This is a genomic window from Streptomyces sp. NPDC053673, assembly GCF_055585225.1.
Genome location: NZ_JBVJKN010000027.1, coordinates 1 through 57,671, shown reverse-complemented (window position 1 = coordinate 57,671; position 57,671 = coordinate 1). Strand labels below are relative to the sequence as shown.

Below are 57,671 nucleotides of genomic sequence, written 5' to 3'. Positions count from 1 at the left end.
CTGGTCGAGAATTCGGCGCTGCTGCCGTTCACGTCGACTTTCCGCACGGTGCCGCGGGTGAAGTCGAGGTTGATCCGCTCCAGGGGCTCGGTCGCCCTCGCGTCGATCTTCGTGACGGCTTCCAGCGGCTTGGTGTTCGAGCCGCTGTAGGTGAAGGCGATGTCGTACGTGAGGACGTCGTACCCGGGATTGCCCAGGTGGGGGAAGAGCGGGTCGCCGATGCCGAGCGGCTCGGGCGCGGGAAGGACGGCGGCGACCAGAGTGGCCGAGGCAGCGGCAAGCAGGACGGCTCGCAGGCGTCGAGAGGTGAGCAGCATGCACCACCGCTACCAGCGCGGTGATCGCGGACCGCGACGGCTCGCTCCGCGCCCACCCGAACGGCGTCCGGCGGTGCGCCGAGTCGAGACCGGAAGGACAGAATGGGGCCGAAGGGGGCGTCGGGGATCAGGTGGTGGTCGTCGGATGCTGGGCCCGGCTCACGTCGTACACCCCGGCCACATCGCGCATCGCCCGCATCAGAGCGGGAAGTCCGGCGGCGTCCGGGAGCTGGAGCGTGTACGTATGGCGTACGCGCTGCTGGCTCGGCGGTTCGACGGTGGCGGAGACGATCGCGGCGCCGGCCGTCGCGATGACGTCGGTGAGGTCCGCGAGCAGACGGGGCCGGCCGAAGGACTCGGCGACGAGCGTGACACGGCATTCGGCGGCGTCGCCCCAGCGCACACCCACTGGCGCGCGCCCCAGGGCGCGCATCCGGGCCACGGCGGGACACTCCTCGCGGTGCACGGTGACGGCGCCGCCGCGGACCGCGAAGCCGACGACCGCGTCCCGCGGTACGGGGGTGCAGCAGCCGGCGAGGCGGACGGTCGCCCCGGGGAGGCCGGGCAGCTCGGCCACGGCGTTCGTGACCGCGGGCCGGCCCGCGGTGAAGGCGACGGGCGCGCGCGGGGCGGCGGCGGGGGGCTTCGCCCCCTCGGGATGCTCGGTGAGCCAGGAGGTGATCGCGATCCGCGCGGCGGGCGTGCGGGCGTGGTCCAGCCAGTCGGGGGAGGGCCCGGAGGCGGCGTCCTGGGCGAGCAGCAGCTGGACCGTGTCGCCGTCGTTGAGCTGGGTGCTGAGTGTGGCGAGCCGGCCGTTGACGCGTGCCCCGATGCACGCGTGCGCCTCCTCGCCGTACTGCGCGTACGCCGCGTCCACGCAGCTCGCCCCGGCAGGCAGTCCGAGCGTGCGTCCGTCGGCGCGGAAGACGGTGATCTCGCGGTCCGCGGCGAGTTCGGCACGAAGGGAGGTCCAGAAGGTGTCGGGGTCGGGGGCGGACTCCTGCCACTCCAGGAGCCGGGAGAGCCAGCCGGGCCTGGTGGGGTCGGCGCGCTCACCGTCGGCCGCGTCGGACGCATCGGGCCGATCGGCCGCCTCGGCCCTGTCGGCCGGCGGATGCGGATTGCCCTGCGCGTACGGGTTGCCGAGGGCGATGACGCCGGCCTCCGCGACGCGGTGCATCTGGTGGGTACGGATGAGGACTTCGGCGACGGCTCCGCCGGAGCCGGCGACCGCCGTGTGCAGCGACTGGTACAGGTTGAACTTGGGCGCGGCGATGAAGTCCTTGAACTCCGAGATCAGCGGGGTGAAGCAGGTGTGCAGTTCGCCGAGGACCGCATAGCAGTCGGCGTCCTCGCCGACGAGGACGAGGAGCCGCCCGAAGTCCGTCCCGCGCAGCTCGCCGCGCTTGAGCCGCACGCGGTGGACGGAGACGAAGTGGCGGGGGCGGATGAGGACTTCGGCCTGGATGTCCGCGTCGCGCAGCACGGTCGTGACGTCCTCGGCAATGGCGGCAAGAGCGTCCGCCGCATCGGCGTTGTCCGCGATGAGTGCCCGGGTGCGTTCGTACTCCTCGGGGTGGAGGATCGCGAAGACCAGGTCCTCCAGCTCGGTCTTGAGGGCCTGGACACCGAGCCGCTCGGCGAGCGGGATCAGCACGTCCCGTGTGACCTTGGCGATGCGGGCCTGCTTCTCCGGACGCATCACGCCGAGCGTGCGCATGTTGTGCAGCCGGTCGGCGAGCTTGATCGACATGACCCGTACGTCGTTGCCCGTGGCGACGAGCATTTTGCGGAAGGTCTCGGGTTCGGCCGCCGCGCCGTAGTCGACCTTCTCCAGCTTGGTGACGCCGTCGACGAGGTAGCAGACCTCCTCTCCGAACTCCGCGCGTACCTGATCCAGCGTGAGGTCGGTGTCCTCGACGGTGTCGTGGAGCAGGGCCGCGGTCAAGGTCGTGGTCTCCGCGCCGAGTTCGGCGAGGATCAGGGTCACGGCGAGCGGATGCGTGATGTACGGCTCGCCGCTCTTGCGGAACTGGCCGCGGTGCGACGACTCGGCCAGTACGTACGCCCTGCGCAGGATGGCCAGATCGGCGTCCGGATGGTGGGCGCGGTGCGCCTCCGCGACATGGCCGATCGCGTCGGGCAGCCGGTCCCGGGCGGTGGGACCGAGAAGCGCGGCCCTGCCCAGCCGACGGAGGTCGAGCCTGGGGCGGCCACGCCCGCGACTGGGAGCACCAGGGTTGGTGGCCTCTGCACTCATGGGGCACCTCCGGCAGCGTCGACCGGCGGCGGGAAAGGCAGGCATGTCCTCCTGGCCGGTGCTTGATGCTACCGAGCCCACCACGTGGCGGAGTCCGCCTCTCGCTCAGCGTGAAAGGGATCACCCATTCGAGCGAACACTCAGGCGTCGGCCGTTTCGCTCCGTGACGGAGAGGACGTCGCGAGCCAGGCGGGATCTATGTGGCCCTCGGCGACGAGCACGGCGGGGCCGGTCATCTCGATCGCGCCGTCGGGGTGCTCCGTGATCACCAGGCGCCCGCCCGGAAGATCCACCGTGTACGTCACCGGGGCCCCGGTGACGGCCGGGTCGGCGCCGTCCCGGCGTGCGGCCGCCACGGCGACGGCGCAGGCGCCGGTCCCGCACGAGCGGGTCTCGCCCGAGCCGCGCTCGTGCACACGCATGGCCACATGGCGCGGACCGCGGTCGACGACGAACTCGATATTCACGCCTTCGGGGTATACGCCGGCGGGGGAGAAGGGCGGGACGGAGAACAGGTCTCCCGCGTGGTCCAGATCCTCGACGAAGGCGACCGCGTGCGGATTGCCCATGTTCACGTTCCGGGCGGGCCAGCTTCGGCCGTCGACGGTGACCGTGACGCCGTCCTCCGGGAGGACGGCGCGGCCCATGGCGACCGTGATGTCGCCCTCCTTGTCGATGTGCACCCGCTTGACGCCACCGCGCGTGGCGACCGCCAGATCGCCCGTGTCGACAAGGCCGGCACGCTGCAGATAGTGGGCGAAGACCCGCACGCCGTTTCCGCACATCTCGGCGATCGAGCCGTCCGCGTTGCGGTAGTCCATGAACCATTCGGCCTCGCCGGACTGCGAGCGTGCCTCGGGGTGCGCGGCGGAGCGCACGACGTGCAGCAGACCGTCACCGCCGATGCCCGCGCGGCGGTCGCAGAGCCTGGCGACGACGGACGCGGGCAGCTCGATCACATTGTCCGGGTCCGGGACGATCACGAAGTCGTTCTCGGTCCCGTGGCCCTTGAGGAAGGCGATCGGCGAGGTCTTGGACATGGTCACCGCACCATCGTACGGGGCGGCGCCGACACTCAGCGGAGCCGGGCAACCCGCCACACGGCGAGGGCGACCAGCGCGGCGGCCATGACGACGTAGAGGGCGATCATGCGCCAGTCGGGGCGCTCGCCGGAGCTGCGCTCGGGCAGACCGGGCCAGGTGTGACCGACCCGGCGGGCGGCCATCATGCCCCAGCCCGCGGCGCAGCAGCTGATCAGCAGCCCGAGCATGGCGACGACCGCGCCACCGTCCCCGGAGCCGAAGGCGAGGGGGAAGGCGAACATGAGCGAGCCGACCGCGGCGAGCCCCACGATGGGGGCGAGCTGCCAGATCCGCAGCCTGCCCTGCGGGCGCAGCTCGACCTCTACCTCCACCCCGGCCTCGGGGTCGTCCTGGAGCACGTCCTGGGTGTCGTCAGGGCCGTCGGGACTGAGACGGGGCACGTCTTCCCGTGTCCCCTGTTCTCTGTCGCGAGGGCCGGCCTCCATCGCCACGCGCCCTCCCAACTCGGACTCCACTTGTCGATCGATGCTCGATGATGGCACGGCCCCGGGCACCGGAATGACGTGCAAGACGTCCCGATGCCATCACGTGATCAGGCTGTAACCGCTCGTTCGACCAACGCGAGCGCACGGTGCGGGAGTTCCGCGCGGTCCTCAACGGCGCCGCTCAGCCAGTGAACGCGCGGGTCGCGGCGAAACCATGAGTCCTGGCGGCGCGCGAAGCGTTTCGTGGCGCGCACAGTCTCGGCGCGCGCCTCGTCCTCCGTGCACTCCCCCGCGAGCACGGCGAGCACCTGTTGGTAGCCGAGCGCACGGGACGCCGTGCGCCCTTCGCGCAGCCCGTGCGCCTCCAGGGTCCGCACCTCGTCGACGAGCCCCGCCTCCCACATACGGTCCACCCGCAGGGTGATGCGCTCGTCGAGCTCGGGGCGCTCGACGTCGACGCCGATCTGGACGGTGTCGTACACGGCCTCGTGGCCGGGAAGGTTGGCGGTGAAGGGCTTGCCGGTGATCTCGATGACCTCCAGCGCACGGACGATGCGGCGGCCGTTGCTGGGCAGGATCGCCCGGGCGGCGTCCGGGTCGGCCGTGGCCAGCCGGGCGTGCAGCACGCCGGAGCCGCGCTCCGCCAGCTCCGCCTCCAGCCGGGCACGCACCTCGGGGTCGGTGCCGGGGAATTCGAGGGCGTCGATCGCTCCCCGTACGTACAGCCCGGAGCCGCCGACGAGGACCGGTGTACGACCCTCGGCGAGCAGTTTGTCGATCTCCGCGCGGGCCAGCCTCTGGTACTCGGCGACGCTCGCCGTCTGCGTGACGTCCCAGATGTCCAGGAGGTGGTGCGGGATCCCGCCGCGCTCCCCAGGTGTCAGCTTGGCGGTGCCGATGTCCATCCCGCGGTAGAGCTGCATCGAGTCGGCGTTGACGACCTCGCCGCCGAGCTGCTGGGCGAGATGGACGCCCAGATCGGACTTTCCGGCCGCTGTGGGGCCGACGACGGCGATGACCCGCGGTGCGGGAGCTGCACTTCTCACCGCCCCAGTCTCGCAAACGTCACAGGTGTCCCCGAACGAGTTACGTGACGGCACACCAGTGGGGTCGTTGCCTGTTGCGAGGTTCTGGCCGCCGGTTTTCGAACCGGCCCCCGGGGGCGGCGCAGTGGGACGCTCCGGGCAACGCGGAATTTCGCCCACACGAGTACGCTATGGAGTTGATATGGGCGTTTTTGCAAGGTTTCGTCGGAAGAGTAAGGGAGCTGCCGAGGCGTCAACCGACGAGGGTCCCGACGGCACCCTGACGGCGGATTCCCCGGAGGGTTCCGCGGGGGGTTCCGCGGAGGGTTCCGCGGAGGGTTCCACAAAGGCTGCGGAAGGGACGGAGGGTTCCACCGAAGGGGCGGTGGAGGGGGCTGCGGACGGCTCGAAGGCATCCGAGCCCGCCAAGGCCTCTGCGGAGGAGACCACTGACGGCCCGGCCGCCATGGCCGAGTCGGAGACCGAGGAGCACGCCGGTACGTGCGGCACGTCCGGCACGTCCGGCGCGGAGAGTGTCGAGATTCCCAAGCAGCAGTCCGCCGACGAGGCCGCGGACAACGAGGCCGGCGAGGGCGCCCGTCATTAGATCCGTACGAGCGAGGTGACCCATGAGCATCCTGGACACGCTGAAGGCCAAGCTCGCCCCTGCCAAGGAGAAGGTCTCTGATCTCGCGCACCAGCACGGGGGCAAGATCGAGCACGGTCTGGACAAGGCCGCGCGGTCGGTCGACCAGCGGACCAAGGGCAAGTACAGCAACAAGATCGAGTCGGGCACCGAGAAGGCCAAGGGGGCCCTGGACCGCCTCGCCCACAAGGACCACGGCACACCGAAGGACGACGACGCCCCGCCGCCGGCCTCCTGAATGAATAACGGCGGACGGCCGCGGAGCGCTTGGCTCCGCGGCCGTCCGCCGTTTCAGCCTCCCTCGGAGGCGGGTGCTTCCGGTGCTTCAGGACCAGGCGGCCACGAAGTACCCGACGCCGTACGGGGCGTCCTCGTACAGCAGCTGTCCTGCCAGGCCGGCGCCTCCGGCGGCGCCCGCGAGCACCTGCCAGGGGGCACGGCCGGCCGCCTTCAGCACGTGCGCGAGGGACGCGTCCAGCGCAGTGAGCGCCTCCGTGTCCGCCGCGCCCAGGGCGCGGGCCGCCTCGGCGTCGAAGGCCGCCGCGCGCTCGTCCAGATAGCCGGGTGCCTTCAGGGTGCGGCAGGCGCTGCCGTCGCCCATCACGAGCAGCGCGACACGGTCCGCGCGGGCGGCGAGTTCCCGGCCGGTCTCCGCACACTGCTCCGCGGCCAGTTGCTCGTCGACGCCGAGTCCCTCGACCGGGACGCCGGCCCACCGGGCGCGGTCGAGCAGCCAGGCGGCGACAGCGAGCGATACGGGAAGGGGGCGCCGCGGCGCCGGGCCGTCGGCCGGGCCCAGGTGTACGTCGACGTCCACGCCGAAGCCGTGGAAGGAGCCCCGCGTGCCTTGGGGGTACGCGCCCAGCTCGTCGGGCCCGGCGGGGCCGACCACGATGAGCCGGTCGGGCCGGGAGGCGGCCAGCACGCTCAGGGCGTCGGCGCAGGCGGTCCTGGCGGCGGCGAGCTCGGGCGCGGCGCCGGCAGCCACATCCGGCACAAGGAGCGGGGGGCTGGGGCAGACGGCGGCGGCGACAAGCATGATCGCAGAGTAATGCCTGGCGGTGGTGGGGGTCGGGTGAGGTCACCGCACCCCGGCGCGCTCCGGCAGCCGTGCGCCGCGCCGGTGACCGCATCGCGCCCGCCCGGACGGCCGGGCGCTGTCGTCGTCAGCCGACTGCCGAGCAGCCGCCCGTCGGAGCGGGCAGCGGGGCCGGGACGCCCACCGTGGGGAGGCCGAGCATGACGCCCGGCTGCTCCGGGGGTGCGGCGTTGCGCTTCTGCCAGGCGTCGCCCGCGCGGGTGCGGCGGACGGACGTCGTCTCGCCTTCGGCGAGGAGGTGGTGCGGGGCGGCGTAAGTGATCTCCACGGTCACCACGTCGCCCGGGCGGACCTCATCGGCGGGCTTGGTGAAGTGGACCAGGCGGTTGTCGGGGGCACGGCCGGAGAGGCGGTGCGTGGCGCCGTCCTTGCGGCCCTCGCCCTCGGCGACCATGACCTCGAGGACCCGGCCGACCTGCTTCTTGTTCTCCTCCCAGGAGATCTCCTCCTGGAGGGCGACCAGCCGCTCGTAACGCGCCTGGACGACCTCCTTGGAGATCTGTCCGTCCATCTCGGCGGCCGGGGTGCCGGGCCGCTTCGAGTACTGGAAGGTGAAGGCCTGCGCGAAGCGCGCCTCGCGCACGACGTGCATGGTCTGCTCGAAGTCCTCCTCGGTCTCGCCGGGGAAGCCCACGATGATGTCGGTGGAGATCGCGGCGTGCGGGATTGCCGCGCGGACCTTCTCGATGATGCCCAGGTAACGCTCCTGCCGGTACGAGCGGCGCATCGCCTTCAGCACCGTGTCCGAACCGGACTGCAACGGCATGTGCAGCTGGGGCATCACGTTCGGCGTCTCGGCCATCGCGGCGATCACGTCGTCGGTGAAGTCACGGGGGTGCGGGGAGGTGAAGCGGACGCGCTCCAGCCCCTCGATCCTTCCGCAGGCGCGCAGCAGCTTGGAGAACGCCTCGCGGTCCCCTATGTCGGAGCCGTACGCGTTCACGTTCTGGCCGAGCAGGGTGATCTCGGAGACGCCCTCGGCGACCAACGCCTCGACCTCGGCGAGGATGTCTCCGGGCCGGCGGTCCTTCTCCTTGCCGCGCAGTGCGGGGACGATGCAGAACGTGCAGGTGTTGTTGCACCCGACGGAGATGGAGACCCACGCGGCGTACGCGCTCTCGCGGCGCGTCGGCAGCGTCGACGGGAAGGCTTCGAGCGATTCCGCGATCTCGACCTGCGCCTCTTCCAGGATGCGGGCGCGTTCCAGCAGCACCGGCAGCTTGCCGATGTTGTGCGTACCGAAGACGACGTCGACCCACGGCGCCCTCTTGACGATGGTGTCGCGGTCCTTCTGGGCCAGGCAGCCGCCGACGGCGATCTGCATCCCAGGCCGCTTGGCCTTCATCGGGGCGAGCCGGCCGAGGTTGCCGTAGAGCCTGTTGTCGGCGTTCTCGCGTACCGCGCAGGTGTTGAAGACGACGACGTCGGCATCGCCCTCGCCGGCGCCTTCGGGCGCGCGGACGTAGCCTGCGTCCTCCAGCAGGCCGGACAGCCGCTCGGAGTCGTGGACGTTCATCTGGCACCCGTAGGTGCGCACTTCGTATGTTCCCTTGACGTCCACTGCTTCGCTCCGGTCGCTGCTGGTCATTCCTCCAGGGTAAGGGGGCGCCGGGCAAGCTCCGGCCCCGAGCCGGTCGGGAGGCCGGGCCGGGCGGCGGGGCCGTCCGGAGGAAGCCTCCGGCAGGGGGGCCTGGCCATCGCGGGAATCGAGATGGCAGGATTCGCGCCATGTCCACGGCCCTGTCCCGAATCAGCCGTCGCCGCGCCCTGCAGGGGTCCGCCGCGCTGGCCGTGGTGTGCGGGCTGCTGCTGTGGTGGCTGCTGCCGCTCGGCGAGAGCACGCCGAGCGGGCGGCTCACGTTCAGTACGGGCGTGAAGACCGGGGTCTACCAGCGCTACGGCGAGCTGCTGGAGGGCGCGCTCGCCCGCGATCTGCCGAAGGTCTCGATAGATCTGCGGACCAGCGAAGGGTCGCAGCAGAACCTCGCCTGGGTGACGAGCGGTGAGGCCGACTTCACCATCGCCACCGCGGACGCGGTGGCGAAGTACCAGCGGGACGCCAAACCGGGCTCGGACCGGCTGCGCGGCTGCGCACGGCTGTACGACGACTACGTACAGCTGGTCGTTCCGCAGGGCTCCTCCGTACAGACCCCGGCGGACCTGCGCGGCAAGCGCGTGGGCGTCGGCCAGGAGGGCTCGGGTGTCCGGCTCATCGCCGAGCGTGTGCTGACGGCGGCGGGCCTCGACGCCGAGCAGGACATCAGTCCGCTCTCCGCCGGCATCGACACCATGCCGGGCCTCCTGGAGCGGGGCGATCTGGATGCCTTCTTCTGGTCGGGCGGGCTGCCCACCGGTGCGGTGCAGAACCTGTCGCAGCGCTTCCCGGTCCGGCTGGTTCCGGTTGACGACGAACTGATCCGCCGGGTCCACACCACGGGCGAGGCGACGCGCTACTACCACTCGGCGGTCATCCCCTCCGATGCCTACCCCAAGATGGGCGCCAGGGCCCCGGTGCAGACCGTCGCCGTCGCGAATCTGCTGGTCACCACCGACCGCGCGGACCCGGAGCTGACCGAGCGGTTCACCCGCACCGTGATCAACAGCCGGGACCGGATCGGACGCGAGGTGCATCCCGCGCAGCTGGTGGACCTGCGGACGGCGATCTACACCGACCCGCTGCCGCTGCACGACGGGGCACGCCGGTACTACCGCTCGGCAAAGCCGTAGAGGCACCGGTAGCACCGCCCGGCCAAGCCGCAGAGGCACCGGTACCACCGCCCGGCCAAGCCGCAGAGACGCCGGTACCACCGCCCGGTCCAGCCGTAGGCCGTAGAAGCCGTCTGCGGACGTCCCGGTCGTACGGCGCGCCCGGGCGGTTGGCAGGTCTCCGGCGGCTGCAGCGGAGCCCGCCAGGGCCGCCGGCCCTCCCCCGCGGCTCCCTGCCTGCAGCCGCCTCCTCGCCGCTCAGGCCGCCGGAGGCGTCCGCGGGACCGAGACCGTCACCCGCAGGCCGTGCGGTTCGTGGTGCGCGTACGCGATCGAGCCGCCGCCCGCCGAGAGCAGCGCACGGCTGATGGAGAGACCGAGGCCCGAGCCCTTCACGTTCTGATGGCGGCCGCTGCGCCAGAAGCGGTCACCGATCCGGGTGAGCTCCTCCTCCGTGAGCCCGGGGCCGCCGTCGGTGATCACGATCGTCGAGGTCTCGCCGTCGGCGGAGGCCATGACCGTGACCTCCTCTCCCCTGGGCGTGAACTTCAGGGCATTGTCGATCACGGCGTCGAGGGCGCTGGAGAGCGCGATCGGATCCGCCCAGGCAGTGACCGCGGGGCCGTGCCCGGTGAGCCGTACGCCCTTCTCCTCCGCGAGCGGGCGCCAGGCCGCGACCCGCTCGGCCGCCAGCGCGCCGATGTCCGTGAGCCGGGTCTCGGCGGAGGCGTGCTCGGCCAGCGCCAGATCCAGCAGATCGTCGAGGACCTGGGCGAGCCGCATGCCCTCGGTACGGACGGACGCGATCTCCTCGTTCCCCTCGGGCAGTTCGAGGGCGAGGAGCTCGATCCGCAGCAGCAGCGCCGCAAGGGGATTGCGGAGCTGGTGGGAGGCGTCGGCGACGAAGGCGCGCTGCTGCTCCAGCACTTCCTCGACGTTGTCGGCCATCTCGTTGAACGAACGGGCCAGACGCCTGAGCTCCGGGGGCCCACCGGCCGCCGCGACGCGCGAGTTCATCCTGCCGGTCGCTATGTCGTGGGTGGCGGCGTCGAGGATGCGGACGGGACGCAGCACCCAGCCGGTGAGCCGGACCGCCGCGCCGACGGCGAGCAGCATCGCCGCGGACTCGCCCGCCGCGATCAGCAGCCAGCCCTTCAGAATGCGTGAACGCAGCTGTCCGGTGGGCGAGTCGGTGACGACGACAGCGACGACGTCGCCGTCCCGTACGACCGGCGAGGCGACGACGATCCGGGCGTCCCCCTGCCACGGCCACACCTGCGGCGGATCGTGGCTGCGGCGCCCGAGCAGCGCCTCCTCGAAGGCCCGGCGGCCATCTCCGGAAGGGGGGATCTCCCAGAACCAGGGGGCGCGGGCCATGGGCACGTCGCTGCGGTAGAAGACGCCGGCGTACATCCCGTACACGTCGTTGTAGCGGGTCAGTTCGTCCTCGAGGGTGGCCCGGCGCTCGTCCTGCCCGGAGATGCCGTCGGTGACGAACTGGGCCTGGGCGGCGAACCGCGCGGTGTCGTCCAGCCGGTCGACCACAACCTGCTGCTGCTCCGCCGCGGCGAGGCTCACGGCGAGCGGGAAGCCCAGGGCGAGCAGCACGCCCGCCATGAGGACGATGAGCAGAGGGAGAAGGCGGGTACGCAAGGGAAGCGGATGCCTTTACGCGGCGGGGGCGACCAGGCGGTAGCCGACGCCGCGCACGGTCTCGATGAGGGCGGGCATACGGAGCTTGGAGCGCAGCGACGCGACGTGCACTTCGAGCGTCCGACCCGTGCCCTCCCAGCTCGTACGCCACACCTCGCTGATGATCTGCTCGCGCCGGAAGACGACACCGGGCCGCTGGGCGAGCAGCGCCAGCAGGTCGAACTCCTTGCGCGTCAGCTGTACGTCCGTGCCGTCGACGCTGACGCGGCGGGTGGGGAGTTCGATGGTGACGGATCCCAGCCGGAGGGCGCTGTCCGCGGCCGTCGCCGCGTCCTCACCGGGTGCGGTGCGCCTGCTGACGGCGTGGATGCGGGCAAGCAACTCGCCTGTGTCGTAGGGCTTGACGACGTAGTCGTCGGCGCCGAGATTGAGGCCGTGGATCCGGGAGCGTACGTCGGACCGCGCGGTCACCATGATCACCGGAGTCGAGGTGAGTTTCCTGATCTTTCCGCAGACCTGGTAGCCGTCCTGGTCGGGCAGTCCGAGGTCGAGCAGGACGACACCGAAGGGCGGCTTGCCCCCGGAGGCAGCGGGCAGTACCGCCTGGAGCGCCTCCTCGCCGCTACGGGCGTGGGTGACCTGGAATCCATGCCGGGCGAGCACTGCCGACAGGGCGGCCGCGACATGGTCGTCGTCCTCGACGAGCAGCAGTCTCACGGGCCTCCCTCAGGTCGTAGCTCTCGCATGTGTACAGGGCATGAACGCTGATTGCCGCCCGATGAGTCAAGAGGCATCCCGTTGCACCAGGGTTTCCGTTACCCACCCGGTACGGCGATCACCGCCCCGTTCACCCTGAGTGTCCGGTTGCAGCCGGATCGTTATGCTCAATTTCCCCTCAGATGTAATGACGGTGGTCGTTGTGCGTCATTAGTGTCCTCCCAACCGAGGAGGACGGAGCAAGAAGCCGATGAGCGGAGTGTCAGTGACCAAGGGCGCCGAGGACGCCGTACCGGCGGCGGCGGACCTGGTCGTACTGAGCAACGTCAACAAGCACTTCGGCGCGCTGCATGTGCTCCAGGACATCGACCTGACGATCGCGCGTGGCGAGGTCGTGGTGGTCATCGGGCCCTCTGGGTCCGGCAAGTCCACGCTGTGCCGAACCATCAACCGGCTGGAGACGATCGACTCCGGCGTGATCACGATCGACGGGAAGCCGCTGCCCCAGGAGGGCAAGGAGCTGGCCCGGCTGCGCGCCGACGTCGGCATGGTCTTCCAGTCGTTCAACCTCTTCGCACACAAGACGGTGCTGGAGAACGTCATGCTGGGCCAGCTCAAGGTCCGCAAGGCGGACAAGAAGGCCGCCGAGGAGAAGGCGCGCGCGCTGCTCGACCGGGTGGGCGTCGGCTCGCAGGCCGACAAGTACCCCGCGCAGCTCTCCGGCGGCCAGCAGCAGCGTGTCGCGATCGCCCGGGCGCTGGCGATGGGCCCGAAGGTGATGCTCTTCGACGAGCCCACCTCCGCCCTCGACCCCGAGATGATCAACGAGGTGCTCGAGGTCATGCAGCAGCTGGCCCGCGACGGCATGACCATGGTCGTCGTTACCCACGAGATGGGCTTCGCGCGGTCCGCCGCCAACCGGGTCGTGTTCATGGCGGACGGCAAGATCGTCGAAGAGGCCACACCCGACCAGTTCTTCAGCAACCCGCGCAGCGACCGGGCCAAGGACTTCCTTTCGAAGATCCTGCACCACTGAGTCTGTCCTGGATCAGCTGATCACCTCATCGCGTCAACTCTAGGGAAGTCACCATGAAGCTTCGTAAGGTCACCGCCGCTTCGGCCGCCGTGCTCTCGCTCGCCCTCGCCGCCACCGCCTGTGGCTCCGGCAAGAAGGACGACGCCGCGGGCGGCGGCTCCGCCGGCGGCGGCGGGAAGATCACGATCGGTATCAAGATCGACCAGCCCGGTATCGGTCTGAAGACCCCGGACGGCAAGTACACCGGCTTCGACGTCGAGGTCGCCACGTACGTCGCCAAGGAACTCGGCTACGACGAGAAGGACATCGTCTTCAAGGAGACGAAGAGCGCCGACCGCGAGACGGCGATCTCGCGCGGTGACGTCAAGTTCATCGCGGCGTCGTACTCGATCAACGACAAGCGCCTGGCCAAGGTGGACTTCGCCGGCCCGTACCTGCTGGCCCACCAGGACATCCTGGTCCGCGCGGACGACAACTCCTTCAAGTCCCCGGCGGACCTGAACGGCAAGAAGCTGTGCTCGGTCACCGGCTCGACCTCGGCGCAGAACGTCAAGGAGAAGCTCGCCCCGAAGGCGCAGCTGCAGGAGTACGGTGGCTACTCCGAGTGCCTGACCGGCCTCGAGAACAAGGTCATTGACGCGCTCACCACGGACGACTCCATCCTCGCCGGCTACGCCGCGCAGGAGGCGTTCAAGGGCAAGTTCAAGCTCGCCGGCTTCAAGATGAGCAACGAGAACTACGGCATCGGCCTGAAGAAGGGCGACGCCGAGCTCAAGAAGAAGATCGACGCGGCGCTGGAGAAGATGGTCGCGGACGGCTCCTGGGAGAAGGCCGTGAAGGCGAACTTCGGCCCGGCCGGCTACAAGTACGAGCCCGCGCCGAAGATCGGCAACATCGTCAAGTGAAGCAAGGCTGACGTGGCGCGCCGCCGCTGAGGCGGCGGCGCGCCGGGCCTTTCCCACACGCATACGCGGAAGCGCGGGAGATCGTGTTCGATTTTCTTGATATGGACAAGCTGCTAGGGGCCTTCTGGGTGACGGTTCAGCTCACCGTCTACTCGGCCCTCGGCTCGCTGATATGGGGAACACTGCTGGCCGGCATGCGGGTCAGCCCGATTCCGCTCATGCGGGGTTTCGGCACCGCCTATGTGAACGTGGTCCGTAACATCCCGCTCACCGTGGTCATCGTCTTCACGTCCCTGGGCCTCTTCCAGACGCTCGGCGTCACGCTCGGGGCAGACGACTTCAAGGTGATCAACTTCAGGCTCGCGGTACTCGGTCTGATCGCCTACACGTCCGCGTTCGTGTGCGAGGCGCTGCGGTCCGGCATCAACACGGTGCCCGTCGGACAGGCCGAGGCGGCGCGTGCGCTCGGTCTCAGCTTCACTCAGGTACTGAAGCTCATCGTCCTCCCGCAGGCCTTCCGCTCGGTCGTCAATCCCCTGGCCAACGTGCTGATCGCGCTGACCAAGAACACGACCGTGGCCGCGGCCATCGGCGTTGCCGAGGCCGCGTACCTGATGAAGGAGTGGATCGAGACGTACGCCGCGCTCCTGCTGATCGCCGGCGTCTTCGCGCTCGGCTTCATCTGCCTCACGCTGCCGACCGGACTGGTCCTCGGCTGGGTGAGCAAGAAGGTGGCGGTGAAGCGATGACCTCCGTTCTCTACGACGCCCAGGGGCCGCGCGCCAAGCGCCGCAACATCCTCTACACGGCGGTCTTCCTGGTCGCTCTCGCGGCCCTCCTGTGGTGGGTCTACGACAGCCTCAACTCCAAGGGCCAGCTCGACTGGGTCAAGTGGGAGCCGTTCTTCACCAGCACCCAGCCCTACATGACCTACATCTGGCCCGGGCTCCAGAACACCCTGACCGCGGCGGCCCTCGCTCTGGTCATCGCGCTCCCGCTCGGAGCGTTCTTCGGCATCGCCAGGCTCTCCGACCACCGGTTGGTACGGACTGTCGCCGGCACGGTCGTGGAGTTCTTCCGCGCCATCCCCGTGCTGATCCTGATGCTGTTCGCCAACCAGGCGTACTCCGACTTCACGAACATCAGTAGCGATGTCCGCCCGCTGTACGCGGTGGTCACCGGCCTGGTGCTCTACAACGCCTCGGTCCTCGCCGAGATCGTCCGGGCGGGCATCCAGTCCCTGCCCCAGGGCCAGACGGACGCGGCCAAGGCGATCGGTATGCGCAAGGGCCAGACGATGCGGTACGTGCTGCTGCCGCAGTCGGTGACGGCGATGTTGCCGGCGATCGTCAGCCAGATGGTGGTCATCGTGAAGGACACCGCCCTCGGTGGCGCGTTGCTCACCTTCTCCGAACTGCTGGCCTCGGTCCGCCCGATGAGCGCGAACTACGGCGCGAACACCATCGCCAGCTTCACCGTCGTCGCCCTCATCTTCGTCGCGCTGAACTTCACGCTCACCTCGTTCGCGAGCTGGCTGGAGCGCAAGCTGCGGCGCGGGAAGAAGAGCACGGGCGCGGTGGTGCACGCCTCACCCGGCGGCGGTCTGGAGACGATTGGCCCTGCCAAGATCCAGACGGCCGGCGACTTCCATTCCGGCGCCGGAGGCGCCGGCAGCTGACCGCACGGCTCAGAGGGCTCCACGGGGGCGGCGGCGCGAATGCGCTGTCGCCCCCGTCGCTTGACGCGGACACCGGCAGTGGGTTGCATACTTTCTGTGATCGCGCACCGGGCTCCAACCAGCCCACTCCCACTGTTCTCTCTGTCCCAGCGGGTCTCAGGAGCAGCGCCGTGGACCCGGTGATCGTCGTCGGCGCGGGCCCCGTGGGACTCGCCCTGTCGCTCGCCCTGGCCGCGCAGGGCGTTCCGTCCGTCGTCCTCGACGAGGGCGCGGGCAAGGACGAGCCGCGCCCGGCTCGTACGGTCGTGCTGCGCGCCGACACCGCCGCGCTGATGGAACGGCTCGGCTGCGCCACGATCCGTGACGAAGGCACCCGCTGGGTCGGCTGGCGGTCCCTGCGGCGCAAGCAGGAGATGCGCGCGCTGGAACTCGGCGGAGACGACTTCCCGGCGCCGCTGCACATTCCGCAGCACGCCCTGATGCGCGGGCTGCGGGACGCCGTCGCGGCGGCCGGCCTGGTGCAGGTCGCCACGCACAGCCGGCTCGACGCGCTGGAACAGGACGGCAGCGGTGTCACCGCACACACGCGCGGGCCCGAGGCGACCTGGTGGCGCGGGAGTTATCTGGTCGGCTGCGACGGGGCCCGGTCGACGGTCAGGAAACTGCTCGGCATCCGCTTCCCCGGCCGTACCGCCGTGGAGCGCCATGCCGTCGCCGCGCTGCGCACCGAGCTGCCCTGGCCGGACGAGGCGGTACTGCACCGGATGCCGCCGTGGCGCGCCGGCGGCGAGGAGGTGACGGCCAGGCCGCTGCCCGACGGCGCCTGGCGGCTGGACTGGCTGCTGCCGGCCCGTGGCGAACTGGTCACGCCCGACGCGCTGGTGTCCCGGGTGCGGGACACCCTGTCCGGCTGGTGCGACGGGACACCGCAGTACGACCTCATCGACACCAGCGTCTACACGCTGCACCACCGGCTGGCCCGCCGCTGGCGGGTGGACCGAGCCTTCCTCGCCGGGGACGCCGCCCACCTCCTCGGCGCGCTCGGCACCCAGGCGCTCGACGAGGGGGTGCGCGACGCCGAGAACCTCGCCTGGAAACTGGCCCAAGCCTGGCACCACGGCGCGTCGGACACACTCCTCGACAGCTATCAGGCGGAGCGGCGCACCGCCGTCGCCGCACGACTGCGCGCCGCCGACCAGTCCCTGCCGATACTGCGTTCCGGCGGGGGCCTGCGGACCTATCTGCCGGGTGCGGCGCGCGGGCACGACACACTGCTGACCGACGGGCATCTGGGGCTCGGGCCGCTGGGCGCGCCCCCTTCGTACCCGAACTCCCCCCTCGCACCCCAACGCACCGAGGCGCACACCACCGTAGGTACTCCGATCGGCGCACCGGTCACCGACGTACCCGTCACGGCGCCGGACGGCACGACCGAACGGCTCCGGGACCGGCTGGGACAGGGCCGGCTGCTGGTCGTCCTGGTCGCGCCCGGCACGGGCGTGTGGGACCGGCGGCACTGGATGACCGCGGGTGTGATGCCACGGCTGGCCGCCGCCGTCTCGGCGCTGCCGGTACCGGCGGAGCTCCTGGTCACGGAGGGCTATCCGGGGGCCTCGGCGCATACGGTGCTGCTGGTGCGGCCGGACGGGCATCTGGTCACGTCCTTCGGCGGGGTGCGTCCGGCGGAGCTGTACGCCGCCGCGGACGCGGTACGCGGGGGCGCGCCCGCCGCCGCGCACTCGGACCGCACCACCCCCGACCACACTGCTGACCGCCCCTCCGACCGCACCGCGGACATCAATTGACCGACACAGGCGCGCATGGTGTACTCCGAAACGTGACCGACACCGATGTGCGCCTGTGGCGGAGGGTCCATATGGACCTGCTCCGCTATGCGGGCTGCGTGTGTCGTCCGTCCTGCTGATTCGCCTTCTTTCCCGTTCGCGCGGCCGCGTTCGTTCCTTCGTGTGCCTGGCCGCGCGCATCTCAGCGAACTTCCAGGACGGTTTCCGTTGTCTCAACTTCCCCCACCCGCTTCCACTTCTGCCTCCGCTTTCGCTTCCGCAGGTACGGAAGCGTCCGCGCCCACCGCTGCCGAGCTGTTCGACTTCGTCCGGCGCACCGCCGCCGACACCGGGCTGATCGCCTCGCTTCCGCTCGATCCGGAAGGCCGCACCTGGGTGCGACTCGAGGGACCGGGCGGCAGCGAAGCCTGGCTGATCAGCTGGCCGCCGGGCACCGGCACCGGCTGGCACGACCACGCCGAATCGGTCGGCGCCTTCGCCACGGCGTCAGGCGAGCTGAAGGAGAACTCGCTCGCGGTGCGGCTCCCCGCGAGCGGATGGAAGACCCTGGAGCTGGCCGAAGGGCTGGACCGCGGGCGGCGACTGGGCCCGGGACAGGGGCGGGCCTTCGGCCGCCACCATGTGCACGAGGTGCTCAACGAGTCCACCGCCGACCACGCGGTCTCGGTCCACGCGTACTATCCGCCGCTGCCGCTGATCCGGCGCTTCAGCAGGACCGGCGCGGTGCTCCGTCTTGAGCAGGTCGAGCGTCCGGAGGACTGGCAGTGATTGAACGACCGGTGGGCATCGACGAGTTGCTGGAACGGGTACGGGAAGGGCTGGACCGCATCGGTCCGCGCGCGGCGTTCGAGGCGGCGGCGGACGGGGCGCTGCTGGTGGACATCCGCTACGCGGCGCTGCGCGACCGGGACGGGCTGATCCCCGGGGCGCTCGTCGTCGAACGCAACGAGCTGGAGTGGCGGCTGGACCCGCTGGGCAGCCACCGCGCCCCCGAGGCCACCAGCCATGATCTGCAGGTCGTGGTGGTCTGCAACGAGGGCTACGCGTCGTCGCTCGCGGCCGCGTCGCTCCGGCGGCTCGGTCTTCACCGGGCAACGGATCTGGTGGGCGGCTTTCAGGCCTGGCGAGCAGAGGGCCTTCCGGTCCGGGTACCGGCGGCGGAACAGGCCGGCCTGTAGGCCTTCAGGCCGGTGTCGACGGACAGGTCCGTCTCGGAGGCGGGCCCGTCTCAGAAGCAGGCCCGTCTCGGCGGCAAGATCGCTGATCGCTGATCGCCGTGGCACGGGCCCTGCGCCATGCGTATCCAGTGCTGTGCTTCACGGGAGCGGTCCCGTGTCCCGGGGCGGGGCTCCCCCCGGACCCCCGTCCCCTCCGGGGACGGGGGTCCGCTCCAGTGGGCTTACGGGCGGCACCGGACCGAAGTTCAGGTGCGGCCGCCAAGGCCCGTACGAGACAGGGCTGTGCGGCCCGAGGGTCGACGCAAACCGCGGGCCGGCGCAGACCGAGGTGCGCCGACGGCCGGGCGCGGGCCCAGGGAGTGTGCTGTGGATCTCGCCGGGCGCGCCTGATCCACACGACACCGCCCAGGCCCTGTCCGGGCCTATGACAAGCCGTCCTCCAGGCCGTCCAGCCCTTCGGTGTCCTCGCCCTCTTCCTCCAGGGCTTGGCGGACCACTCGCAGGGCCATGCCCTCCGGGTAGCCCTTGCGGGCGAGCATGCCCGCGAGTCGGCGCAGCCGGCGGTCGCGGTCGAGGCCGCGGGTGGACCGGAGCTTGCGGGCGACCAGCTCACGGGCCGTCGACTCCTCCTGGTCCGAGTCGAGCTGACCGACCGCCTCGTCGATCAGCGCCGCATCGACGCCTTTGGTGCGCAGCTCGCGGGCGAGGGCGCGGCGGGCCAGGCCCCGCCCGTGGTGCCTGGACTCCACCCAGGCGTCCGCGAACGCCGCATCGTCGATGAGGCCGACGTCCTCGAAACGGGACAGGACCTCCTCGGCGACTTCGTCCGGGATCTCGCGCTTGCGCAGCGCGTCGGCGAGTTGCTTGCGGGTGCGCGGGGTCCCGGTGAGCAGGCGCAGACAGATCGCCCGCGCCCGCTCAGCCGGATCCTGGGGTGGCAGCTCCTTCTCGGCCCTCGACAAGTCGGAGCTGCCGCCCGGCCATTGCGCGGTGTGCCGCGTGCTCGGGTCGGGCACGGTACCGGTCAGCTCTTGGTCGCCGCAGCCGCCTTGGTGGCCTTGGTGGCCTTGGTGGCAGGCGCGGACACCGACTTCGCGGGCCCATCCGCCGAGGCCGCCGCGTCCGCGCCCGGCTCGGCCGTCGGGGCCTGCGGGCTGACGCCGACGCCGAGCTTCTCCTTGATCTTCTTCTCGATCTCGTTGGCGAGGTCGGGGTTGTCCTTGAGGAAGTTCCGCGCGTTCTCCTTGCCCTGGCCGAGCTGGTCGCCCTCGTACGTGTACCAGGCGCCGGCCTTGCGGACGAAGCCGTGCTCGACGCCCATGTCGATCAGGCCGCCCTCGCGGCTGATGCCCTGGCCGTAGAGAATGTCGAACTCGGCCTGCTTGAAGGGCGGCGCCACCTTGTTCTTGACGACCTTGCAGCGGGTGCGGTTGCCGACCGCCTCCGTGCCGTCCTTCAGGGTCTCGATACGGCGGATGTCGATACGCACCGAGGCGTAGAACTTCAGCGCGCGGCCACCGGTCGTGGTCTCCGGCGAGCCGAACATCACACCGATCTTCTCGCGGAGCTGGTTGATGAAGATCGCCGTGGTCTTGGACTGGTTGAGCGCACTGGTGATCTTCCGCAGTGCCTGGCTCATCAGGCGGGCCTGGAGGCCCACGTGCGAGTCGCCCATCTCGCCCTCGATCTCCGCGCGCGGCACGAGCGCGGCGACGGAGTCGATGACGATCAGGTCGAGGGCGCCGGAGCGGACGAGCATGTCGACGATCTCGAGGGCCTGCTCGCCGTTGTCCGGCTGGGACAGGATCAGATTGTCGATGTCGACGCCGAGCTTCTTCGCGTACTCGGGGTCGAGGGCGTGCTCGGCGTCCACGAAGGCAACCTGGCCGCCGGCCTTCTGCGCGTTGGCCACGGCGTGCAGCGTCAGGGTCGTCTTACCGGAGGACTCCGGCCCGTACACCTCCACCACACGGCCGCGCGGCAGGCCTCCGACGCCGAGCGCGACGTCGAGTGCGGTCGACCCGGTGGGGATGACCTCGATGGGCTCGTTCGGCCGCTCGCCCAGGCGCATCACGGCGCCCTTGCCGAATTGCCGTTCAATCTGTGCGAGCGCGGCGTCGAGCGCCTTCTCGCGGTCGGTTCCTGCCATGGGTTCCACCCGGTTTGCTTGAGTCGATCGCTTCACGCCAAAGACGCTATCCCCTGCCACTGACAATGCGCCCCGACGTCCCTCCGGCCTGTGGATAACCTGTCGAAAGTCCCGGGATTCCAAGGGCCGGAATCCCATAAGAATGGATGTTCGATTTTGGTGTCAAGGGCACCACGCGCACCACGCCGTGCTCTCCGTGACGGCTGTGCAGGGGAGCCGCCCGGACCCGGGGGGCCTGGCGATGACGGGTTCAGACGGCGCTGCGCGCCTCGGCGAGGCTGATCACCCGGGCGGTCGCGGTGGCCGTGGCGACGAGTGCCCCGTCGGTGGTGGTGAGGCCGGCCTCGAGGTGGGCCAGGTCTCCGTCGCGGTGTCCGCGGCAAGGAACTCCAGCCCGAGCGTCGCTGCCGCGCGGGGCAGCGGAGCGCGTCCCTCAACGCTGTCCCAGAAGGGACCGGAGTGTCCGCTCATCGCGCCTCCCGAAGCCGGTCGCCCCATCGCGCCTCCGCCCGGCCTCGTCGCGCCTCCCGAAGCCACTCGCCTCGTCGCGCCTCCCGAAGCCGGTCGCCCCGGAAACGCCAACAGCGGACGGCTCGTCCCGCGCCTCCGTGAACGCCGTCTGCACGGTCCTCACCCGTGCCTATCCTTCCGTCATGGTTCTGCCCTCACGCGTCCCCGACGGCCGTATCTCCGCGCGGGCCGCCGACACCGCCGTGACGCTCGCCGTCACCGCCGTCGTGGTGACCTGGACGCTGATCGCCATGGGGCGCGAGGACGAGCCGATGAACCGCACGCTGATCGGCTGGGCGCTGATCGCCGTGGGGTGCGGCGCGCTCCACCACCGTCGCCGCTACCCCGTCGCCGTCGCCGTGGTGACTCTGGCCGCTTCGACCGTTTACTACCCCCTGAGCACGTACGACGGCCCGCTGATGATCACGTTCGCGCTGGCTCTGTACACCGCGGGCGCCGAAGGCCGGTTCACCGCCGCGGTCGCGCTCAGCGTCATCACCCTGCTCGCGGTCGGCCTCGGCGAGGTGCGCCAGACCGAGGGAAACCGGCAGATCGACGACACCTCCCTGTTCATGCTAGCGGGCTGGCTGATCAGCCTGGTCGCCATCGGCCGTGCGCAGCGCACCCGGATCGCCTACCTCCACGAAGTGGAGCAACGGGCGCTCGCCGCCGAGCGCGAGCACGAGGCGCGGGCCCACCAGAGCGCCACCGAGGAGCGGCTGCGGATCGCCCGTGAGCTTCACGACGTTCTCGGCCACAGCATCTCCCTCATCAACGTCCAGTCCAGCGCCGCGCTGCACAAGCTCGGCAAGAAGCCGGAGCCGGCCGCCGGGCTCGCCACCGCCGGGGAGGCGCTGGAGGCGGTCAAGGCCACCAGCAAGGACGCGCTGCGCGAGCTCCGGTCCACGCTCGGTGTACTGCGCCAGGCCGACGAGGCCGCGCCCACCGCGCCGGTCTCCGGACTCGACCGGCTCGGCGAGTTGGTGGAACGGGCCCGTTCGACCGGCATCGATGTGCGCACCCGGACCGAGGGCACCCCGAGGCCGCTGCCGCCGCCGCTGGACCTGGCGGCGTACCGGATCGTCCAGGAGTCGCTCACCAATGTGACGCGGCACGCCGATGCGCACACCGCGCTGGTCACCATCGCGTACACCGACGAGGACATACGGGTGCGGATCGACGACGACGGCAGGGGCTCGTCCGACGAGCAGGCGCTGGGCAGTGGAATCCGCGGAATGGCCGAGCGCGCCAAGGCGTTCGGCGGCGAACTGACCGCGGGGAACACCGCGGACGGCTTCCGGGTCAGTGCCCGGCTGCCGCTCACCACCACCGGGGGGACCCAAGGATGATTCGTGTCGTGCTCGCGGACGACCAGACGCTGGTACGGGCCGGATTCCGCTCGATCCTCGGCGACGAGGCCGACATCCAGGTCGTCGGCGAGGCCGCCGACGGGGAGCAGGCCGTCGCACTCGCCCGCGAACTGCGCCCGGACGTGGTCCTGATGGACATCCGGATGCCCGGTCTGGACGGTCTGGAGGCCACCCGCCGCATCACCGGCGACGAGCGTCTCGAAGGCGTGCGTGTCGTCATCCTCACCACCTTCGACGTCGACGACTACGTCTACGGTGCGCTGCGTGCCGGTGCCTCCGGTTTCCTGGTCAAGGACACCGAACCGATGGAACTGCTGCACGGCGTGCGGGTGGTGGCGCGCGGCGACGCACTGATCGCGCCCGCCGTCACCCGCCGGCTGATCGCCGATTTCGCGGGCCGCGGCAGACAGCCCGACCCGTCCCCCCGTCTCAATGCCCTGACCGAGCGGGAGCGCGAGGTGATGGGCCTGGTCGGGGCAGGGCTGTCGAACGACGAGATCGCCCAGCGGCTCGTCCTCTCCCCCGCGACGGCGAAGACCCATGTCAGCCGGATCATGACCAAGCTGGACGCGCGGGACCGGGCGCAGCTGGTGATCCTGGCGTACGAGTCCGGGATGATCACTCCGGGCTGGCTGGGCTGACCCCGTAGGGGAAGGTCGCCGCCGCCCGCAACTCGGGTGGTACGCCCACGGCCGCTCCCGCAACTCGTGGGGTACCCCGGGTGTCCACCGCCGGGCGACGACCGGCACGTAACCGTACGCCGACGCTTGCGGCGTGAATCCAGAAGTCCTCGATCTCGCGCGGCTCCAGTTCGCCCTCACCGCCGGTGGGCACTTCCTCTTCGTCGCCCTCACGCTCGGGCTGGCGACCGTTGTCGCGTGCATCCAGACCCGGGCGGCGTTCAGCCGTGAGCCGCTGCACGCACGCATGGTGCGCTTCTGGGGGCAGCTGTACGTCATCAACTACGCGGTCGGGATCGTCACGGGCATCGTGATGGAGTTCCAGTTCGGGCTGAGCTGGAGCGGGCTGACCCACTACGCGGGCAATGTGTTCGGCGCCTCGCTCGCCGTCGAGACGATCGTCGCGTTCTTCGTCGAGTCGACGTTCCTCGGACTGTGGATCTTCGGCTGGCACCGCTTCAACAGGTGGGTCCATCTGGCGATGATCTGGATCGTCACGCTCACCGCGTATCTCTCGGCGTACTGGATCCTCGTGTCCAACGGCTTCCTCAACAACCCGGTGGGATACCGCGAGAAGGGCGGGAAGCTCGTCCTCGCGGACGCGGGGGCCGTACTGTCCAACCCCAGTGCGCTGCTTGCCTTCGGCCACATCCTGGCCGGGGCGCTGCTGACAGCGGGATTCTTCATGGCCGGCGTCAGCGCGTACCACCTCTTCCGGCGTACTGCGGAGTGGGAGCTGTTCGGCCGGAGTCTGCGTACGGGTGTGTTCCTGTCGCTGCCCGCGCTCTTTGTGACTGCGGCCTTCGGCGGGGTGCAGCTGTCCTCGCTGGCGACGCTCCAGCCCATGAAGTCGGCCGTGTTCAGCCAGAAGACGGCCGAGATCGCCCGGCTCCAGGCGGACATGGCCGACCGGTTCGGTCCCGGGGACTACGTGCCGTCCGAGGCGTGGACGCGCGGCGGCGCGATGGTCATGCTGCTCTCCTTCGCTCTGATGATGTATCTGGTCCTGCCGGGCTTCGTCATGGCGCTCTTCAAGACCGCCGTGCACCGCTTCCGCGCCTGGCATGTCGTGCTCGTCGCCGCCGTGCCGCTGCCGTATGTCGCGATGATCAGCGGCTGGGTGTTCCGGGAGGCCGGCCGCCAGCCCTGGGTGGTGTACGGGCTGCTGAAGACCGAGGACGCGGTCTCCGGCCTGTCCCCCGGTGCGATGCGCGCCTCGCTCATCACCTTCACCGCCCTGTTCGCGCTGCTCGCCGCCGTCAACGTCCGGCTGCTGGTGCGCTTCGCGCGCCGCGGACCCGTCGAGGACGGCCTCGGCCACGACGACCGCAGAGACGGCGACGCGGCCGCCCCGCTACCCGCCCCGAGCTACTGAGGAGCCGTCGTGGACACCCTTGCCATCGTGCTGCTCGGCTTCTTCGCCGCCGGGTACTTCGTGCTCGGCGGAGCCGACATCGGCACCGGAATGCTGCTGTCCCATCTCGGCCGCGACGACCGTGAACGCCGACTGGTCATCGCCTCGTTCGCGCCCTTCTTCCTCGGCAACGAGGTGTGGCTGATCGCCACCGCGGGGCTGCTCGTCGGCTGCTTCCCGGATCTCGAAGGGGAGCTGCTGAGCGGCCAGTTCGCGGTCGTCGTACCGCTGCTCGCCGGGTGGATCACCCGCGATACGGGGCTGTGGCTGCGCGGCCGGACCGGGGGGCTCCGCCGACGCGCGCTGTGCGACGGCGCCGTGGTATGCGGAAGCTGGGTGACCGCGCTGGCCTGGGGATGGCTGCTGGCCGCGCTGTTCACCGGGACACCGGGTGACCTCGCCGCCGGACCGGTCGCGGTGCTCACGGCGGCCGCGGTCGCCGCGCTGTTCGCCGTGCACGGTCTCGGTTTCGCCGGGGTCCGGCTGACCGGGGAGCCGTACGCGCGCGCCCGTCGGGCGGCCGGCCGCACCGGATCCGGGAAGTCCTTCGCGCTGACGGCGGTGCTCATGGGCGCGATGCCGCTGCTCGCCGGGGCGAGGCTGCCGCTCGGCGCCTCGGCCGCGGACGGCTCGACGCTCACGCTGCTCGTACCCCTCCTGCTCGTCATCACCCCGCTGCTGGTCGCCGTGCAGGCCTGGACGTGGTGCATCTTCCGGCGCCGGGTGACCCGCCCCTCGTACCTCTGACCCCCTCTGACCCCCTCTGGCCCCCTCTGGCCCCCTCTGGCTTCCGCCGGCCCTTTCTGACTTCCTCCGGTCCCTCTCATCATCTGGAGATCGATCATGACCATCACACGGGACACCCACCGCGCGGCCCGGCGGCGCCCCGGCGTCTTCGAACGCCTGGCCGTCATCTCGTACCGCCATCGCTGGTCTGCCCTGCTCCTGTGGGTCGTGGTGGTCGCCGGGATCACCCTGGCTTCGACGGCCGCCGGAAGCTCCTACCACAACGACTTCGCGCTCCCCGGCACGGATTCGCAGCAGGCCAGGACCGTGCTTGCGCGGCATGGTTCGGCGCAGGCCGAGGCGACCGTGCAGATCGTGGTCAAAGCCCCGGGCGGGATTCGCGGCGGCGCGGTCGGACAGCGTGTGGAGAGCATGCTCGGCACGGTCGCCCGGCTGCCGAGCGTGACCGGTGTGCGCAGTCCGTACGAGGACGGCGCCGCCGTCTCGGGGGACGGCACCGTCGGCTACGCCACGGTGACCCTCGACGGGGAGGCGGAGAACGTTCCCAAGGAGGACGTGCGCAGGATCATCGACACGGCGGCGTCGATCGAGGGCGACGGGCTCGAGACGGCCGTCGGCGGTGACGCCGCACGCGGCGCCGAGGAGAGCGAGGGCGGCGCGGCCGAGGGCGCGGGCATGCTCGGTGCGCTGGTGATCCTGGTCTTTCTCTTCGGGTCGCTGGTGGCGGCGAGCCTTCCGGTCGTCACCGCCCTGTTCGCCGTGGGCGTATCCATCGGTCTGATCGCGCTGGCCTCACATCTCGCGGATGTCGCCGACTTCACCCCGCCGATCATGATGCTGGTCGGTCTCGGTGTCGGCATCGACTACGCGCTGCTGATCTTCTCCCGCTACCGGGGTGAACTGTTGCGGGGCGCGACACCGCAGGACGCGACCCGCAGCGCGCTGGATGCCGCCGGGCGCACGGTCTTCTTCGCCGGCTGCACGGTGATCATCGCGCTGATGGGTCTGGTGGCGCTGGGCCTCGGCTCGCTCCAGGGAGTGGCGCTGGCCGTGGCGCTGACCGTACTGGTCACCATGGCCGCCTCACTGACACTGCTGCCCGCACTGCTCGGACTCTGCGGAAGTCGTCTTCAGCGGCAGGTCGAGAAGCGGGTCGCGAAGGCGGCGGCGAAGGGACGTACCGAAGGCGCCGGCTGGCGGCGCTGGGCGACCGGCGTCCAGCGGCGCCCCTGGGTGGCCCTCCTGGTGTCGGTCGTCTCGCTCGGCGCGCTCGCCGCGCCGGCCCTCGGCATGCGGCTCGGCTTCGCGGACGCGGGCAACGACGCGGAGACGAAGACCAGCCGGCAGGCGTACGACATGCTGGCGGAGGGCTTCGGCCCGGGCTTCAACGGCCCGCTGATCGTCGTCGTGGACGGCGCCGGCGCCGCGAGGGCGGCACGTCAGGTGCAGGGAGTCCTCCAGCGCACCCCGGGCATCGCCGCCGCCACCCCGCCCGCCCCGACGGGCGACGGTTCGGTGGCGACCTTGATCGTCTTCCCGGACTCGGCCCCTCAGGCCGCGGAGACGTCGCGGCTCGTGGACCGGCTGCGCGACGAGGTGCTGCCGCCGCTGGAGCAGCGGACGAGCACGGAGCTGCTGGTCGGGGGCTCGACAGCGGCTACGGAGGACTTCGCGGTCACCGTCTCCGACCGGATGCCGCTGTTCGTCGCGATCGTCGTCGGTCTGTCGGCGCTGCTGCTGCTCGTGGTCTTCCGGTCGGTGCTGATCCCCGTGAAGGCGGCGATCCTGAACCTGGTGTCCATCGGGGCGGCGCTCGGCGCGATCACCCTGGTGTTCCAGCACGGCTGGTTCGGTGTGGAGCCCGGTCCGATCGAGGCGTTCATCCCGGTCATGATCTTCGCGATCGTGTTCGGTCTCTCGATGGACTACGAGGTCTTCCTTCTCTCCCGCATCCACGAGGAGTGGGAGCGCACGAAGGATCCGCAGGGTGCGGTGCGGGAGGGCCTGGCGACGACCGGCAAGGTCATCACGGCGGCCGCGGCGATCATGATCGTGGTGTTCGCTGCCTTCGTGCTGAGCCCGGACCGGATGCTCCAGCAGTTCGGGCTCGGGCTGGCGGTGGCGATCCTGCTGGACGCCGTAGTGATCCGCTGTCTGATCGTCCCCGCGGTCATGCAGCTCCTGGGGCGCAGCGCGTGGTGGCTGCCGTCCTGGCTGCGCCGGATGCTGCCGAAGGTGGAGCTGGAGCACCGCTGACACCCGTACGCGCACGGAGTCTCAGGCGCCGCTCTCCTCCGCGGGCGGCGCCTCCTCCCTCTTGCTGCGGAGCGCACGCTGCACCCGGGCCAGCACCGCCTCACCCTGGCGCCGATGCCCGTGCATACGCGGGTCCTCCGTCACCGCGTACCGCTTCACATACGCGCCGAGGAAGGCCTGCAGAGTCGCGACCGCGGGAATCGCGATCAGCGCACCGACCGCGCCCAGCAGCGCGGTGCCCGCGATGACCGAGCCGAACGCCACCGCCGGGTGGATGTCCACCGTCTTGGAGGTGAGCTTGGGCTGCAGCACATAGTTCTCGAACTGCTGGTAGATCAGGACGAAGCCGAGCACCCACACCGCGTACCAGGGCTCGGTCGTGAACGCGATCAGCATCGGCAGGGCGCCCGCCAGATACGTACCGATCGTGGGGATGAACTGGGAGACGAGCCCGACCCACACCGCGAGCGCCGGGGCGTAGGGCACACCGAGCATGGCCAGCAGGATGTAGTGCGCGACGCCGGAGATCAGGGCCATCAGCCCGCGGGAGTAGAGATAGCCGCCCGTCTTGTCGACGGCGATCTCCCAGGCGCGCAGCACCTCGGCCTGCTTCGCCGGCGGCAGTACGGAGCACAGCGCGCGCCGCAGCCGGGGCCCGTCGGCCGCGAAGTAGAACGAGAACAGGAAGATCGTGAGCAGCTTGAAGAGCCCGCCGAGCACGGTCGCGGAGACGTCGAGCACACCGCTCGCGCTGTTCTGGACGTACTTCTGCAGCCAGTCGGAGCGCAGCAGACTGTCCTGGATCGCGACGCGGGACAGCTCCGTATGGAAGGTGTGGTTGATCCAGTTGATCACTTGGTCGAGGTATTTGGGGAAGTCCTCGACCATCTCGACGATCTGGCCCGCCAGCATCGAGCCGAGCAGCACGACGAAGCCGATGCCGACGATCATGACGCCGAAGAAGACAAGGAAGGTGGCAAGGCCGCGGCGCATGCCTCGGGCCGCCATCCGGCCGACGACGGGCTCGATCGCCAGTGCCAGGAAGAACGCGATCAGAACGTTGATCAACAGCCCGATGAGCTGGTGGAAGGCCCAGCTGCCGAGCTGGAAGCAGGCATAGAGGGCCAGGGCCAGCACCATGGCACGGGGAAGCCAGCGCGGCATCCGCCCGGGCGCGCCGGCGGGGAGGGACCTGCCGGCCCCGGAGCCGCCGGCCGGCGCGGTCGCGGGCGGGGTGGCTCCGGACTCGGCGGCGACGGCGGGAGCGGGGATCGTCGCGCGTCCGGTGGCCCCCGCCGGCTCGCGCGCACCGTCGTCGGACGGCCCGGCCGCCGGGGGCCGGGCCATCGGGAAGTTCTCGTCCTGGACGGTCTCGTCAGTCGATGCCACGGAGCAAGTCTCGCCTACCGGCGCGACAACCGGCGGGACCTGTGGACAACCCCGTGGTTCATCGCTTGTCCGCGGGAATGCCGACGGCGGCGCAGACCCCGCGCCAGACGTCCTTCGTCTCCCAGCCGGCAGCCAGCGCCTCGTGCACCGTACGACCCCCGAGCTCCGCCATCACATGGTCGCGCGCGAAGGAGTCGGCGTACGCCGCGCCGAAGTGCTCTGCCATCCGCTCCCAGAAAATCGTCAACCGCATGACACCAGTATCCCGCCCCTGAGAGTGCAGCCATGTCCGTCCGCCTTGCCGAAAGCCCTTTCCGCCCTACCGTCGGAGCATGGCTGGAACACCCCTGGCACGGGCCGAGCACTTCATCTGGCTGACGGCTCGCGTGCTCGAGCAGCGGCGGTTCGCGTACCACTTCCTGGGCGCCGGAGCGGAGCCGGTCGAGGCCGCGCTGACCGCGTATCTCAACGAGGACGGCGGTTACGGCCACGCCCTCGAACCCGATCTGCGCGGCCCGGTGAGCCAGCCGCTGCACACGGCGCACGCGCTGCGGGTCCTGGACTCCATCGGGCGCTGCGGCGGGCTGCGGGTGGAGCGGATGTGCCGCTACCTCACGGACGTGGCCACCCGGGACGGGGCGCTGCCCGCGATCCACCCGTCGCAGCGGGGCTATCCGACGGCTCCGTTCATCCCGATCGTGTCCGATCCGCCGAGCGAGCTGCTGGCCACCGGCCCGGTGGTCGGTCTGCTCCACCGCAACCAGGTGTGGCACGCGTGGCTGTTCCGCGCGACCGACTTCTGCTGGGCCGCGGTCGACGCGCTGGAGAAGTCGCATCCGTACGAGTTCGAGGCGGCCGTCGCGTTCCTCGACGGCGTCCCGGACCGCGCCCGCGCGGAGGAGGCGGCGGACCGCCTGGGGCGGCTCGTGCGCGAGCAGCGGCTCGCGGTCCTCGACCCGGACCGGCTCGACACGTACCGGGTCGCGGACGGCTACGCACCGGGCGAGTACCACTTTCCGCACGACTACGCGCGCGTGCCCGACTCCCTGGCGCGGCGCTGGTTCACGGACGAGGAGATGGAGCGGTCCCTGGACCATCTCGCGGCCGAGCAGGAGGAGGACGGCGGCTGGCCGATCCGGTGGCGCCAGTGGGCGCCGGGCACGGCCCTGGAGTGGCGTCCGATCGTCACCATCGAGGCACTGCGCACCCTGCGGGCGCACGGACGCCTCCTGCGCTGACCAGAGAGCGCCGAAACGAGACGGCAGCAGCAGGAGGCGCCGGCAGGAGGGCGCTGACGCCGCGCCGTGCCCGCACCCGCGCCCGCGCCCGCGCCCGCGTTGAACGACGACGAAGCGAGCAGGGCCCGTACCTCCGTACCGGAGGTCCGGTCGAGGACGCACGCCCTGCGCAGCAGGGTGTCAGCCGCCGAGCGCCCGTACGCCCGCGGTGACGAGTACCGCGGCGGCGACGACGACAAGGAAGGGGGCGCGCAGGATCAGGGCGACCGCTGCCGCCCCGACTCCCGCGGCCCGGGCGTCGAGGATCAGCGCATCCCCGGCGCTGAAGGTCTGCTGCGCGGTGAGCGCGGCAAGGAGGGCCACCGGCAGCAGGGCGGCGAGCCGCTGGACGACCGGGCGCTCCAGCACTCCTGCGGGCACCAGAAGACCGGCCAGTTTGACCAGGTAGCAGGCGACTGCTGTCACTCCGATCGCGATCCAGACGTTCAACGGTCCGTTCCCTTCCGGTTGTTGCTGATCCTGCGGCCCTGGCCCCAGAGCACGGCGGGCGCGGCGAGCGCCGCGACAAGCACCGGCACTCCGGCGGGAAGTACTGGCAGCAGCCCGAGGCCCAGGACGACGGCGATGCCCGCGACCACCCGTTCGGTCGTCGTGCGCAGCATGGGCGCCAGCAGTGCGAGGAAGACCGCGGGCCCGGCCGCGTCCAGCCCCCAGGCGTCGGTGTCGCCGATGGCCTCGGCGCCGAGCGCCCCGAGCAGCGTGGTGAGGTTCCACAGCACGTAGAGCGTGAGACCGGTGAGGGTGAAGCCGAGGCGTGCGGCGCGCCGTGTGGGCTGGGCCAGCGCGACGGCTGTGGTCTCGTCGATGACCCAGTGCGCCGCGACGGGCCGTACGCCGCGCGGCAGACGCAGCAGCTGGGACAGCCGCAGGCCGTAGAACGCGTTACGGGTGCCGAGGAAGAACGCACCGGCCGCGGCGGTGAACGGGTTGCCGCCCGCCGCGAGCGCGCCGACCAGCGCGAACTGCGACGCTCCGGTGAAGACCAGCAGGCTGAGAGCACAGGCCTGCAGAACGCTGAGCCCGGCGCCCGCGGCGGTCACCCCGAACGCGAAGCCGGACAGGCCGACGGCGAAACCGACACCGAGGGAGTCCCGTACGACGGCGGAATCGGCCTTGACTGCCGTGGGGGCGAGGTCTGCCATGGGGGCGGGCGAGGACGCATGCTCGGCGGACGTGCCCTCGGCGGCGGTGTTCTCGGAGACTGTGTTCTCGGCGGACGTGCCCTCGGACATGCTCGCCAAGGCGGATGCGGGTTCCCCTGCCGTCGCGCACGCTGCGCGTCCGGCGGAGCCTCCTCCGGGATCTCCGCCAGGTATGTCTGCTGCTGTTGATGCTGTCTGTTCTGCCACGACCCGGACGCTACGTGGCCGGCCCGTTCCCGGTCTTGTACGTTATTGCGCTCACGCGAAGTCGCCGTACCCGTTTCGCGTCAGCATCCGTTGCTGTCGGCCAGGCGCGAAGGAGCATGCTTCAGCGCCCTCCGCCGACCGCGCGGCCCCGTCGGCCCTGCGCCCCGCCGCCCGTGCGGCCCTTCTGGTACGCGCCCGGCGGCACACCCACGATCCGGGTGAAGTGCCGGTTGAGATGCGGTTGATCGGTGAAGCCGACCGCGACGGCCGCCTGCGCCGGTGCGACGCCCACGTCGAGCAGCCGGCGGGCTCGGCGGACCCGTGCGTCGGTGAGCCAGGTGTGCGGAGGCATTCCGTAGCTGTCGCGGAAGGCCCGCAGCAGCGCGAACGGGCTGGTGCCGAGCTCGGCGGCCAGGTCCTGGAGCGCGGGCGGATCGTCCATCCGCTCCTCCAGCAGCGCACGAGCGCGTGCCGCGCTGCGCGCGCCTGCGGTGCGCGGCTTGCGCGGGGGCATGGCGCTGCCGTAATTGCGCAGCATTCGAGCGACCATGATCCGCAGCATGCTGTCGGCGGTCAGTGCGTCGCCCTCCTCGGCGGCGCGGTGGACCTCACGGATGAGCCGGGCCGCCTGGTGGTCCTCCACATCGGTCTCGGCGAATCCCGCGGTTCCGCGGATCGTCGTGGTCTCCGCGGCGATCTCGGCGACCACCTGTGCCGATGGGTACAGCGTCCAGTACACCCAGCCCTCGGGCACGCCGGCCCTGGCCGTGTGCGGGACCTCCGGGTTGATCATGACGACCGTGCCGGGTCCGGCGTGCACGACCCCGCCGGGCAGCCCGACGTCCTCGATTCCGCCGGTGATCGTGCCGAAGACGTACCCCTCGTGGCTGTGGCGGGGAAAGGTGTGGCGGATGTAGCGGGCCCTGAGCAGATCGATGCCAGGCAGCCGTTCGTGCTGCCAGTAACGTGCCCACTCACCCTCGGCCATGGGCACATTCTCGCAGGTCCGGGCGATTGTCAGTGGGGCGGTGCACGATGGGGGCATGTCCAGGACCGCGCTCGATTCCTTCTCCCCCGCGACCCGCGGCTGGTTCACGGGGGCGTTCAGCGCGCCCACCGCTGCCCAGGAAGGGGCCTGGCAGGCCATCGGGCAGGGGGCGGACGTGCTGGTCGTGGCGCCGACCGGCTCGGGCAAGACCCTCGCCGCGTTCCTGGCCGCCCTCGACCGGCTCGCCTCCGCCCCGCCGCCCGCGGATGCGAGGAAGCGCTGCCGAGTGCTGTACGTGTCCCCGCTGAAGGCGCTCGCGGTCGATGTCGAGCGCAATCTGCGCAGCCCGCTGACCGGTATCCGCCAGGAGTCCGTGCGGCTGGGGCTGCCCGAGCCCGAGGTGCGGGTCGGGATCCGCTCCGGTGACACTCCGGCCGCCGAGCGGCGGGCGCTGGCGACCCGCCCGCCGGACATTCTGATCACCACGCCCGAGTCGCTGTTCCTGATGCTGACGTCCTCCACGCGCGAGGCGCTGACCGGTGTCGAGACGGTGATCCTGGACGAGGTCCACGCGGTCGCGGGGACCAAGAGGGGCGCGCACCTCGCCCTGTCCCTGGAGCGGCTGGACGAGCTGCTGCCGCGCCCCGCCCGCCGGATCGGTCTGTCCGCGACCGTCCGGCCGGTGGACGAGGTGGCGCGCTATCTGTCACCGCAGCGCAAGGTGGAGATCGTCCAGCCGCCGTCCGGCAAGGAGTTCGACCTCTCCGTCGTCGTCCCGGTCGAGGATCTGGGCGAGCTGGGCGGCTCCCCCGCCGCCGAGGCCGACGGCGGCGGCTCCGGCGAGAAGCCGTCGATCTGGCCGCATGTCGAGGAGCGGATCGCGGACCTGGTGCAGGCGCACCGCTCGACGATCGTCTTCGCCAACTCCCGCCGCCTCGCCGAGCGTCTGTGCAACCGGCTGAACGAGATCGCGTACGAACGGGCCATGGGCACGGTGTTTGATGCGCGCGACTCCGCCGCGCCCCTGCCGGAAGGCGCTCCCCCTGCCGAGATCATGGCCCAGTCCGGCGCCGCACAGGGTGCCCCGGCGCTGCTCGCCCGCGCGCACCACGGCTCGGTCTCCAAGGAGCAGCGCGCGCTCGTCGAGGAGGACCTGAAGGCGGGCCGGCTGCCGGCGGTCGTCGCCACGTCCAGTCTGGAGCTGGGCATCGACATGGGCGCGGTCGATCTGGTGGTGCAGGTCGAGTCGCCGCCGTCCGTCGCATCCGGACTGCAGCGCGTCGGCCGCGCGGGACACCAGGTCGGCGCGGTCTCCACGGGCGTGGTCTTCCCCAAGTACCGGGGGGATCTGGTGCAGGCCGCCGTGGTCACCGAGCGGATGCGCACCGGCTCCATCGAGTCCCTGCGCATCCCCGCCAATCCTCTGGACGTGCTGGCCCAGCAGCTCGTCGCCATGGTCGCCCTCGACACGTGGCAGGTGGACGATCTGCTCGCCGTCGTGCGCCGCGCCGCCCCCTTCGCCTCGCTCCCCGAGTCGGCGTTCACGGCCGTGCTCGACATGCTCGCGGGGCGCTATCCGTCCGACGCCTTCGCGGAGTTGCGCCCGCGCGTGGTGTGGGACCGGGTCGCCGGGACGGTCACGGGGCGTCCCGGCGCCCAGCGACTCGCGGTCACCTCGGGCGGCACCATCCCGGACCGCGGACTGTTCGGCGTCTTCCTGGCGGGGGCGGACCCGAAGAAAGGCGGCGGCCGGGTCGGCGAGCTCGACGAGGAGATGGTGTACGAGTCCCGCGTCGGCGACGTCTTCACGCTCGGCACCACCTCCTGGCGGATCGAGGACATCACGCGCGACCGGGTGCTGGTCTCCCCCGCTCCCGGAGTGCCAGGCCGGCTCCCGTTCTGGAAGGGCGACCAGCTGGGGCGGCCGCTCGAACTGGGCCGCGCGGTGGGCGCGTTCCTCCGGGAGATCGGCTCGCTCTCCGACGAGGACGCGCGACTGCGGCTGATGACCGCCGGGCTCGACGCCTGGGCCGCCGGCAATGTGCTGGCGTATCTGGACGAGCAGCGCCGCGCCTGCGGCCATGTCCCCGACGACCGCACGATCCTCGTCGAGCGGTTCCGTGACGAGCTGGGTGACTGGCGGGTCGTGGTGCACTCCCCGTTCGGTGCCCAGGTGCATGCCCCGTGGGCGCTCGCGCTCGGCGCCCGCCTCGCCGAGCGGTACGGCATGGACGCGCAGGTCATGCACGCCGACGACGGCATCGTGCTGCGGCTGCCCGACGCCGACCTGATGGGCCTGGACCTGCTCGACCAGGACCCGGTGCACCTCGACACGACCTACGACAGCGAGCAGGCTCCCGTCGGCGCCACGGACACCCTCTTCGACAAGGGTGAGATCGGCCAGATCGTCACCGACCAGGTGGGTGGTTCCGCGCTGTTCGCGTCCCGGTTCCGTGAGTGCGCGGCGCGTGCCCTGCTGCTGCCGCGCCGGAACCCCGGCAAGCGCACCCCGCTCTGGCAGCAGCGTCAGCGCGCGGCGCAGCTGCTGCAGGTGGCGAGCGAGTTCGGCTCGTTCCCGATCGTGCTGGAGGCCGTGCGGGAGTGCCTCCAGGACGTCTTCGACGTCCCCGGGCTCACGGAACTGATGGGCGACATCGAGTCCCGCCGCGTCCGCCTGGTCGAGGTCACCACCCCGGAGCCGTCCCCGTTCGCCCGTTCCCTCCTCTTCGGCTATGTGGCGCAGTTCCTCTACGAGGGGGACTCGCCGCTCGCCGAACGGCGCGCCGCGGCCCTCTCCCTGGACTCCCGGCTGCTCGCCGAGCTGCTCGGCCAGGCCGAGCTCCGCGAGCTGCTCGACGCGGACGTGCTGACCGAGCTGGAGCAGGAACTGCAGTGGCTCACGGACGACCGCAAGGTCAAGGACGCGGAGGGCGTCGCCGATCTGCTGAGGGTGCTGGGGCCGCTCACCGGCGCCGAGCTGGCCGAGCGGGGCGCCGATCCGCGCTGGCCCGAGGAGCTGGTCGCGTCCCGGCGCGCCATCCGGGTCCGTATCGCCGGAGCCGACCACTGGGCGGCGGTCGAGGACGCCGGACGGCTGCGGGACGCACTGGGCACGGCGCTTCCGGTGGGCGTCCCCGAGGCGTTCACAGAGCCCGTCAAGGACCCGCTGGGCGATCTGCTGGCCCGCTTCGCCCGTACCCACGGGCCGTTCACCTCGTCCCGAGCTGCCGCCCGGTTCGGCCTGGGCGCCGCCGTCACGGACGGCGCACTGCAGCGCCTGGCGGCGAACGGGCGGGTGGTTCAAGGTGAGTTCCACCCCTCGGGCATCGGTCAGGAATGGTGCGATGCGGCCGTGCTGAGGCGACTGCGGCGGCGCTCGCTCGCCGCGCTCCGCCAGGAGCTGGAGCCGGTTCCGCCGGCCGCGCTCGCCACCTTCCTCCCCCAGTGGCAGCATCTGGGGAACAACAGCCTGCGCGGTATCGACGGACTGGCCCGCGCCATCGAGCAGTTGCAGGGCGCTCCGGTGCCTGCCTCCGCGCTGGAGAAGCTGATCCTCCCCTCCCGTGTCACGGGGTACTCACCCACCCTGCTCGACGAACTGACCACGACCGGCGAGGTGGTGTGGGCCGGAGCAGGCGCGCTGCCCGGCAAGGACGGCTGGATCTCCCTCTATCTCGCGGACGCGGCCCCGCTGCTGCTCCCGCAGCCGCACCCACTGGAGGTGTCCGCCCTCCACGAATCGGTGCTCACCACTCTCTCCGGCGGATACGGCCTGTTCTTCCGGCAGATCGCCGACCAGATCCGCGCCACCACCCACCCCGACGTCACCGATCCCCAACTGGCTGATGCCCTCTGGGATCTGGCCTGGTCCGGGCGGCTCACCAACGACACGCTGGCACCACTGCGCTCGCTCCTCGGCTCGGGCCGTACCGCCGGCTCCACGGCGCACCGCGCCAAACGCACGATCCCGCGCGGGCGGTACGGCTCGCTGACCGCCGCCGCGCGCCCGGCGTCCCGCACCGGACCGCCGACCGTCTCCGGGCGCTGGTCCCTGCTCCCCGCCCTGGAGCCGGACCCCACACACCGCGCCCATGCCCTGGCCCGGACCCTGCTGGACCGTCATGGCGTGGTGACCCGGGGCGCGGTCGCCGCCGAAGGGGTCGAGGGAGGCTTCTCGGCGACATACCGCATCCTGTCCGCGTTCGAGGACAGCGGGCAGGCCCGGCGCGGCTATGTCGTCGAGGGCCTCGGGGCGGCCCAGTTCGCGATGGACGGTGCGGTGGACCGGCTGCGTGCGGCGGCGACCGCCCGCGACCGCGCCGAGGCGCACACAGCTCCCCGCGCCGTGGTCCTGGCAGCGGCCGACCCGGCGAACGCGTACGGGGCGGCTCTCTCCTGGCCCGAGCCGCCGACCGGCGCGGGCCACAAGCCCGGCCGCAAGGCGGGCTCCTTGGTCGTCCTCGTCGACGGCGAGCTCACCCTCTACATGGAGCGTGGCGGCAAGACCCTGCTGTCCTGGCCGACCGAGCCGGACGCCCCGGTGCTCCGGGCCGCGGCCGAGGCTCTCGCCGCGGCTGCCCGCGCGGGCACGCTCGGCACGGTCACGGTCGAGCGCATCAACGGGGCCACGGCCCTGACCTCTCCCCTGTCCCGCCCGCTGGAGGAATCCGGCTTCCACGCCACCCCGAGGGGCCTGCGCCTGCGCCCCTGACCACGAGGCCGTGTCTTTCGGATCTTGCCGGGCTCGCGTGCCCTGGCACGCACTCCCCCAGAGCTTCGCCTGGGGGGACCCCCCAGCCGCGTTGTCGTCAGGCGCCAATGTCCCCCGTAGCCCTTCGGGCACGGGAGGTGCCCCCCGCAGTGGCTCCCTCCTCCGCCTTGCATCTGCACGCACAGACCCCGCTCCCTGATCCGGCCTGATCCAAAAGACAGGCCCTGGCCCGGGCCCCGGGCCCCGCGCCCCGGTCGCGGGTCCCGCGCGTGCGCGCGAAGGCGCCGCGCGTGCGGGCAAGGGCGACGCCCGTGCGCCCCTGCCGCATCATGGGTGCCATGCCCGAAGGAGACACCGTCTGGCTGACCGCCCGGAGGCTGCACGACGCCCTGGCCGGGCGGACGCTCACGCGCTCCGACCTGCGGGTCCCGCGGTTCGCCACCGCTGATCTCACGGGCCGGGAGGTCCTTGACGTCACTCCGCGCGGCAAACACCTGCTCACCCGCGTCGAGGGCGGCCTCACCATCCACTCGCATCTGCGGATGGACGGCTCCTGGCAGGTGTACGAGCCGGGCGAGCGCTGGCGCGGCGGCCCGAGCCACCAGATCCGGGCGATCCTCGGCAATACGGAGCGTGTCGCCGTCGGGTACCGCCTCCCGGTGCTGGAGCTGCTCCGCACCCAGGACGAGGAGAAGGTGGTCGGGCATCTCGGACCCGATCTGCTGGGTCCCGACTGGGACCCCGGCACCGCGCTGAGCAATCTGCTCGCCGACCCGGCCCGGGCGCTCGGTGAAGCCCTGCTCGACCAGCGCAATCTGGCCGGCATCGGCAACGTCTACAAGTCGGAGCTGGCCTTCATGGCCCGGGTCACGCCATGGCTCCCGATCGGCGAACTTCCCTCCGGCGTTCCCGAGCGGCTGGTCTCGACGGCCCATCGCCTCCTCGAGGTGAACAAGGACCGTTTCGACCGCCGGACCACACCCACCGCGGGCCGTACCGAACAGCGCCTTTTCGTGTACGGCCGCGAGGGCCGCCCCTGTCTGCGCTGCGGCACTCTGATCCGCAGGGCGGGCCAGGACGACCGCGTCACCTACTGGTGCCCGGGCTGTCAGTCCGGCCCGGGCGGCTGAAGGCGCTGCGGCCGGCCACGCGGGCTGAACGCCCACGCCCCGCTGCGAACCCGCCGCTCGACGCTAGTTGACGACCCGTCAGATCCAGTCGTACGGTCACCGGCATGCCCCTCACCGCGTACGACCTCACCGGCCGCACCGCGTTCGTCACGGGCGCGGCGAGCGGCATCGGCCGCGCCACCGCCGTTCTCCTCGCCCAGGCGGGCGCCACCGTCCACTGCGCGGACGTGGTCGAGAAAGGCCTCCACGAGACCCGGACCCTGGTCGCCGACGGCGGCGGCACGGCCCACACCCATCTCGTCGACGTGAGCGACCGTGACCGGCTCCACGCGGCCGTCGCGGCGGCCGTCACCGCATCCGGCCCGCTGCACATCATGGCCGCGGTCGCCGGGATCATGCATTCCAGCACCGTCCTCGAGACACGCGACGAGGACCTCGACCGGGTCCTCGCCGTCAACTTCAAGGGCGTGCTGTACGCCTGCCAAGCCGCGGCCCGCTCCATGATCGACGCGGGCGTACGGGGCTCGATCATCACCATGGCCTCCGGCGCGGTCGACGCCGCGAACCCGGGCCTGCTCTGCTACAGCGTGGCCAAGGCCGCAGTCGTCCAGCTCACCAAGACCCTGGCCGCCGAGCTGGGCCCGTATGCCGTCCGGGTCAACGCGGTCGCCCCGGGCTGGATCCGTACGCCCATGACCGACCGTCATGACGCGGTGTTGCAACAGAAGGCGGAGGCCGCCATGGTCCGGCTGTCACCGCTCGGGCGGGTCGGCGAGCCCGCGGACATCGCACACGCGGTCCTCCATCTCGCCTCCGACGCGTCGTCCTTCACGACGGGTCAGATCCTCCGCCCGAACGGCGGCGTCGCCATGCCGTGGTAGCCGTGGTCGTTCCCCCGGCCGCACCGGCATCCCCGGCTCGCGACGCCACATGCACCGGCAACAGGCTGAGCCCCCACCCGCCTGCCGCCACTGCCCCCTCGACGAGTCCCGCATGCTCCGGCACCAGCGCCAGCCGCAGAACGGCCCACCACCACATCGCGCCCAGTGCGAGCACCGGCAGCAGGACCCATCGCCTTACCATGGCCGCCTCCTCCGGTCGACGCTAGACCGGACCGATCACTCGGCGGGAGGGCGCACCGGGTGCACACCAGGCGCGCCCGCAGCGTATGTGCCTGACGCCCCAGGGGTTCATGCACCGGGCCATGCGCCCGCGCACGCCGCAGGCAACGCCGGCCGGCCCAGCCGTCGGAGGAGCCTCCGGCCCACCTTCGGCCATGCTCACCGCGCTACACGCTCTCCGCCTGGAACATCCAGGCATGCTTCTCCAGGTCGGCCGTGAGCCCGATCAGGATGTCCTGGCTCACCGGGTCCGGTTCCGCCGTGGCCTCGATCCGTTCACGCATCCTCGCAATCACCGAGCCCAGCGCCTTCACCAACGTGCTCACCACGTCGGAGTCCTGGATCCAGCCGTCCGGCACCTTGCCGATGCCGCTTGTCGAGGCGACCGTCGCGGCCCGGCCGTCGGGCGTGACACCGATCGCGGCAGCACGTTCGGCCACGGTGTCCGAGTGCTGTCTGGCCGTGGCGACGACATCGTCCAGCTGGAGGTGCACCGAACGGAAGCGTGGCCCGACGACGTTCCAGTGGACCTGCTTGGCCACCAGCGCCAGGTCGACCAGGTCCACCAGTGCACCCTGAAGGGCCTCACCCGTGATCTTGCGTTCCTGCTCGGAGAGCGGGCTCTTCACCACAGACATCGCGACCTCCGTTCCCGTGACACCGTTTCGATGGCACCGCTGCGATGACACCGCTCTCCACCATGGCACATATGCCGCAAAACGGTCAGGCGGGAGAAAAGCGAAGCCCCGGCCGGGTAGCTGTCCGGCCGGGGCTCACACGTGGAGATCAAGCGGCGACGACATCCACCGCTTCTGCGGGCGCCTTGATCGTCACCCGTTCCGTCGGCACGCCCGCCACCGACGTCACGGACACCGAACTGAGCGGACGCACCGGTGCGGACAGCGGCTCGCTCGCCGCTGCCGACTCGGCCAGTTCGGCCAGCGACAGCTCGTCGCTCACTTCACGCATGAGCTCGGACATCCGTACGTCAAGCGCGTCGCAGATCGCGGAGAGCAGCTCGGAGGAAGCCTCCTTCTGCCCCCGCTCCACCTCGGAGAGATAGCCGAGAGAAACTCGGGCGGACGAGGAGACTTCGCGCAGAGTACGGCCCTGACGCTGGCGCTGCCGACGCAGCACGTCACCCAGCAGGCGACGGAGCAGAATCATCGGTGGCTCCCTCCTCGGACCGTGTAGCCGCATCCTTCACGCCCCACCGTACCGCCTCGCGCTGCGGCCGTGCGGGGAGCGATGTCGTGTTCACTCAGGGCTGCAAACATCAATTCCCCCCGTTCTGTTCCGTATCCTGTGCCCGCCCATTCCCCGAAAGTTCCCCGGCGAGCAGTTCCAGCACGCTCCGTACACTCTCTCTACGGATTTCCGCACGGTCGCCGTTCAATCGCAGCGTGTGCACTTTCTGTGCGCCGTCCGGGCCTGCGACCGCCACGAAGACCGTTCCCACGGGCCGCCCGTCCTGCGCCTCGGGCCCCGCGACTCCGGTGGTCGCGATCCCCCAGCCGGCACCCAGCCGGGCCCGCACACCGGCCGCCATCTGCGCGGCCACCTCGGAATCGACCGCACCGCGCTCGGCCAGAAGGGCCCCGTCGACGCCCAGAAGATCCTGCTTCACGGCCGTTGCGTACGCCGTCACGGAGCCGCGGAAGGACTTCGAGGCCCCGGGTACGGAGGTCAGCTCCGCGGCCACCAGACCGCCCGTGAGCGACTCCGCGACGGCCAGGGTCTCGCCACGCTCCGCAAGCAGCGCGAGCACCCCGGCCGCGACGCTCATCGTGCGGACTCCGCGGTGTCCCGCGCAGCTGCGCGCTCGGCAGCGAGCCCCTTACGTCGCAGGACCACCGCCTGTCGCACGTAATCCAGGCCGGTGACCACGGTCAGCACGACCGCGACCGCCATCACCCACCAGCGCAGGGTCGCCAGCGGACCGGTCAGCACGAGGACGTACATCCCGACCGCCGTGCCCTGGGCGAGGGTCTTCATCTTGCCGCCACGGCTGGCCGGGATCACCCCGTGCCGGATCACCCAGAAGCGCATCAGCGTGATCCCCAGCTCACGGAAGAGGATCACCCCTGTCACCCACCAGGGCAGATCGCCGAGCGCTGAGAGACAGATCAGACCGGCCGCCATGATCGCCTTGTCCGCGATCGGGTCCGCGATCTTCCCGAAGTCCGTGACCAGGTTGTACTGGCGCGCCAGATGGCCGTCGAAGATGTCGGTGATCATGGCGACGGCGAACGCCGCCCACGCCCAGGCACGCCAGACGGGGTCGTGGCCGCCGTCCTGGAGGAGCAGGATCACGAACCCGGGGACCAGCACCAGGCGCACCATGGTGAGGATGTTCGCGATGTTCCACAGGCTGGCCTGGTTGACGGCCGCAGCGCCCAGCTTGCCGCCGGGCGCCGGCTTGCCGGTACCGCCCGCAGCGGATGCCGGGACTCCGGTCATCTGCCTGCCTCCTCACGACACTCGGAGACGACGTCGGCCACCAGGTCGACACCCTCCGTTCCCACGACCTTGGCTTCGACGATACGTCCGGGCGCCAGGCCCTCGGGGGCGGTGAAGATCACCTGGCCGTCGGTCTCGGGCGCCTGGTGGGCGGCGCGGCCCAGCGCCCCGTCCTCGTCGTCCACGCTCTCGACCAGCACGTGCAGGGTCTCGCCGATCCGCTCCTCCGCGCGCTGTGCGGTGAGCTCCTCGGCGAGCCGGGACAGATGCGCGAGACGCTCGTCGATGACGTCCTGGTCGAGCTTGAGGTCGTATCCCGCGGCCTCGGTGCCGTCCTCGTCGGAGTAGCCGAAGACTCCGATGGCATCAAGCCGCGCCTCCGTGAGGAAGCGCTCCAGCTCGTTGAAGTCCGCCTCGGTCTCCCCCGGGAAGCCGACGATGAAGTTGGACCGCACGCCCGCCTGCGGAGCCTTGGAGCGGATCGTCTCCAGCAGCTCCAGGAAACGCTCGGTGTCCCCGAAGCGCCGCATCGCGCGCAGCACGGCGGGCGCACTGTGCTGGAACGACAGGTCGAAGTACGGGGCGACCTTCTCCGTAGACGTCAGCACGTCGATGAGGCCAGGACGCATCTCGGCGGGCTGCAGATAGCTGACCCGGACCCGCTCGATTCCGTCGACCGACGCGAGCTCCGGCAGCAGGGTCTCCAGCAGCCGGATGTCGCCGAGGTCCTTGCCGTACGAGGTGTTGTTCTCGGAGACCAGCATGATCTCCTTGACGCCCTGCTCGGCGAGCCAGCGCGTCTCGCCCAGGACATCGCTCGGGCGGCGGGAGACGAAGGAGCCGCGGAAGGACGGGATCGCGCAGAACGAGCAGCGCCGGTCGCAGCCTGAGGCGAGCTTCACCGAGGCGACCGGGCTGGTGTCCAGTCTGCGGCGCAGCGGCGCGCGCGGACCGGAGGCGGGCGCGAGACCGTCGGGGAGGTCGGCCGGGACGTTCTCGGGGGCCTGAGCAGGGGCCGGGACCGGCGCCTGGGCGTGCCCGGGCAGAGCCACGTCCGTGAGCGAGTCCTGCCGCTGCGAAGGGCTGATGGGCAGCAGCTTGCGCCGGTCGCGCGGAGTGTGCGAGGCGTGGATTCCGCCGCTCAGGATGGTCTGGAGCCGGTCGGAGATGTCGGCGTAGTCGTCGAAGCCGAGCACGCCGTCCGCCTCGGGCAGGGCGTCCGCGAGCTCTTTGCCGTACCGCTCGGCCATGCAGCCCACGGCGACGACGGCCTGGGTCTTCCCGTGATCCTTGAGATCGTTGGCTTCGAGCAGCGCGTCGACGGAGTCCTTCTTGGCGGCTTCGACGAATCCGCAGGTGTTGACGACCGCGACATCCGCATCGGCGGCTTCCTCGACGAGCTCCCAGCCGTCCGCTGCCAAGCGGCCTGCGAGCTCCTCCGAGTCCACCTCGTTACGGGCGCAGCCAAGAGTGACAAGGGCGACGGTACGGCGTTCGGGCATGGACTCAAGACTACTTTGTCCTGGCCCACGCCCGATCCGCGAGGTTAACAGTCGGGGACCACCGGTCCCCGGGGGTCAGCCGGCCTCGGGGTCACCCTTCGAGTAGGACAGCCGTTCGACCTGCCCGGTCTCGAACTGATCCGCCACCTTCTTGCCGTTCACGAACAGATCGATCGCGCCGGCATTGCCCAGGATCAGGTCCAGCCGCTCGTCGTCCTGGAAGGTCTTGGACTCGCCCGCGAGCAGCAGTCCGTCGAAGAGCAGCTTGCCGTTGGCGGACTTGGCGGAGATCCAGCTCTTGTCGTCGACGGCGGACAGCTTCACCGTCACCTTGTCCTGCGGTACGGCGGCGATGGCGCTCTCGGAGGGGTCCGGCTTGGGATCGGCCGGCTTGGCCGGGGCCGGCTTCTTGGTGGGCTTCTCGGGCGTCGGGCCCTCGGCGACCTGCTTGGTGCCGTTGCCGTCGTCTCCGCCGTTGAAGAGCGTGAAGCCGGCGAATCCGATGACGGCGACGATCGCCGCGACCATCGCGGCGGTCCAGTTCGGGCGCCTGGGCTCGGGGCGGATACGTTCCGCCTCGAAGAGGGGGGCTGCGGGCGTGGGCGAGGGCCTGCCGCCGTGCTCCGCGTCGTACTGCGCGATGAACGGAGCCGGATCCAGTCCTACGGCACGTGCGAGCGTCCTGATGTGCCCGCGCGCGTACACATCACCACCGCAGCGGGAGAAGTCGTCCTGCTCGATCGCCTGCACGATGGGGACGCGCACGCGGGTGGAGGTACTGACCTCTTCCATGGTCAGACCTGCGTCGGTACGAGCCTGCTGGAGTGAACGACCGATCGAAGGCCGGTCGTCCTCGATCGAAGGCCGGTCGTCTTCGGGGGAGTTGCCGATGGACACGGGGGCGCCTTTCGAGCGTGTAGCCACCTGCTGGAGGTTCAGTCTAGGGGTGGTACGAAAGGGTGGGGCAACCGGGCGGATGCCGTTTGTACGCCATCAGAATGGAAGGACAGCGTGAGGATGGGACATGGTGCTGTCCCTCCCTCCAACTTGACGTACGACCAAGGGAAACGGTTGCCTCATTTTCCCCTACGAGTGAGACTCCCCGCGGATCACCGCGAGCACTCCATCCAGCTCATCAGGTTTCACCAGGACGTCGCGCGCCTTTGAGCCCTCGCTGGGGCCCACGATGTTCCGGGACTCCATGAGGTCCATCAGCCGACCGGCCTTCGCGAAGCCGACGCGCAGCTTCCGCTGGAGCATGGACGTCGACCCGAACTGGGTGGAAACCACCAGCTCGGCGGCCTGACAGAGCAGATCGAGATCGTCGCCGATGTCCTCGTCGATCTCCTTCTTCTGCTTCGTCCCGACCACCACGTCGTCCCGGAAGACGGGGGCCATCTGGTCCTTGCAGTGCTGGACGACGGCCGCGACCTCCTCCTCGGTGACGAAGGCGCCTTGCATACGGGTCGGCTTGTTCGCACCCATTGGGAGGAACAGACCGTCACCCTTTCCGATCAACTTTTCGGCACCGGGCTGGTCGAGGATGACCCGGCTGTCGGCGAGCGACGAGGTCGCGAAGGCGAGCCGCGAGGGCACATTCGCCTTGATCAGACCCGTGACGACATCGACAGAGGGCCGCTGGGTGGCCAGTACCAGATGGATACCGGCCGCGCGCGCCAGCTGGGTGATGCGGACGATGGCGTCCTCGACGTCCCGCGGGGCGACCATCATCAGGTCCGCGAGCTCGTCGACTATGACCAGCAGGTACGGATACGGCTGCAGGTCACGCTCGCTGCCTTCGGGCAGTTTGACCTTGCCGTTCCGGATGGCCTGGTTGAAGTCGTCGATGTGCCGGTACCCGAATGCCGCGAGGTCGTCGTAGCGCAGATCCATCTCGCGGACGACCCACTGCAGCGCCTCGGCGGCCCGCTTCGGGTTGGTGATGATGGGCGTGATCAGGTGCGGGATGCCCTCGTACGCGGTGAGCTCGACCCGCTTGGGGTCGACGAGGACCATCCGGACGTCCTCCGGGGTCGCTCTTATCATCACCGAGGTGATCAGGCAGTTGATGCACGAGGACTTTCCCGATCCGGTGGCACCGGCGACCAGGACGTGCGGCATCTTCGCGAGATTGGCCATCACATAGCCGCCCTCGACGTCCTTGCCGAGCGCGACCAGCATCGGGTGGTCGTCCCCCGCCGCGTCGGCCAGGCGCAGCACATCGCCGAGGTTGACCATCTCGCGGTCGGAATTGGGGATCTCGATGCCGACGGCGGACTTGCCGGGGATCGGCGAGATGATCCGGACATCCGGACTGGCGACGGCGTACGCGATGTTCTTGGTCAGCGCGGTGATCCGCTCGACCTTCACGGCCGGTCCCAGTTCCACCTCGTAGCGGGTGACCGTCGGGCCGCGGGTGAAGCCGGTGACCGCGGCGTCGACCTTGAACTCCGCGAAGACGTTCGTCAGCGACGCGACGATCGCGTCGTTCGCGGCGCTGCGGGTCTTGCCCGGACCGCCGCGCTCCAGCAGATCCAGCGACGGGAGCGCGTACGTGATGTCGCCGGACAGCTGGAGCTGCTCGGCGCGCGGCGGGAGGGGCTGGGACTCCTCGGGTGCGGGTTTGGTCAGGTCCGGTACGGCGCCGCCGGAAGCGGCGGGCATCGGCTGCTCGCTCCTGGCGCCCGGTACGGGTCCGACGGCGCGCTCCCGGTCGGCGGTGACGTCCCGGGTCAGGTCGGCGACGATCGGCGAGGGCGGCATCCCGTTGAGCACGGCCCCGTCCAGGGCAGCGGCGGCGGCCGCGGCCACGTCGACCGCGTCCATGGGCCGGTCCGGGACGGGCTGCGCCGAGGGCCGCGGCCGCCGGCGCCGGGAGAGCGCCGCCTCCTCTGCTTGCTCCGCGTCGTAAACCTCGTCCGAGGACGGGCCGCGCCGGCGCGAGCGCCGGACGGGCTGCGCCTCCCGCCACTCGTCGTCGTACCGGCCCTCGTCCTCGTCGTCGTTCTCGTCTTCGTCGACTTCGTACGGAGCGTCGGCGAGCCCCAGCCGGACGCCGAGCTGTCGCAGCCGCTGCGGGATCGCGTTGACCGGGGTGGCGGTGACGACGAGCAGGCCGAAGACGGTGAGCAACAGCAGCAGCGGTACGGCGAGGACCTCACCCATGGCGAAGATCAGCGGCTTGGACGCGGCCCAGCCGATCAGTCCGCCCGCGTCCTGCATCGCCTCCGAGCCCTCGTCACGCCCCGGCGAACCACAGGCGATGTGGACCTGACCGAGCACGCCGATGACCAACGCCGAGAGCCCGATGACGATACGGCCGTTGGCCTCGGGCTTCTCGGGGTAGAGGATCAGCCGTACGGCGATCGCGGCGAGCAGTATCGGCACGAGCAGATCGAGCCGGCCGAACGCTCCGGTGACGAGCATCTCGACGAGATCGCCGACCGGGCCGCGCAGATTGGACCAGGTGCCGGCGGCGACGATCAACGCGAGGGCGAGCAGCAGCAGCGCGAGCCCGTCCTTGCGGTGCGCCGGGTCGAGCCCCTTGGCACCCCGTCCTATACCCCGGAACATCGCTCCGACTGCGTGCGCGACACCCAGCCAGAGGGCGCGCGCAAGCCGGTACACGCCCCCGGTGGGACTGGGGGCGGGTTTCGGAGCGGCCTTCTTCGCAGCCGTCTTCTTCGCCGGCGCCTTCTTGGCGGGCGCGGTCTTCTTGGTGGCGGTCTTCTTGGCCGCGGGCTTCTTGGCAGGCGCCGCTTTCTTCGCAGCGCCAGTCGTACGGCCGGCGCGCGGCTTCGCGGTGCCCGCCGTGCCCTGGGAACCCTTGCCGGACGTACGTGAGGCCATGGTGGTGAGGTTACCGGTGTGAACGGCGGCGGACACGTGTGCCCACCGCTTCACCCGTTCGTGTCGTTCGTACCGTGACCGGAAACTGACGTTTACTCAGCCGAGGGGCCCTCTCCGGGCCGCCAGTGCCGCGACAGGGCAGCGCTTGTCGGGAGGGGCACTAGTTCTGCGAGGGGAGAGTCGCCGTACCCGTGCCCGCACCGGGCTCCAGGGCGTCCAGCGCCCTGCGCAGACCCGTGAGTTTGCGTTCGAGATGGGCGGCGGTGGCGACGGCTGCCGCATCCGCCGAATCGTCGTCGAGCTGCTTGGAGAGTGCTTCCGCCTGCTCCTCAACTGCAGCGAGACGCGCGGAGAGTTCGGCGAGCAGGCCCGCCGGCTCCTTGGTGTCGCCCGTGCCGTGCCCGCTGCCCTCCAGCTGCAGGCGGAGCAGGGCTGCCTGCTCGCGCAGCTGGCAGTTCTTCATGTAGAGCTCGACGAAGACGGAGACCTTCGCGCGCAGGACCCACGGGTCGAACGGCTTGGAGATGTAGTCCACCGCGCCCGCGGCGTAACCGCGGAAGGTGTGGTGCGGACCGTGGTTGATCGCGGTCAGGAAGATGATCGGAATGTCCCGGGTCCGTTCCCGCCGCTTGATGTGCGCAGCGGTCTCGAAACCGTCCATTCCTGGCATCTGGACGTCCAGCAGAATGACCGCAAAGTCGTCCGTCAGCAGCGCTTTGAGCGCTTCCTCCCCTGACGATGCCCGCACCAGCGTCTGATCGAGCGCAGAGAGGATGGCCTCCAGCGCCAGCAGATTCTCCGGCCGGTCATCGACCAGGAGGATCTTGGCCTTCTGCACCATGCCTCGCCCTCCTCGCCCCGGCTTGGGGTCTCCCCAGCTCGAAGAGCCGGGGGAAGCACCGGGCGCCGCCCCAGGGGACGACTCCCTTGCGTCGCCCGTCCTTGTGCCGGTCATGGTAGCCGCACCCCGCCCGTCGCCACACCCTGTCACCGCGATGTCACTGTGCACGTACCAGAAACGCGGTGGGAGACCAGAAGGTTCCCCGGATATCGGCCCCTCACACGCCTTCGGCCACAGCCAGTCAGCAACTTACGAGAATCCGCACAGTCCGCAATCAGACTGTGATGCACACGCGACCAACCATCGTCACTTTCCGCGCATCCACTGCTCCATGACGGAGAGCAGATGATCAGGGTCGACCGGCTTGGTGACATAGTCGGACGCGCCCGATTCGATCGCCTTCTCCCGGTCGCCCTTCATCGCCTTCGCGGTGAGCGCGATGATCGGCAGCCCGGCGAACTGCGGCATCCTGCGAATCGCCGTCGTCGTCGCATAGCCGTCCATCTCGGGCATCATGATGTCCATCAGTACGACCGTCACATCGTCGTGCTGCTCGAGGACTTCGATGCCCTCGCGCCCGTTCTCCGCGTACAGCACCGACAGACCGTGCTGCTCCAGCACACTGGTGAGCGCGAAGACGTTACGGATGTCGTCGTCGACGATGAGCACCTTCTCGCTGTGGAACTCGAAGGTGCGGCGGGGCTCGTGGGAGGCCTCCTGCGGAAGCTGCGCCCCCCAGGGCTCCGGTGCCGCGGAGGGCTGGCCGGGCAGCGCGTGGCGCAGGTCGGTGGTTCCCAGGGCCTTGCGGCGGCGCCGGAAGAGCGTCGCGGGACCGGGGTGCGCGTCGGCACTCGGCGTCGGCTCCGGCGGGGACTGCTGACCCGCCTCGACAGCCGCAGTGTCGTCGAGCACGGCCATCGGCGCCTCGGAGCCCGGCACGAGCTGCGGGTAGCCCTGCGGCGGCAGTTCGCTCGGGTGAAGGGGCAGATAGAGCGTGAACGTCGAACCGCGGCCCGGCTCGCTCGCCGCATGGATCTCGCCACCGAGCAGCCGCGCGATCTCCCGGCTGATGGACAGGCCCAGGCCGGTACCGCCGTACTTGCGGCTGGTCGTGCCGTCGGCCTGCTTGAACGCCTCGAAGATGACCCGCATCTTGCTCGCCGCGATCCCGATGCCGGTGTCGGTGACCGAGAAGGCGATCAGGTCGCCGTCCGCGTCGCGCAGCGAGCCCGCCTCCAGCAGCTGCTCGCGGATCGACTGCGGCACATCCGCGTTCGCCGGCCTGATGACCAGCTCCACCGCACCGGTGTCGGTGAACTTCACAGCGTTCGACAGCAGATTGCGCAGCACCTGAAGCAGCCGCTGCTCGTCCGTGTGCAGGGTGGCCGGCAGCTCCGGCGAGACCCGCACCGAGAAGTCGAGCCCCTTCTCCGCCGTGAGGGGCCGGAACGTCGCCTCCACATAGTCGACGAGCTGGACGAGCGCGATACGGGTCGGGCTGACGTCCATCTTGCCCGCCTCGACCTTCGACAGATCGAGGATGTCGTTGATGAGCTGCAGCAGATCGGAGCCGGCGCCGTGGATCGTCTCGGCGAACTCCACCTGCTTCGGCGTCAGATTGCTGTCGGCGTTGTCGGCGAGCAGCTTGGCGAGGATCAGCAGCGAGTTGAGCGGTGTACGCAGCTCGTGCGACATGTTCGCCAGGAACTCGGACTTGTAGCGCATGGAGACCGCGAGCTGTTCGGCCCGCTCCTCCAGCACCTGCCGGGCCTCCTCGATCTCGGTGTTCTTCACCTCGATGTCGCGGTTCTGCTGAGCGAGAAGCTCTGCCTTGTCCTCCAGTTCGGCGTTGGAGGACTGCAGCGCCTTCTGCCGGTTCTCCAGCTCCTCGGAGCGCTCACGCAGCTGCTCGGTCAGCTCCTGCGACTGCTTCAGCAGCACCTCGGTCTTGGTGTTGACGCTGATGGTGTTGACGCTCGTCGCGATCATCTCGGCGATCTGGTTGAGGAAGTCCCGCTGGATCTGGGTGAACGGCTGGAACGACGCCAGCTCGATCACGCCGAGGACCTTCCCCTCGAACAGCACCGGCAGCACGATCACGTACGCGGGCGAGGCCTCACCGAGCCCCGAGGAGATCTTCAGATACCCCGGCGGCACATTGACCTGGATCGTCCGCTTCTCCTCGGCCGCCGTCCCGATCAGGGTCTCCCCCGGCCGGAAGGACATCGGCATCGATCCGGCCGAGTAGCCGTAACTGCCGCGCATCACCAGCTCGTACGAGCCCTCGCCGCCCGAGCCGAGCTCTCCGCCCCCGCCCGTCGGCATCGCCAGGAAGAACGCGCCGTGCTGCGCCGAGACCACCGGCGTCAGCTCGCTCATGATCAGCGAGGCGACGTCGTCCAGGTCGCGCCTGCCCTGCATCAGACCGGAGATACGGGCCAGGTTGCCCTTCAGCCAGTCCTGCTCCTCGTTGGCGAGCGTGGTGTCGCGCAGGTTCGCGATCATCGTGTTGATGTTGTCCTGGAGGACCTGGATCTCGCCCGCGGCGTCCACGTCGATCTTCAGGTTGAGGTCGCCACGGGTCACCGCCGTGGCGACGGCCGCGATCGCCCGCACCTGACGGGTCAGGTTCCCGGCCATCTCGTTCACGGACTCCGTCAGGTCCCGCCACGTACCGTCGACGTCCCGTACGCGCGCCTGGCCTCCCAGCATGCCGTCCGTGCCCACCTCACGGGCCACACGCGTGACCTCCTCGGCGAACGAGGACAGCTGGTCGACCATCGTGTTGATGGTGTTCTTCAGCTCCTGGATCTCACCACGGGCGTCGATGTCGATCTTCTTGGTGAGATCGCCCTTGGCGATAGCGGTGGTGACCGTGGCGATCTGGCGCACCTGACCGGTCAGATTGGACGCCATCGAGTTCACGGACTCGGTGAGGTCCTTCCACGTACCGGACACGCCCGGGACACGCGCCTGGCCGCCCAGCTCGCCTTCCGTACCCACCTCACGGGCCACACGCGTGACCTCGTCCGCGAACGACGACAGCGTCGTCACCATCGTGTTGACGGTGTCGGCCAGCTCGGCGACCTCGCCGCGCGCCTCGACCGTCACCTTCTTCGTCAGATCGCCGTGGGCGACCGCGGACGACACCCGGGAGATGTTCCGCACCTGGCTGGTCAGGTTGGCGGCCATCGTGTTGACGTTGTCGCTCAGGTCCTTCCAGATACCCGTGGCGCCACGCACCCGCGCCTGGCCGCCGAGAATGCCTTCCGTACCCACCTCACGGGCGACTCGCGTCACCTCGTCCGCGAAGTTGGACAGCTGGTCGACCATCGTGTTGACGGTCGTCACCAGCTCCAGGATCTCGCCCTTGGCATCGACGGTGATCTTCTTCGACAGATCGCCCTTGGCGACCGCCGTCGTCACCTCGGCGATGTTGCGCACCTGCGAGGTCAGGTTGTTCGCCATGAAGTTGACGGACTGGGTGAGGTCCTTCCAGGTACCGGAGACGCCCTGCACCTCGGCCTGGCCGCCGAGGATGCCCTCGGTGCCCACCTCACGGGCCACCCGGGTCACCTGCTCCGCGAAGTTCGAGAGCTGGTCGACCATCGTGTTGAGGGTGTTCTTCAGCTCCAGGATCTCGCCACGCGCGTCCACATCGATCTTCTGCGACAGATCACCACGAGCCACCGCCGTGGCGACCTGGGCGATGTTGCGGACCTGGGCGGTCAGGTTCCCGGCCATGCCGTTCACGGAGTCCGTCAGATCGCGCCACACACCGGCGACGCCCGGCACCTGCGCCTGGCCGCCCAGACGCCCGTCCGTACCCACCTCACGGGCCACCCGGGTCACCTGCTCGGCGAACGCCGACAGTTGGTCGACCATCGTGTTGATGGTGTTCTTCAGCTCCAGGATCTCGCCACGCGCGTCCACATCGATCTTCTGCGACAGATCGCCACGGGCCACCGCCGTGGTGACCTGAGCGATCTGCCGCACCTGTGACGTCAGGTTCCCCGCCATGAAGTTGACGGAGTCGGTGAGTTCCTTCCAGGTACCGGATACGCCGTCGACCCGCGCCTGGCCGCCGAGCCGGCCCTCCGTACCCACGTCCCGCGCCATCCGCGTCACCTGGTCGGCGAACGACGACAGCTGCGCCACCATCGTGTTGACGGTGTTCTTCAACTCCAGCATCTCGCCGGCCACGTCGACGGTGACCTTCTGCGACAGATCACCGTTGGCGACTGCCGTCGTCACCTGCGCGATGTCCCGCACCTGGCCGGTGAGGTTACGGAACGCCGTATTCACCGAGTCCGTGAGGTCCTTCCACGTCCCGGCCGCACCCGGCACCTCGGCCTGACCGCCCAGCCGGCCCTCGACGCCGACCTCCCGGGCCACCCGGGTCACTTCGGAACCGAACGACTGCAGCTGGTCCACCATCGTGTTGACGGTGTTCTTCAACTCCAGCATCTCGCCCGCGACATCGACGGTGACCTTCTGCGACAGATCACCGTTGGCGACCGCCGTCGTCACCTGCGCGATGTCCCGCACCTGCGTCGTGAGGTTGCGGAAGACGGTGTTGACCGAGTCGGTCAGGTCCTTCCACGTCCCGGCCGCACCCGGCACCTGCGCCTGACCGCCGAGCAGACCCTCCGCGCCGACCTCGCTCGCCACCCGGGTCACTTCGTCCGCGAAGGTACGCAGCGTCTCCGTCATCTGGTTGATGGTCTCGGCGAGCTGCGCCACCTCACCGCGCGCGCTGACCGTGACCTTCTGCGACAGATCACCGTTGGCGACCGCCGTCGTGACCTCCGCGATGCCCCGTACCTGCGAGGTCAGATTGCCCGCCATCGTGTTGACGGAGTCGGTGAGGTCCTTCCACACACCGGCGACGCCCGGCACGGCCGCCTGCCCGCCGAGCTCGCCCTCCGTGCCCACCTCACGCGCGACCCGGGTCACCTCGGAGGAGAACGAGGACAGCTGATCCACCATCGTGTTGACGGTGTTCTTCAGCTGGAGCATCTCGCCGGCCACATGGACAGTGACCTTCCGGGACAGATCACCCTTGGCGACCGCCGTCGTAACGAGAGCAATGTCACGCACCTGAGCCGTCAGCCGGTACGCCATGGTGTTCACCGAATCCGTGAGATCCTTCCACGAACCGGACATACCTCGCACCTGCGCCTGGCCGCCGAGTTTGCCCTCGGTGCCGACCTCCAGTGCGACCCTCGTCACTTCGTCGGTGAACGCCGACAGCTGGTCGACCAGATTGTTGACCGTACGCGCGACCTTCAGGAACTCGCCACGCAGCGGACGCACCGCGCCATCGCCCTCGGCCGCGTGCGACCGGAGCTCCATGCGCTGCTCCAGATCACCCTCCGCGACCGCCGACAGCACTCTGCCGACCTCGGACACCGGCCGGGCCAGATCGTCCACCAGCGCGTTCGACGCGTCGATCGCGGCGGCCCAGGAGCCCTCACAGGGCCCGGGCTCCAGCCGCTCCGTGAGCTTTCCCTCACGGCCGACCACACGGCGCACCCGCGCCAGCTCACCGGTGAGATGAAGATTGCGGTCGGCGACCTCGTTGAAGACGGCCGCGATCTCCGTCATCACGCCGTCACCCGAGACGGTCAGCCGTTTGCGGAAGTTCCCGTCCCGCATCGAGACGAGAGCCACCAGCAGCCGGTTCAGAGCCGCGGTGTCCACCTCCGTCGTCCCCCCGCGGGGCTGATTCCTCCGGGACTGACCGCCTTGTGCGCGCGTGCCAGTGCCCCGCGCTGTTGCACCAGACTCCACCGTGTCCCTCCCGCAGGGGTTGACCATCATGCTCGGGCTGTCTCTGGAAGCTTGCCCAGTGTTTCACCGCAGCCGAACCAGGCCATAACAGTTCGACAGCTTCGCTTAGCGTCCCCGCCCTCGGAAGGCGGAAACGGCGGTGACCGGCATCCGCTCGGACAGCGAAGGTAAGTAACCTGGCATCCGGCTGTCCAACCGCCCCGGTCGCCCGGCGGGGGCGTGTGGCGCGAGGACTACCACCGGGCACCGGGAGGGGCGGCACCGACCATGGCAGAGCCGGGCGTCGAGACGCGTACGAGGAGTTCTGTGATCACCGCGCGGGCGGCTGCCAGCTTCGACCCCGTCGGACGGTCGGTGGCAACCGCCCGGGCCTTCGTCCGGGACACACTCCAGGGCTGGGGATACTCCGACGTCGTCGATGACGCCGTGGTCCTCACCAGCGAGCTCGTCACCAATGCGGTGATCCACGCCGGCACCGCCGCCGACGTGCTCTGCCTGCGGACCGATGAAGGCGTACGGGTCGAGGTCGCCGACCGCTATCCCGAGCGCGAGATCCCCATCCAGGGCGGCGGCAGGACCCACGCCCACCCCGACCGCGAGAACGGCCGGGGGCTGCTGCTCTGCGCGGCACTCGCCACCCGCTGGGGTGTCGAGTACACACCGACCCACAAGCAGGTCTGGTTCCAGCTCGATCTGCCGCAGCGCATGGTGGGCACCCGCTCGGCCGGCCCGGTCCTCCCCACCGACCTCCTGCCGGTCGCCGACGAGCGCGTACGCGTCGCTGTCGCCCAGATCGACCGCAACGGCGCAATCACCTCCTGGAACGACGACGCCGAGCACCTCTTCGGTTACGTCGCGGACCAGGTTCTCGGCAAGCCCCTCGGCGACTTCGCCGCCTGGCCGCACACCCCCGGCATCGGCACCGGTATCGCCGAGGCCCTCCAACTGTCCCGCTGGGAAGGCAGCTACGGCGTCCGCGGCACCGACGGCCGCGTCATCCCCGTCTACGCCTCCCATCTGCGCGTCCGCGACACCCACGGCGAGGCCTCCACTGTCTGCCTCCTCGTCCGCGACTACGAGCGCGCGGTACTCCAGACCCCCGTCCGCGTCCCCGCGACGGACGGCTCCGGACCCGAGAACCGCAATGCGGACCCCTTCGAGGTCTTCATCGGTTCTCCCGCCCCCGACGACCTCGACGGTCTGCTCCAGCGCACGGTCGAGCGCGCCCGCGACATGCTCGACGGCGACTCCGCCTTCCTGCTCCTGGCCACCGACGACGAGACGGAGCTGGAGGTACGGGCCACCACCGGGCTGCCCTCCGCACGGCAGCGTTTCGCCCGCGTCCCGGTCGAGGCCGGCACCGGCCGGTACGGCTCCGCCCGTATGCCCGCCGTCCACGAGGACCTCACCGCCGTTCCCGGCGCCGTCCCGCTGCTCGGCGGCACCGGCATGCGCTCCGTCGTCACCGTCCCGCTCAAGGTCGAGGGCCGCCTCACCGGCTCCCTCGGCGTCGCGGCGGAAGCCTCGGGCCGGTACTCCAACGAGGAAGCGCTGCGCCTGCAGTTCGCCGCCGACCGCATCGCGCTCGCCGTCGAATCGGCCCGCCTCGGCGAGCTGGAACGGCTCCGCCGCGGCTCACTCAGCTTCCTCGTCGAAGCCTCCGACCTGCTGGCGGGCACACTGGACCGCGACCAGACCCTGGCCCTGATGGCACAGATGACCGTCCCCACCCTCGCCACCTGGTGCGCGGTCTACACGATCGCCGACCAGGCCTCCGAGCCGTACCTCTCGTACGTCCTGCACGAGGACGAGGAGCGCATCGACGGCCTGAAGGCCCTGCTCTCCAGGATCCAGCCGCCGGACCCGGTCCCCACCCCCGGCGCACGCGTCTGGACCGCACCCGCCGACGCCGCCCACCAGGCCGCCCTGCGCACCTCCATGCGCGAACTGGGTCTCGGCGCCACCCACTTGGCCTCCGGCATCGGTACGACCCTGGCCACGGCCTCCGCGGTCGGCGGCGAGACAGTGGTCCTTCCGCTGGTCGCCCGTAACCGCGTCATCGGCATGCTCACCCTCGGCAAGCCCTCCGACGACCACTTCCGCCAGGAGATCCTGGAACTCGCGGAGGACCTCTCCCGCCGAGCGGCTCTCGCGCTCGACAACGCCCGCCTCTACTCCGAGCGCACGGCCATCAGTCAGTCGCTCCAGCGCAGCCTCCTGCCGCCCGGCCTCCCCCAGGTCCCGGGCGTCGAGGTCGAGGTCATCTACCGCGCCGCGGGCGAAGGCAACGAGGTCGGCGGTGACTTCTACGACCTCTTCCCGATCCGCGACGGGGCGTACGGCTTCGCCATCGGCGACGTCTGCGGTACGGGTCCGGAGGCGGCCGCCGTCACCGGCCTGGCCCGCCACGCCCTGCGTCTGCTGGCCCGCGAGGGCTTCGGCGGCCCCGCGGTCCTGGAACGGCTGAACGCGGCGATCCTCGACGAGGGCGCCCGCAGTCGCTTCCTCACCCTGCTGTACGGCGAGTTGTGGCCCCAGGAGGACGGCTCCGCACTCCTGAAGGTCGTGTGCGCCGGCCATCCGCTCCCCCTGCGCCTGCGCCAGGACGGCTCCGTCGAACCGGCGGCCGAGCCACAGCCCCTGCTCGGCGTGATGGAGGACCTGGAGCTGTACGAGCAGACCGTCACCCTCGACCCGGGCGACGTCCTGCTCTGCGTGACCGATGGCGTCACCGAACGCCGCGAGGGCACCCGCATGCTCGGCGACGACGGCCTCATCGACGTTCTGACGACCTGTACGGGCCTGACGGCCGGCGCGGTCGCCGCGCGCATCCTCCGCGCGGTCGAGCGGTTCGCCGCCGAGCCCGCCTCGGACGACATGGCCATCCTCGCCATGCGCGTCCCGGAGCCCCACACGGGCTGAGCCGGATCCGGACATGAAGAAGGCCCCCGCCGTGAGGCGGGGGCCTTCTTCCGTTCGGAGCCCCCAAACGGAATCGAACCGTTGACCTTCTCCTTACCATGGAGACGCTCTGCCGACTGAGCTATAGGGGCCTGTTGCGCTTTCGTGGTCTCCCGCGCGGCAACGGAATAGATCATACCCCGAACTCGTGTGTGCTCAGAACCATCCATTCCTCTGGACCGCCCATCGAGCCGCTGCCACCATGCGCCAATGCGGATACGCCTCTTACAGATCGCCGCTCTGGCCCTGTTGTTCCCCTGTGGCCGGCTGCAGCGCGAACACGGACGACGACAGCGCTGGAAGGCAGAAGTCCCGGAAGCCTTCGGCAACGCAGCCGGCAAGAGCTCCCGGGCACGCTGGCCGCGATCGCCCCGGTCAGCGGCGGCGGGGCCACAACTGGCCGGGCAGCAAGGACCAGACGATGGGCGACCCGGTGACGGGCGTCAACGCGACCGATCTCATCTGGGAGTTCTTCGAGGCACACCCGAAGACGTCGTCCTGAACACAAAAATGCCTCAACCCCCGGACGATGTCCGGGGGTTGAGGCTAAAGATTGTTCGGCGGCGTCCTACTCTCCCACAGGGTCCCCCCTGCAGTACC

Annotated in this window: 46 protein-coding genes, 1 tRNA gene and 1 pseudogene (1 of these 48 running past the window's edge); 21 read left to right on the top strand and 27 right to left on the bottom strand. The window is 70.5% G+C overall.

Translation table 11 applies throughout. The features are described 5' to 3' along the window. The 5 genes from ACZ6ZQ_RS29515 to miaA form a co-directional block, all read right to left on the bottom strand. Nucleotides 1–317 carry the 5' end (the start) of a M1 family metallopeptidase gene (locus tag ACZ6ZQ_RS29515; protein ID WP_469771555.1) on the bottom strand. Its footprint begins 1,138 nt before the window's first position, so 317 of the gene's 1,455 nt are visible here — the first part of the coding sequence; it begins with the start codon at nt 315–317; the stop codon falls past the left edge of the window. 127 nt (nt 318–444) lie between these two features. Next, nucleotides 445–2,577, bottom strand: a complete 2,133-nt coding sequence (locus ACZ6ZQ_RS29510) for a RelA/SpoT family protein (RefSeq protein ID WP_469771554.1) — start codon at nt 2,575–2,577, stop codon at nt 445–447. A 140-nt stretch (nt 2,578–2,717) separates the two neighbouring features. Further along, the gene (dapF, locus tag ACZ6ZQ_RS29505) at nt 2,718–3,617 is read right to left on the bottom strand and encodes a diaminopimelate epimerase (protein WP_469771592.1); all 900 of its coding nucleotides are present in this window, start codon (nt 3,615–3,617) and stop codon (nt 2,718–2,720) included. Between the two features lie 35 nt (nt 3,618–3,652). Further along, nucleotides 3,653–4,105, bottom strand: a complete 453-nt coding sequence (locus tag ACZ6ZQ_RS29500; RefSeq protein WP_469771591.1) for a hypothetical protein — start codon at nt 4,103–4,105, stop codon at nt 3,653–3,655. 107 nt (nt 4,106–4,212) lie between these two features. Continuing rightward, complete coding sequence (gene miaA / locus ACZ6ZQ_RS29495) at nt 4,213–5,151, bottom strand: tRNA (adenosine(37)-N6)-dimethylallyltransferase MiaA (RefSeq protein WP_469771553.1); 939 nt, start codon at nt 5,149–5,151, stop codon at nt 4,213–4,215. 364 nt (nt 5,152–5,515) lie between these two features. On the opposite strand from miaA, the gene ACZ6ZQ_RS29490 reads away from it, so the two are divergent. Both ACZ6ZQ_RS29490 and ACZ6ZQ_RS29485 read left to right on the top strand, forming a co-directional pair. Next, nucleotides 5,516–5,737 (top strand): hypothetical protein, encoded by a 222-nt coding sequence (locus ACZ6ZQ_RS29490; protein ID WP_469771552.1) that lies wholly within the window; start codon nt 5,516–5,518, stop codon nt 5,735–5,737. A gap of 22 nt (nt 5,738–5,759) precedes the next feature. Continuing rightward, nucleotides 5,760–6,014, top strand: a complete 255-nt coding sequence (locus tag ACZ6ZQ_RS29485) for an antitoxin (protein ID WP_469771551.1) — start codon at nt 5,760–5,762, stop codon at nt 6,012–6,014. Nucleotides 6,015–6,101: 87 nt separating this feature from the next. Here ACZ6ZQ_RS29485 and ACZ6ZQ_RS29480 read toward each other — a convergent pair whose 3' ends face one another. Together ACZ6ZQ_RS29480 and miaB are read right to left on the bottom strand one after the other, a co-directional pair. Beyond that, a complete protein-coding gene (locus ACZ6ZQ_RS29480; RefSeq protein WP_469771550.1) occupies nt 6,102–6,815 on the bottom strand; it encodes a class III extradiol ring-cleavage dioxygenase family protein in 714 nt (237 codons plus the stop codon). Nucleotides 6,816–6,942: 127 nt separating this feature from the next. Then, complete coding sequence (miaB, locus tag ACZ6ZQ_RS29475) at nt 6,943–8,463, bottom strand: tRNA (N6-isopentenyl adenosine(37)-C2)-methylthiotransferase MiaB (protein WP_469771549.1); 1,521 nt, start codon at nt 8,461–8,463, stop codon at nt 6,943–6,945. 140 nt (nt 8,464–8,603) lie between these two features. Here miaB and ACZ6ZQ_RS29470 point away from each other — a divergent pair, with 140 nt between their 5' ends. Continuing rightward, nucleotides 8,604–9,602 (top strand): TAXI family TRAP transporter solute-binding subunit, encoded by a 999-nt coding sequence (locus tag ACZ6ZQ_RS29470; RefSeq protein ID WP_469771548.1) that lies wholly within the window; start codon nt 8,604–8,606, stop codon nt 9,600–9,602. A gap of 237 nt (nt 9,603–9,839) precedes the next feature. Here ACZ6ZQ_RS29470 and ACZ6ZQ_RS29465 read toward each other — a convergent pair whose 3' ends face one another. After that, nucleotides 9,840–11,234 (bottom strand): sensor histidine kinase, encoded by a 1,395-nt coding sequence (locus ACZ6ZQ_RS29465; RefSeq protein WP_469771547.1) that lies wholly within the window; start codon nt 11,232–11,234, stop codon nt 9,840–9,842. Nucleotides 11,235–11,249: 15 nt separating this feature from the next. Continuing rightward, the gene (locus ACZ6ZQ_RS29460) at nt 11,250–11,951 is read right to left on the bottom strand and encodes a response regulator transcription factor (protein WP_469771546.1); all 702 of its coding nucleotides are present in this window, start codon (nt 11,949–11,951) and stop codon (nt 11,250–11,252) included. Between the two features lie 250 nt (nt 11,952–12,201). Here ACZ6ZQ_RS29460 and ACZ6ZQ_RS29455 point away from each other — a divergent pair, with 250 nt between their 5' ends. The 8 genes from ACZ6ZQ_RS29455 (at nt 12,202) to ACZ6ZQ_RS29420 (ending at nt 18,553) form a co-directional block, all read left to right on the top strand. Then, nucleotides 12,202–12,987 (top strand): amino acid ABC transporter ATP-binding protein, encoded by a 786-nt coding sequence (locus ACZ6ZQ_RS29455; RefSeq protein WP_453667122.1) that lies wholly within the window; start codon nt 12,202–12,204, stop codon nt 12,985–12,987. Nucleotides 12,988–13,040: 53 nt separating this feature from the next. Next, complete coding sequence (locus ACZ6ZQ_RS29450) at nt 13,041–13,892, top strand: glutamate ABC transporter substrate-binding protein (RefSeq protein WP_469771545.1); 852 nt, start codon at nt 13,041–13,043, stop codon at nt 13,890–13,892. An 83-nt stretch (nt 13,893–13,975) separates the two neighbouring features. After that, on the top strand, nt 13,976–14,641 hold the full coding sequence (locus tag ACZ6ZQ_RS29445) for an amino acid ABC transporter permease (RefSeq protein ID WP_469771544.1): 666 nt from the start codon (nt 13,976–13,978) through the stop codon (nt 14,639–14,641). Continuing rightward, entirely contained in the window at nt 14,638–15,570 is a 933-nt protein-coding gene (locus ACZ6ZQ_RS29440; protein ID WP_469771543.1) for an amino acid ABC transporter permease, read from the top strand. Before ACZ6ZQ_RS29445 ends, ACZ6ZQ_RS29440 begins: the two co-directional genes overlap by 4 nt. 170 nt (nt 15,571–15,740) lie before the next feature. After that, the gene (locus ACZ6ZQ_RS29435; RefSeq protein ID WP_469771542.1) at nt 15,741–17,375 is read left to right on the top strand and encodes an FAD-dependent monooxygenase; all 1,635 of its coding nucleotides are present in this window, start codon (nt 15,741–15,743) and stop codon (nt 17,373–17,375) included. Nucleotides 17,376–17,407: 32 nt separating this feature from the next. Continuing rightward, the gene (locus tag ACZ6ZQ_RS29430) at nt 17,408–17,494 is read left to right on the top strand and encodes a putative leader peptide (RefSeq protein ID WP_311307652.1); all 87 of its coding nucleotides are present in this window, start codon (nt 17,408–17,410) and stop codon (nt 17,492–17,494) included. Between the two features lie 88 nt (nt 17,495–17,582). Then, nucleotides 17,583–18,143 carry a cupin domain-containing protein gene (locus ACZ6ZQ_RS29425; protein ID WP_469771541.1) on the top strand — a complete coding sequence of 187 codons (561 nt, stop codon included), beginning with the start codon at nt 17,583–17,585 and terminating at the stop codon, nt 18,141–18,143. Then, nucleotides 18,140–18,553: a rhodanese-like domain-containing protein gene (locus ACZ6ZQ_RS29420; protein WP_469771540.1), complete on the top strand. Its 414-nt coding sequence runs from the start codon at nt 18,140–18,142 to the stop codon at nt 18,551–18,553. The genes ACZ6ZQ_RS29425 and ACZ6ZQ_RS29420 overlap by 4 nt, the downstream gene beginning before the upstream one ends. 506 nt (nt 18,554–19,059) lie before the next feature. Here the strand turns inward: ACZ6ZQ_RS29420 and recX are convergent. Together recX and recA are read right to left on the bottom strand one after the other, a co-directional pair. Next, nucleotides 19,060–19,641: pseudogene (gene recX, locus ACZ6ZQ_RS29415) on the bottom strand (recombination regulator RecX); the annotation flags it as partial. Beyond that, nucleotides 19,578–20,702, bottom strand: coding sequence for a recombinase RecA (recA, locus tag ACZ6ZQ_RS29410; protein WP_469771539.1), 1,125 nt, complete (start codon nt 20,700–20,702; stop codon nt 19,578–19,580). The pseudogene recX and the gene recA, both read right to left, overlap by 64 nt. Nucleotides 20,703–21,355: 653 nt before the next feature. Between recA and ACZ6ZQ_RS29405 the strand changes: the two genes are divergently transcribed. The 5 genes from ACZ6ZQ_RS29405 to ACZ6ZQ_RS29385 all read left to right on the top strand — a co-directional run bounded on the left by ACZ6ZQ_RS29405 (nt 21,356) and on the right by ACZ6ZQ_RS29385 (nt 27,679). Continuing rightward, the gene (locus tag ACZ6ZQ_RS29405; RefSeq protein WP_469771538.1) at nt 21,356–22,561 is read left to right on the top strand and encodes a sensor histidine kinase; all 1,206 of its coding nucleotides are present in this window, start codon (nt 21,356–21,358) and stop codon (nt 22,559–22,561) included. After that, the gene (locus ACZ6ZQ_RS29400) at nt 22,558–23,223 is read left to right on the top strand and encodes a response regulator (RefSeq protein WP_469771537.1); all 666 of its coding nucleotides are present in this window, start codon (nt 22,558–22,560) and stop codon (nt 23,221–23,223) included. The genes ACZ6ZQ_RS29405 and ACZ6ZQ_RS29400 overlap by 4 nt, the downstream gene beginning before the upstream one ends. 133 nt (nt 23,224–23,356) lie before the next feature. Beyond that, a complete protein-coding gene (locus ACZ6ZQ_RS29395) occupies nt 23,357–24,637 on the top strand; it encodes a cytochrome ubiquinol oxidase subunit I (RefSeq protein ID WP_469771536.1) in 1,281 nt (426 codons plus the stop codon). A gap of 9 nt (nt 24,638–24,646) precedes the next feature. Then, complete coding sequence (locus ACZ6ZQ_RS29390; protein ID WP_469771535.1) at nt 24,647–25,423, top strand: cytochrome d ubiquinol oxidase subunit II; 777 nt, start codon at nt 24,647–24,649, stop codon at nt 25,421–25,423. A gap of 96 nt (nt 25,424–25,519) precedes the next feature. Continuing rightward, nucleotides 25,520–27,679 carry an MMPL family transporter gene (locus tag ACZ6ZQ_RS29385; RefSeq protein ID WP_469771534.1) on the top strand — a complete coding sequence of 720 codons (2,160 nt, stop codon included), beginning with the start codon at nt 25,520–25,522 and terminating at the stop codon, nt 27,677–27,679. Nucleotides 27,680–27,700: 21 nt separating this feature from the next. Here ACZ6ZQ_RS29385 and ACZ6ZQ_RS29380 read toward each other — a convergent pair whose 3' ends face one another. After that, nucleotides 27,701–28,843 (bottom strand): AI-2E family transporter, encoded by a 1,143-nt coding sequence (locus ACZ6ZQ_RS29380; protein WP_469771590.1) that lies wholly within the window; start codon nt 28,841–28,843, stop codon nt 27,701–27,703. A 283-nt stretch (nt 28,844–29,126) separates the two neighbouring features. Then, nucleotides 29,127–29,321, bottom strand: a complete 195-nt coding sequence (locus tag ACZ6ZQ_RS29375; protein WP_469771533.1) for a DUF3046 domain-containing protein — start codon at nt 29,319–29,321, stop codon at nt 29,127–29,129. A gap of 79 nt (nt 29,322–29,400) precedes the next feature. On the opposite strand from ACZ6ZQ_RS29375, the gene ACZ6ZQ_RS29370 reads away from it, so the two are divergent. Then, nucleotides 29,401–30,306 (top strand): hypothetical protein, encoded by a 906-nt coding sequence (locus ACZ6ZQ_RS29370; protein ID WP_469771532.1) that lies wholly within the window; start codon nt 29,401–29,403, stop codon nt 30,304–30,306. Between the two features lie 180 nt (nt 30,307–30,486). Here ACZ6ZQ_RS29370 and ACZ6ZQ_RS29365 read toward each other — a convergent pair whose 3' ends face one another. From ACZ6ZQ_RS29365 to ACZ6ZQ_RS29355, 3 genes are all read right to left on the bottom strand, one after another. Next, nucleotides 30,487–30,795, bottom strand: coding sequence for an AzlD domain-containing protein (locus ACZ6ZQ_RS29365; RefSeq protein WP_469771531.1), 309 nt, complete (start codon nt 30,793–30,795; stop codon nt 30,487–30,489). Beyond that, nucleotides 30,792–31,508 carry an AzlC family ABC transporter permease gene (locus ACZ6ZQ_RS29360; RefSeq protein WP_469771589.1) on the bottom strand — a complete coding sequence of 239 codons (717 nt, stop codon included), beginning with the start codon at nt 31,506–31,508 and terminating at the stop codon, nt 30,792–30,794. Before ACZ6ZQ_RS29360 ends, ACZ6ZQ_RS29365 begins: the two co-directional genes overlap by 4 nt. Nucleotides 31,509–31,836: 328 nt before the next feature. Further along, complete coding sequence (locus ACZ6ZQ_RS29355; RefSeq protein ID WP_469771530.1) at nt 31,837–32,703, bottom strand: AraC family transcriptional regulator; 867 nt, start codon at nt 32,701–32,703, stop codon at nt 31,837–31,839. 55 nt (nt 32,704–32,758) lie between these two features. Between ACZ6ZQ_RS29355 and ACZ6ZQ_RS29350 the strand changes: the two genes are divergently transcribed. The 3 genes from ACZ6ZQ_RS29350 (at nt 32,759) to ACZ6ZQ_RS29340 (ending at nt 39,425) form a co-directional block, all read left to right on the top strand. Beyond that, complete coding sequence (locus ACZ6ZQ_RS29350; protein WP_469771529.1) at nt 32,759–37,414, top strand: ATP-dependent helicase; 4,656 nt, start codon at nt 32,759–32,761, stop codon at nt 37,412–37,414. Nucleotides 37,415–37,752: 338 nt separating this feature from the next. Further along, nucleotides 37,753–38,544: an Fpg/Nei family DNA glycosylase gene (locus ACZ6ZQ_RS29345; protein ID WP_469771528.1), complete on the top strand. Its 792-nt coding sequence runs from the start codon at nt 37,753–37,755 to the stop codon at nt 38,542–38,544. Between the two features lie 104 nt (nt 38,545–38,648). Continuing rightward, a complete protein-coding gene (locus ACZ6ZQ_RS29340; RefSeq protein ID WP_469771527.1) occupies nt 38,649–39,425 on the top strand; it encodes an SDR family NAD(P)-dependent oxidoreductase in 777 nt (258 codons plus the stop codon). Here ACZ6ZQ_RS29340 and ACZ6ZQ_RS29335 read toward each other — a convergent pair. The 10 genes from ACZ6ZQ_RS29335 to ACZ6ZQ_RS29290 all read right to left on the bottom strand — a co-directional run bounded on the left by ACZ6ZQ_RS29335 (nt 39,373) and on the right by ACZ6ZQ_RS29290 (nt 54,110). Further along, complete coding sequence (locus tag ACZ6ZQ_RS29335) at nt 39,373–39,627, bottom strand: hypothetical protein (protein ID WP_469771526.1); 255 nt, start codon at nt 39,625–39,627, stop codon at nt 39,373–39,375. The genes ACZ6ZQ_RS29340 and ACZ6ZQ_RS29335 overlap by 53 nt on opposite strands. A gap of 205 nt (nt 39,628–39,832) precedes the next feature. Further along, entirely contained in the window at nt 39,833–40,303 is a 471-nt protein-coding gene (locus tag ACZ6ZQ_RS29330; protein WP_469771525.1) for a Dps family protein, read from the bottom strand. A 148-nt stretch (nt 40,304–40,451) separates the two neighbouring features. Continuing rightward, complete coding sequence (locus ACZ6ZQ_RS29325; protein ID WP_469771524.1) at nt 40,452–40,832, bottom strand: helix-turn-helix domain-containing protein; 381 nt, start codon at nt 40,830–40,832, stop codon at nt 40,452–40,454. Between the two features lie 109 nt (nt 40,833–40,941). After that, nucleotides 40,942–41,451: a CinA family protein gene (locus ACZ6ZQ_RS29320; protein WP_469771523.1), complete on the bottom strand. Its 510-nt coding sequence runs from the start codon at nt 41,449–41,451 to the stop codon at nt 40,942–40,944. After that, a complete protein-coding gene (gene pgsA / locus ACZ6ZQ_RS29315; protein ID WP_469771522.1) occupies nt 41,448–42,125 on the bottom strand; it encodes a CDP-diacylglycerol--glycerol-3-phosphate 3-phosphatidyltransferase in 678 nt (225 codons plus the stop codon). Before pgsA ends, ACZ6ZQ_RS29320 begins: the two co-directional genes overlap by 4 nt. Continuing rightward, nucleotides 42,122–43,627 (bottom strand): 30S ribosomal protein S12 methylthiotransferase RimO, encoded by a 1,506-nt coding sequence (gene rimO / locus ACZ6ZQ_RS29310; protein WP_469771521.1) that lies wholly within the window; start codon nt 43,625–43,627, stop codon nt 42,122–42,124. The genes pgsA and rimO overlap by 4 nt, the downstream gene beginning before the upstream one ends. Nucleotides 43,628–43,702: 75 nt before the next feature. Further along, nucleotides 43,703–44,524 carry a helix-turn-helix domain-containing protein gene (locus ACZ6ZQ_RS29305; RefSeq protein WP_469771520.1) on the bottom strand — a complete coding sequence of 274 codons (822 nt, stop codon included), beginning with the start codon at nt 44,522–44,524 and terminating at the stop codon, nt 43,703–43,705. Between the two features lie 189 nt (nt 44,525–44,713). After that, nucleotides 44,714–47,476, bottom strand: a complete 2,763-nt coding sequence (locus ACZ6ZQ_RS29300; protein WP_469771519.1) for a DNA translocase FtsK — start codon at nt 47,474–47,476, stop codon at nt 44,714–44,716. A gap of 160 nt (nt 47,477–47,636) precedes the next feature. Next, nucleotides 47,637–48,317 (bottom strand): response regulator, encoded by a 681-nt coding sequence (locus tag ACZ6ZQ_RS29295; protein WP_453665720.1) that lies wholly within the window; start codon nt 48,315–48,317, stop codon nt 47,637–47,639. Between the two features lie 306 nt (nt 48,318–48,623). Beyond that, nucleotides 48,624–54,110, bottom strand: a complete 5,487-nt coding sequence (locus ACZ6ZQ_RS29290; RefSeq protein ID WP_469771518.1) for a HAMP domain-containing protein — start codon at nt 54,108–54,110, stop codon at nt 48,624–48,626. A gap of 267 nt (nt 54,111–54,377) precedes the next feature. Here ACZ6ZQ_RS29290 and ACZ6ZQ_RS29285 point away from each other — a divergent pair, with 267 nt between their 5' ends. Continuing rightward, a complete protein-coding gene (locus ACZ6ZQ_RS29285; RefSeq protein WP_469771517.1) occupies nt 54,378–57,032 on the top strand; it encodes a SpoIIE family protein phosphatase in 2,655 nt (884 codons plus the stop codon). A 58-nt stretch (nt 57,033–57,090) separates the two neighbouring features. On the opposite strand, the gene ACZ6ZQ_RS29280 is transcribed toward ACZ6ZQ_RS29285, so the two are convergent. Further along, nucleotides 57,091–57,163: transfer RNA gene (locus tag ACZ6ZQ_RS29280), tRNA-Thr, on the bottom strand. Nucleotides 57,164–57,671 lie beyond the last annotated feature (508 nt).

Bases quoted from the DNA above. Each gene is read 5' to 3' on its own strand.
- ACZ6ZQ_RS29335 (WP_469771526.1), bottom strand. From the start codon at position 39,627: ATGGTAAGGCGATGGGTCCTGCTGCCGGTGCTCGCACTGGGCGCGATG.
- ACZ6ZQ_RS29350 (WP_469771529.1), top strand. From the start codon at position 32,759: ATGTCCAGGACCGCGCTCGATTCCTTCTCCCCCGCGACCCGCGGCTGG.
- ACZ6ZQ_RS29285 (WP_469771517.1), top strand. From the start codon at position 54,378: ATGGCAGAGCCGGGCGTCGAGACGCGTACGAGGAGTTCTGTGATCACC.
- ACZ6ZQ_RS29480 (WP_469771550.1), bottom strand. From the start codon at position 6,815: ATGCTTGTCGCCGCCGCCGTCTGCCCCAGCCCCCCGCTCCTTGTGCCG.
- ACZ6ZQ_RS29510 (WP_469771554.1), bottom strand. From the start codon at position 2,577: ATGAGTGCAGAGGCCACCAACCCTGGTGCTCCCAGTCGCGGGCGTGGC.
- ACZ6ZQ_RS29360 (WP_469771589.1), bottom strand. From the start codon at position 31,508: ATGGCAGACCTCGCCCCCACGGCAGTCAAGGCCGATTCCGCCGTCGTA.
- ACZ6ZQ_RS29325 (WP_469771524.1), bottom strand. From the start codon at position 40,832: ATGATTCTGCTCCGTCGCCTGCTGGGTGACGTGCTGCGTCGGCAGCGC.
- ACZ6ZQ_RS29355 (WP_469771530.1), bottom strand. From the start codon at position 32,703: ATGGCCGAGGGTGAGTGGGCACGTTACTGGCAGCACGAACGGCTGCCT.
- ACZ6ZQ_RS29450 (WP_469771545.1), top strand. From the start codon at position 13,041: ATGAAGCTTCGTAAGGTCACCGCCGCTTCGGCCGCCGTGCTCTCGCTC.
- ACZ6ZQ_RS29405 (WP_469771538.1), top strand. From the start codon at position 21,356: ATGGTTCTGCCCTCACGCGTCCCCGACGGCCGTATCTCCGCGCGGGCC.
- ACZ6ZQ_RS29340 (WP_469771527.1), top strand. From the start codon at position 38,649: ATGCCCCTCACCGCGTACGACCTCACCGGCCGCACCGCGTTCGTCACG.
- ACZ6ZQ_RS29400 (WP_469771537.1), top strand. From the start codon at position 22,558: ATGATTCGTGTCGTGCTCGCGGACGACCAGACGCTGGTACGGGCCGGA.
- ACZ6ZQ_RS29330 (WP_469771525.1), bottom strand. From the start codon at position 40,303: ATGTCTGTGGTGAAGAGCCCGCTCTCCGAGCAGGAACGCAAGATCACG.
- miaB (WP_469771549.1), bottom strand. From the start codon at position 8,463: ATGACCAGCAGCGACCGGAGCGAAGCAGTGGACGTCAAGGGAACATAC.
- ACZ6ZQ_RS29380 (WP_469771590.1), bottom strand. From the start codon at position 28,843: ATGCCGCGCTGGCTTCCCCGTGCCATGGTGCTGGCCCTGGCCCTCTAT.
- recA (WP_469771539.1), bottom strand. From the start codon at position 20,702: ATGGCAGGAACCGACCGCGAGAAGGCGCTCGACGCCGCGCTCGCACAG.
- dapF (WP_469771592.1), bottom strand. From the start codon at position 3,617: ATGTCCAAGACCTCGCCGATCGCCTTCCTCAAGGGCCACGGGACCGAG.
- ACZ6ZQ_RS29295 (WP_453665720.1), bottom strand. From the start codon at position 48,317: ATGGTGCAGAAGGCCAAGATCCTCCTGGTCGATGACCGGCCGGAGAAT.
- ACZ6ZQ_RS29320 (WP_469771523.1), bottom strand. From the start codon at position 41,451: ATGAGCGTCGCGGCCGGGGTGCTCGCGCTGCTTGCGGAGCGTGGCGAG.
- ACZ6ZQ_RS29440 (WP_469771543.1), top strand. From the start codon at position 14,638: ATGACCTCCGTTCTCTACGACGCCCAGGGGCCGCGCGCCAAGCGCCGC.
- ACZ6ZQ_RS29500 (WP_469771591.1), bottom strand. From the start codon at position 4,105: ATGGAGGCCGGCCCTCGCGACAGAGAACAGGGGACACGGGAAGACGTG.
- pgsA (WP_469771522.1), bottom strand. From the start codon at position 42,125: ATGACCGGAGTCCCGGCATCCGCTGCGGGCGGTACCGGCAAGCCGGCG.
- ACZ6ZQ_RS29300 (WP_469771519.1), bottom strand. From the start codon at position 47,476: ATGGCCTCACGTACGTCCGGCAAGGGTTCCCAGGGCACGGCGGGCACC.
- ACZ6ZQ_RS29470 (WP_469771548.1), top strand. From the start codon at position 8,604: ATGTCCACGGCCCTGTCCCGAATCAGCCGTCGCCGCGCCCTGCAGGGG.
- ACZ6ZQ_RS29485 (WP_469771551.1), top strand. From the start codon at position 5,760: ATGAGCATCCTGGACACGCTGAAGGCCAAGCTCGCCCCTGCCAAGGAG.
- ACZ6ZQ_RS29455 (WP_453667122.1), top strand. From the start codon at position 12,202: ATGAGCGGAGTGTCAGTGACCAAGGGCGCCGAGGACGCCGTACCGGCG.
- ACZ6ZQ_RS29375 (WP_469771533.1), bottom strand. From the start codon at position 29,321: ATGCGGTTGACGATTTTCTGGGAGCGGATGGCAGAGCACTTCGGCGCG.
- ACZ6ZQ_RS29345 (WP_469771528.1), top strand. From the start codon at position 37,753: ATGCCCGAAGGAGACACCGTCTGGCTGACCGCCCGGAGGCTGCACGAC.
- ACZ6ZQ_RS29385 (WP_469771534.1), top strand. From the start codon at position 25,520: ATGACCATCACACGGGACACCCACCGCGCGGCCCGGCGGCGCCCCGGC.
- rimO (WP_469771521.1), bottom strand. From the start codon at position 43,627: ATGCCCGAACGCCGTACCGTCGCCCTTGTCACTCTTGGCTGCGCCCGT.
- ACZ6ZQ_RS29370 (WP_469771532.1), top strand. From the start codon at position 29,401: ATGGCTGGAACACCCCTGGCACGGGCCGAGCACTTCATCTGGCTGACG.